We start from the raw sequence: 57,671 nt of genomic DNA, 5'->3' as shown, positions 1-57,671 counted from the left end.
AGTTATCTGAAAAAAGAGTTAAATTAAGCCAAATGTTCTCAACAAAAATTATGTGCATTAATATTCACATTGGAGAAGCGCCGAATGAACGGTATGCAAATATAAATTCTTTATTTTTTAAGTCTAATGTGTTTGCGTATGCAATGTAGAAAAAGCTAATTGATCCAAATACACTTAAAATGGCTAGCGCATTAGCATAGCTGTAACCTACAACTTTAAAAAATAAAATATTTATTATCAAGAATGGAAAAATATTTATTGAACTAAAAACATAGTAGCTTATTTTGCTTGTGGTTTTATTAGAATAAAAGCCGATGATTGATCCTAAAAATGTTCCGATTAAGCATTGAAAAATAATAGCTAAAACGGATAGTGAAATTGTTGCTAAAAATGAGTAAACAAAAAAGCTGAATCTGTCTATTCTAAAGGCATTGGTGCCAAAAAGGAAGTAATAATTTTTGCCGGATAAAGATTTTATTAATGCATATGGATCATATTCAAGGATGATATAATCATTTACATTTAGAGTGTTTTTGATTATTGTGCGATGTAAATCATTATTTTCCCTAATTATCTGTAAAACAGGGCTATCAGTCAAAAATTTTCTGCTAGTAACTGGGCTGTAATAATTTGGCAAATTAATTGCTAATTCACTGTCTAAAACTGGTTTATAGGGTGAGTAATTAAGCACAAAAGCAATTGATGATATGCATATTAATAGTAAAACAAAGGATAAAAACAAGGATAGTCAAAAATAGTTGATTTTTTTAGAAAAGAATCTATTTCAAAACAACTGAAAATTGCTTCTGTAATTACTTACTTTTGCAACTTGTTTTTTATTTTTAGCCAATGAAAAGGACTTTTTAGATTCATTAGCAGAAAGCAAGTTATTAAAGCTATCCATCTAAATGTCTCCTTTTGCTACTTTTATTGGTCTACTAAACCTTATTCTAAAATTAAAGTTATTTTCTACTTTTAAAACATCATAAATTATTTCATTAATAGCAGAAAAGGTAAAGATTACAAATGCTTTATAAAATACCAAGCACATCAAAACATTAATTTCACCATTAGCAAAGGTAGAAGTTAAAATTAAACTTTGTCCTGGTATTTGGAAAATTCTTTCCATAATTATGCCTATGCTAATAATAAAAATTAAAACAGTAAGAATTCTATTAATTGTTTCAATGATTAAATTTTTGAATATGCCTATAAAAAAGACTTTTTTGTTACTTAGACCTAAGGTTTTTAACACCTTTATATAGTCTTTGTTAAGAATATTAAGCATAGCGTTTTTGACTACTATTGCAAAAAATGACACAGTTATTATTAATATGATTGAAATAGGCAAAAGCAGTGATAAAAGCATATAACCAGCATTTATTGAATCAGCAGAGACAAAATTTACTGGCAAGTCTGTGTATTCAGCCAAAATTATCATCAATGGTGCTAAAACAATAGCTGGAATGGAAGAAAAGATAAAAATCAGAAGACTAATTACTGCATCAGTTAGCTTACCGTTTTTATAGGCTAGTAATATGCCCAGTAAATATCCAAAAACTATACTTAGAATAAAGGCAATAGATTCAAAAAGCAAACTGTATTTAAAATAGTAACCAAAGTACTCTAAAGCATTATTAAAGCTGCTAGAGTTATAAACTTGCCCAAAATTAGAAAAAATAGAACCTATGAAAAGTAAAAATTGCTTACTCAAAGGCTCATTATTAAATTTATCATTGGTAATGAATTGAGACAAAAGCACATAAAATGTCAATGTTATAAGAAAAATACCTATGAAGGTAAAAAGTATTTTTCTAAATGCATATTTGTAAAAATTCATTGCAATCTTTCTACAATGAAGATTGACTATTTAATAATTTTGTGGTCTCTTAGAACTTCAAGAATTCCAGTAGAGGCAACATCTTCGTCATCTCCATTAAATTTGATTGTAATTGAGTCATTTTGCTTAACACCAAGTGTTAAAACATTCATAAGTGACTTTAAATTGGCTGTTCTGTTGCTTTTATTATTGGTAATAAGGATATCACACTTATATTTTGAAGCTTCAGCAGTTATATAGCTAGCTGGTCTAGCGTGTAGGCCAATAGGGTCAATTACTGTAGCTGTTAATTCCTTCATAATAATGCTCCTGCTATTTATTTTTATTGTTAAATATATTAATTATACACAAAATTAAGCATCATAATTTTTATATAGCCATTATGGAAATAGTAATAGAGTGTAAATATTTACATACCCAATTTAACGTCTATGGCTATAAAACAATGTAATTAGGCTAAATTTACATTGTATTTTACTTAATGTAATGCAATTGTGAAATGAATGTTATATCTATGTAGAAAACCTTATATAATAAGACATATATAAAACTTGGAGGTTGATACATGGCAAAACCAAAAAAAATTCTTTCAATTATGGCTTCACCAAACAATCCATCATTATCATCAGCTGCTAATGTTAAGGTTGCTGAATTATTAAGAAAAAAATATCCTAATAGCGAGTTTACATTAGTTGATTTAAACAACACACCTTTTGCAACAAACTCTCTTACTGTTCCATCTAAACCAACATTTTGAACTGAAACTGAATCTGATTACTGAATTGACAAGCTTAAAGAAACTGATATTTTAATTCTTTCTACTCCAATGATTAACTTTAATTACTCAGGAGCACTTAAAAACTTTATTGATTCAATTTGTGTTGCAGATAAATCATTTACATATAAGTATGTAACAAAAGGAGCTTCAAGAGGGCTAATTGATAAACTTAAAGTTATAATTGTTGCTACTCAAGGAGCGCCAAAAGGATGATATTTATTTGGTGATCATGTTAGAAACTTAAAAGGAACATTTAAGTTTCTAGGGGCTAAAAAAATTAATTCACTATTGATCGATGGCACAAAGGTTGCTCCTAAAAACAAGATGAGTTTTAGCGAAATATTAGCTGAATTAGAAGATCAAATGAAAGAATTAGTTGAAAAATACTAATTAATTAGCAGGCAAGAAATTTCGTTTAAGTCTGTTTTATAGGGGAAAAAGTAATTTGTAAAATAAAAAGCTAAGACTAAAGACATAGCTTTTTATTTTTTATTTTTCTTTGTTTTCAATTGCTTCATTAATTACAAAATATTTGTATATGTTTTGTAAAAGTGCATTAACTAGTTTATAAAAGTTTGCTTCTTGCTCATAAAAGGATTTTGTTATTTCAACAGCCTCGTTTATAACAATTTTAGGGCTAATTGACATAAGTTCATGAGTTGCATTAAGTAAAATTGCTCTAATTAATGGCGGAAGTTTAGATCATGTTGTGCTTTGGCTTAAGAATTTTAAAATAGTTTTTTGATAGTAGTCATAGTTCAAGCTAATTAATTCTAACTGCTTAAACTGCTCATTATCAATATCGCTTTCATCAGAGAATATTTGGCCAGCAGAAAGCTTTGAGTCTAGAAGTTCATACTTATATAAAACATTAATTATGCCAAGGCGGTATTCTCTTCTTGATTTCATTTCTAACTCTTTCAAAAAACTAATATGAAACTTGTTTTCTTTCTCCTACATATTTATCGCAAAGTAAGTTAACTACAGGATAAATTGCAGATAATACAAATGTATAAATTGGAATATTTACCATTGATTTTACAATAATTGGAATTGCGAATGTTACGTATTTATCGGCATATCCTCAATTTTTGTTATCAATGTAATTTCTATATTGTATATAAAGAATTGGCCCAAATATTCAACGATAAATTACTTGAATAAATGTAACAATGCTAAATATTAAAAGGTAATCTAAAAACTTAGGATTTTTGCTCTTGAAATAGAACGAAACTAATGTAACAACAGTAACTAGTGAAAGAGATAAATAAACAACAATACCAATTAAAGTTAACAAATAAGGATACTCAATTGCTTTATCTTTTATTTTCTTTTCATAATTAGCAAAACTAATTCCAGTACTTCCGTCATCAAGCTTAACAATGTTTTGAGTATAAATATAAATCATTGTTGCCATTGCAGAGATAATAACTACAAACGGAATAATCAAACGTGCTATTACTGATGATTTAAACATTGCAAAATAAATAGCACTTAAAAAAGCTATTATTGCAGGAACTAATTGGTATGTCCAATACCATAAACCAATCCTTCCGGTCAATAACAGTGATAATACATCGGCTATTACACCTAAAAAAGCTCCTTTGATTGGACCAAGTATAATTCCATACAATATACAGAATAATATTTCAGCTTTAATAAGTTTACTTAAGCCTACAAAATATAAAATTGATGATGTTACCAAAAATAAGCTAATAACTAAGCCAGAGATTGCAAGCTCCATTACCGTAAAACGAAACGGTTTTTCAAACAGAGCCTTAATGTTTGAAATAAATTTACTTTCCTTTTTTTCAACAGGTTTTTCAATAAGTCAATCCGTTGTTGTTGCAACAGATTTTAATTCTTTGCTACTATATATACCCTCCATAGTAAATTTATAATACCACATTATTAAATTTGTATAATATAAACATGAATAAATTAGAGTTTGGAACTGCTGGCATCCGCGGAAAAATAGGCCTAGGTATTGAAAATTTAAATATAGCTCATGTTAAAAGAATAATGCATGGATATGCTAAATATTTACTAAATAAGTATGCTAATCAAGAAGTTAGAATAGTTATTGGTAGAGATAACAGAAGAAAGTCATATAGTTTCGCGCTTTGCAGTGCACAAATATTAGATTCATACGGAATTAAGGTTTATTTTTCTAAAGAAATTTGTCCTACACCTTTTGTTAGCTATTCAATTATGCATTATAAAGCACATGGAGGCATTAATATAACAGCTAGCCACAATCCAAAAGAGTACAACGGAATCAAGCTTTATAATGAATCAGCTTTTCAAATGCTTCCTGAAGAAATTCAAGAAGTTTCAAGTTATTTTGATGATTATGAAAAATACTTAGAGCCCTATAAAACAGCCAAAGGCGTTAAAAAGGCTGATTTCAATAATTTAGAGTTCATTTCAGCAAAAGTTAAGGATAAATACTTAAATTCGGTTGCTAAAATAGCAAACAATCTTGACAAGTCAATAAATTTAAATCCTGAAAATATCAAAATAGTTTACTCGCCATTACATGGAACAGGTTCAAAATTTGTCCCAAAATTATTTAAAAAAATATTTTCTGATTCATATTCTGACATAGAACAAAGTGTTTTTTATGTGAAAGAACATATGAAAGTTGATGCAAATTTTAAATATGTTCAATATCCTAATCCTGAAAAACACTCAGCATATGAATTATTAATAAAGTTAGGCAAGCAAAAAGATGCAGACATTTTACTAATGAGTGATCCTGATAGTGATAGAGTTGGGCTAGCAGTTAGGCATGATAATGAATATAGAATTTTAAACGGCAATGAAACTGCCATAATTATCTTTAAATTCTTGCTTGATTTATCCAAAAGCACTATAAAACAGCCAAATAATAATTATATTGTCTATTCTTTTGTTTCAACTAACATTCCTGAAATATTAGCTTCTGCTGAAGGAATTAAATCAGTAGTTGTGCCAACTGGATTTAAATGGATAGGCAAAATAATCAATGAGCTTTCTAATGTGGGAAAAAAATTTATGTTTGCTTTTGAAGAAAGCTATGGGTCATTAATTGATGAAGATCTCTCAAGAGATAAAGACGCATTACAATCAATAGCAATACTAACTAAAATGGCTTCTTACTACAAAAAACAAAATAAAACTTTAATCAACTTACTTAATGAAGTTTATGAAAAAGTGGGCTATGTTGCAAGTGAAAACATTGAAATTGAAGTTGACAAGAGCGTTGATTTAACTCAATTACAGGGAAAATTTAAGAATTTAAATTTCGAAAATAAAGTAATTGAAGACTTTAATTTAAAATCAGACTTTATGCAGTCAAATATGATTCAAATTAAGTTTAAAAATGATAATTCTTGATTAGCACTAAGGCCTTCAGGAACTGAGCCCAAAATCAAGTTTTATGTTTTTGCTTTTGATAAAACAATTGACTTAGCACAGCAAAAATTAAACATGTTTAAAGAAACGATAAAGTCTATTTTATAGGCAAATAAAAAAATTAAGGGCAGCCTTAATTTTATTTTTTCTTTAAATCTACATCAATTAATGTAGCTCTTAGTGGGTCTCCCCCGTATTCTTCATTAAAAAGTGTTTTAAAAGGCGAATGGTTATCATTGTAATGAATTAATTCAGCCTTTACATACTTATTAAGATCGAAATTCTTAATCTCAGTGTCATTGTTTAATACCCCAGGATAAAAGTATGTATATGTATATACCGAGACACTAGCAGGCTTAGTTGTATCTTTTTTATCTTTTGTTAAATCAATACGCAAGATATTGCCATCTTTTAATAGTAAGTAGACGTTTTCTTCATTTGTTTCTTGGTTCTTTTTACCAATTACATATTTTGCAACATCATTTGTTTTTGGCATATGAAACGCACCAAGTTCAACACTACTTTTTTGAGCATCAATATTAGCTTTTTCATTCACTGCTTTAAATTGGTCAGATACATCATATAGAACAAAAACAAATCTATCTAGGTTGTATAAGAATCACAATCAATTCTTCTTATATGCTTCATCAAGCTTTGAATCTAACACTTCAATAGGATAAGCATCACCACCGCCATATGAATCATCCGATCCATAGCTACTTACAATGTTGTTTTTATAACCTAAGTACGCCTTTATATCCTTCAAGTAATCTAAACTTATATTTCTTTGTTCTTCAACATACTTATCTTTTAATTCTTTGTTATTTCCATATGCTTTATTTAAAATGGCTTGGACATAGTCATAACTTAAGAAAGTATCTCAGCTTTTATTATGGTTATCATTTTTTATTAAATAAGCTTCACTATTACTTTGTTTATTAGTGCATGAAACAGATGAGAGTGCAATTAGTGGAAAAGAAGAAGGAATTATGTAACTAAAATATTTTTTATTTTTCATCATTTCCTCCTTCTTTTAATGTCAAGGTTGATAAGAAAGGATAATTATAATTTTTCTTCACTAAATCTTCTTCAAAGCTTTCATAGCCCTTTGGGTCTTTATGATATATTGCTGAGTGGATTATGTCTGAAATAAAATTCATAGATATTTTGTTATCTCTAGAATATAAGCTAAAATGGATGAATTTGTCTATTTTAAAAGGGTATTGGGCATCTTTTGATATAACAACTCTAATAATAAGTTTGTCTTTTTTAATGTACATAACTTTTTTACCAGGAGTATGAGCTGACTCACCACCCTGAATTAAAGAATCAAGATTTTTGTTAATAAATGAAAAACTATCTATGCCAGGGTTTTGATCTTTGCTTTTATTTAGAAATTCTGTAGAATGCTCAGCATTGCCAGTTTTTTCTAAAGTTCAAACTTCAAAAGGTCTAACTGCAAATTTGTCAATATTTTTAAGCATAAACAATCAATTCTTAGAATAGAAATTATTTAATACTTCTTTGTGGTTTTTCACCATTTCTAAATGATCATGGCCAGGCTTTTGATTTTTTCCTTTTCTAACAAAATAAGGAACTTTCTTGCTTAATTCTTTAATTTCACTAAATAACCTTTTCTCATCTTCTTGAGACTTGACATATTCATTTTTTTTAACAATGTCATCTTTGAAAGTTAGGGATAGAAGGCTTTTTATTATATTTTCAGTAACTACTTCTTTGTTGCTAAGCGCTTGTGGGATGATGTCATATTCTTTTGGAATATGTTGTAAAAGATTTGATGAAGTAGACAAATTAGAAGTTTTTATACATGAAACTGCAGATACTGCAACAGGCATAATTACTAGTGGAGATATTAATGCAAATTTTCTACTTTTCATAATCAATATTCCTCATTGTAAATCTATAGATTGACAAATTATCCTTATTTATAGTATTTATGGCATCAACAAAATGTGAGTTATATTGATGCTTAGCATGAAATTCGAAGAATTTTTTATCACCTTTTAATTTTAAAAATTCTGCTAAGACCTTATTTATGTCAATGCTATGCGATTCAGTTGCACGAAGTGATCTAGATTCATCTTCTTCATTGGCTTCAGCATTTGCATCATTATCATCATTAGCATCATCTTCTGCTTCACCAATTTTTTCTTCAATATCATCTAATAAATCTTTTTCGCGTTTACTATTTATTTCATTCTCAAGTGTCAAAATTTGCTCTTTAAGATTTGCTGATTCTTTGAAAAGTAATAAGTCAGTCAAAATTTGCAATTTTGGCTTACCGTCTTCTACATATTTCAACACTTTTATAGCTTTATTAGTGTCAAAAATTAAGTACCATGATTCAATTTGACCAATTGAATTTTGCACATAAGATTTAGGATCAATATTTTTGTACTTATCCTTATTTTTATCTACTCATTTTTTAATAATTGATGAAGCATCAGGAAACTTATATTTAAAAATTGCTTCTGGTTTTTTATTTTTGATATTAGTTGTTCATGAACCAAGCTCATTATGAACTTTTTCAAAAAGTTTTTTTTCTCCTTCAAATTTTCTATACAAATCATTATATGGAGAAAAAATAAATCAAAAATGATCAAGATTATTTAAAACTCAATATCAATCCTGCGACAAATGCTTTTGTATTGCATCTTTAGCTTTATTTATAATTCTTGAATAATGACTACTTCCATCAGAAGCTTTATTTGAAATAAAAATTGGGTAATAGGTAAATGAATACTCTAGTTCTTTGAAAAGTGCATTAGATCTGTTTTCTTGAAAAGAGACATAATTTTTACGTAAATCATCATTATTGTTAGTATAAAGATTAAGCATTCCATTCACAATAGGATTTTTATACAATTTGTCTATTTTGGGTGCTAAATTATTGTTATTATCAGTGCTATTAGTATTTTTATTATGATTGCTTGCAGCAATTATAAGAGGTATAGGTGGTATGAAAGCAATAGCAGCAAGCAACATAAATTTAGATTTTTTCATACTAATCCTTTACATTATTCAATTTACGTCTAGCACTATAAAACAGGCACAAAATGCATAATTGGAAATATTGAACTAAGCGTTAATAACTTTTTCATAAAACAATGTCTCCAAATGGCCTTTTTTAGCCCCAGAATAGATTATGTTCCCATTGTGTATAAGAGTTACTGAATTCACATATTTATCAATTTCAGATAAAACGTGCGAGCTAATTAAAATTGCTATGCCATCATTTTCATTTAAGTTTTTTAATAATGAAAAAAGTTCGTATCTAGCAGTAGGGTCTAAGTTAGCAGCTGGTTCATCCAAAATTAGTAATTTAGGATCATGCAATAATGCTTGAATAAGTAATACTTTCTTCTTTTGGCCTGATGAAAAGTTGTAAGGTTTATCGTTTTCAAGATCTTCAATGTTAAATAATTTTAAAAACTTCTTAATTTTTAAATCTGCCTGTTTTTTAGGTATATTCGACAAAATAGAAAAGTTATATAAATATTGATAAACGCTTAATTCTTTTGGAAAAATTGCATTTTCAGGCACATAGCCAATAATTGACTTAACGCTGGCATCTTTTATGTTTTTGCCATAAATTAATATTTGACCTGAATAATTTGGATATGCTCCAATTATTGATTTAATTGTGGTTGTTTTACCAGCACCATTTTCGCCAATAAATGCATGAAAGTCGCCTGAGTTAATAGTTATATTAACGTTTTTAATGCCTCTTTTAGTTTTGCTAAAGATTTTAGTCAAATCAATTACTTCTAAAACTTTATCCATAATTATTTGTACTCCTTCTTTCTATACAAGGCAAATACTGAAGCAAATAAAACTCCATTTAAAATAATTCAAATTGGAATGTAGGCATTTTTATTAACAATTTGGCTACTTCTGTTTATTGCAAAAACTTGGTCAGCTGATTGGAAAAGGTAATTATTTTCACTAGGGTCTAGTTCATATCTTATTTTTATTTTGGCATTCTCAATGCCACCATTTGCCCCCTTTTTACCAACTGGGACAACTGTTTTGACAAATCTTTTGAATCCGCCTATTTTATAGTCTTGTCCGAGAATATTAATTGTGTATTGAAAGTCTCCAAAAGATTCTTTAGTATCAGGGTTTTTTAGCATTGCTTCATATATTTTGGTTTCCGGATAATTAAAATATATGTAATTTAAAAGGGCTACTGTGAAGTAAATTCTTTTTTCAAAAATAGATTTTATTTTATTTTGTTTCAATGCATTTTCATCAAAAATTGTTACATTGGCATTATTGTATTTATTAATTTCACTGGCATTATCAATATCATCATTATTGATGTATTTGCTAATTTCAGACATCAATAATTTATTTATTTCAACTAAATTGTCATTTTGAGCAATTTTTTCATTGAATTTTTCAACGAAGTTTTTAGCTATTAAGTTAAATCTTTCGTCTCTAAGAGCTTCATAGACATATTTTCACTTAATTCTGCCAACTAAATTGCTTCCTTCATCACTGAAATTAGCATCATCTTCAAAAAATTCAATATTTGGGTTATCAGAACCAACACGAGCATAAAGAATGTCATGGTTAACAACTTCAATATTGCTGCCATATGCATCTTTTAAACTATTATTAGACTTTAGCACGCCAGGAACAATATATTTAGGTGCATTATTTTTGTCTGAAGTAATATATTTCTTTAAATTGACGTTTGTGTCTAATTTATAGTTATATGTGACATCATCAAGTTCATTGTAATACACATAATTATCTAAGTTAGAAAACTTTTTAACTGATGCTGATTCAAAAACATTTTTGTTTTTGAAGTTAAAGATATCAATTAATTGATATGGTACTGAAAGCCATGAGTATGCTTGTCATTCGGTACTAGATTTATTAGAAAGATTCATAACTTCTTGCAAATACTTAATTTGCTCTTCCGAAAAACCTTTATTATCAGCGCCATTTGAAATAAGCAAAAGTTCATCCTTTTTATTGTTTAAATAAAAAGGTTCTATATTTGCTTCGTTGCCTGAAGCGTGATATTGATATGGTCTATTAATAAAATGAGCTGCATTATTAATATTTGAAGCTGAGTTAGCTGAAATTAATGAACCACCTAGTGCTAATGGAATAAAGAGTGCAATAGGAATTGTCATTGCAATTTTTTGGCTTAATTTATAGCAAATCAAGGCTGTAAATAGGCCAAAAAGTAAATATGTCATTAAGCTAACAAAGAAAAATAATAATGAAGCCAAAAAGAACTCTTTAATTTCATAAATTGCATAAAGGCCAAATAGCGCGGCCACTAACATTATTAATGATCATATAAGACCAAAATAAATTAATGCTAGCAGTTTACCTAAAATTAGGTTATTTCTAGAAATAGGCTTAGATAAAGTGATTATTTCTAGTCCTTCACTATCAAAGTCTTTAAAAATATTTAATGCTTTAATAGATGAAAAAATAACTGTTGCTGATGCACTTATAAAAATAAATATATAGGCCGAAAGTAAATGGTAGTTTTCACTAACTACGAATTTATAGACTAAGCCAATAATTAGTGAGAACACCAAAACTAGTATAGGCAAAATGAATGTGCTAATTTTTCTAAAGACAATGTTAAAAGCAAACCTGGAGTATTTAAAAGCAGATGTGCTCATCATTTCTCCTTATGTTTAATAAATTAAACATAGTTATAAAATAAATTCATAACTTGTTTTTTAATTGATTTTATTATTTATGTGAATTGCCTATATGAATAAAAATTATTAGTTAATAATAACTATTAATAATTTCTAATAATATTTTATTACAAATTATGCCTTTATAAATAATTTAATTTTGAAAGAAGGCAATAAAAAAATGAAATAAGACTTATTTCATTAATTTATAGTAGTTTATGGACTTTATGCAAAAGCAAATTTTGGCCTATGTTTAGTTTTTAAAATAAGTTTTTTAAGCTCAAAACATATAGTATTAACAAAAGCTAAGGGCAACGATCATGCTAATAATATTCCATTATCAAAAGTTAAAAGGTTTTCATACATTCTAAATACTTTAGCTAATTCTGGTACAAAAGCTACTAAAATAACTGATAATGAGCTAAATGATATTGCTGCATAAACCTGTCAGTATTTCTTTACGCTTGTTTTGAAAATGCTGTTGTCATTAATTAAATTTATTGCATTAATTGAAGTTGCCACACCCATTGTCACAAAGGCACAGGTTGAAGCAATAGCTAGTAAGTTAAGGCCATTATTGATAAGATTACTATGAAAGTGAATAGTATACAAAGCACCAGCAGTATATGATAAAAGTGACATTAAACTTATAACTAGCGACTGTCATAGTAAATTAATGCCCATACCACGAGCAAAAATACTTTCATTTTTGCTAAATGGTGATCTGTTCATTACATCAATTTCTGAATCAATTAAACCAAGTGCAATAGCAGGGAGTCCATGAGTTAAAAGATTAATTCAAAGTAGTTGGGATGCACTAAAAACATAAAATTCATTATCTGAAAAGTAGTTTCTAAAAGCATAGTAAAAAGCTATTAATCCAATTAACATTACAATTACTTCAGTAACTGAAGAAATCAGTAGGTTCATAATTACTGTTTTGACTTTGTCATAAATTTGTCTACCATTTTTAACTGATCTAACTATAGTGTTAAAGTTATCATCAGTTAAGATAAAATCAGCTGACTGTTTTGCTACATCTGTGCCAGTTATTCCCATTGCACAGCCAATATCACTTGCTTTAAGTGCAGGAGCATCATTAACTCCATCACCAGTCATAGCAACAACCTTGTCATATGATTGTCAAGCTTTAACAATTCTTAGTTTATCACTAGGATTTACTCTTGAATAAACAGCTATTTTTTGGATATTATTTCTTAATTTATCATCATCTCAGTCTTTTAATTCTGAACCATCTAAACAGATATCATCACCATTAGGGTTGTATATGCCTAGGGTTGTTGCAATTGATTTGGCAGTTATTAAGTTATCGCCTGTAATCATTACAACTTTTATTCCTGCATTTTGTGCTTCTAAAACACTTTTAGCTACATTAGCCCGTGGCGGGTCAATCATTGCAACTAAGCCGATAAATGTTAAGTCATCTTCATCTTCGAAGTTAATAGTATCATCATTAATATTCTTTTTAGCAAAAGCTAAAACTCTATATGACTTAGCGGCTCAATCGTTGTTAATTTTCATAATTTCATCTTTATTTATGTTATTGCATTTACTAATAACAACATCCGGAGCGCCCTTAGTTATCATAATTTTATTTCTGTTTTTATCTTTTACTAAGACAGACATCATTTTTCTGTCACTATCAAATGGCAGTGTGCTAATAATATTATTATTTTTAAGTAATTCTTGCTTTGTGACACTGTGCTTTAGTGCATAAAGCAGAAGTCCAGTCTCAGTTGGATCGCCAATTTCTTTTATTTCTTCATTGTCAATATTTAAGTATGCATCATTACAAAAACAAAGTGAGTTAAGTAGCTCATTAAAATCACTGCCACTTGTTTCTAAATTGTCCAAAAAGCCTTTTTTATTGAGATATAGGTCAACAACAGTCATTTTATTTTCGGTCAATGTTCCTGTTTTGTCAGTACAAATTATGTTTGCTGAACCTAATGTTTCAACTGCCAAAAGATTTTTAACTAAACCTTTTTCTTTGCTTATTTTTGAAACTCCAATTGATAAAATAACTGTTGTAAAAGCAATTAATCCTTCTGGTATTGCAGCAACAGCTAAAGATATACCAGTAATTAATGAATTAGTATAAACATCAGGCTTGTTTCATACTCCACTATAGGCATTATTTAAAATTATTTGTAATAGCATACTTACAAAAAGTAAGATTATTCCTGAATAACCAAATCATTTACTTAGTTTATTTAATTTAGTTTGTAAAGGTGTTAAGTTTTTCTTTTGGTTTTGCAAACTTGTATTTATTTGCCCTATTTGGGTTTTGACTCCTACATTTTCAACAATATAAGAAGCCTTACCATTTGAAACAAATGTGCCTGAGTAAACTAAATGCTTATTTTCAGCTAAAGTTTTGTCATCAGTTGCATCTCAATTTGCACATTTTAATACAGCTTCACTCTCACCTGTTAAGCTACTTTCTATTGCATAAAAATTAGATGAGTTAACTAGCCTGCCATCAGCATTTATAGTATCACCAGCAGATAAAAGCACTAAATCACCAACAACCAATTCATTAGCAGGAATGCTTATTACTTCATTGTTTCTTACAACAGTAGAATTAGATATAGTTTTGCTTTCTAGTGCTCGTACAGCTTGGTCACTCTTTACTTCTTGATATGCGCCAATAGCACTGTTTAATAGTATTACAAGCATAATAATGGCTGGTTCAACATAACCAATTATTACTTGTGTGCTTGGTCTATTTCCTTTCAAGTGCTCATAAATTGCTAAGCTAACACTTATTACTGCTGCTATTATTAGCAAAATAACCATCGGGTCAATAAATTGCTTAAAATAAGCAACTATAGGGTTAATTTTTTTGCTTTTTTTCAAAACATTTTCGCCATGTTTTTGTAAACTTAAGGCTGCCTGTTCATCACTAAGCCCATTATATTTTTGTGCTTCATCTCATTTCATATTGAGTACCTCATATTTAGTATTAAAATAATACATTAAATGCAAAAAATATAACTAATATACTGTCCATAACTTTTGATTTTTATAAAAATAAAATAAAAAAAATGGCGGGGAAGAGAGGGTTCGAACCTCCGCGGGTGTTTTATCACCCCTAACGCGTTAGCAATGCGTCCTCTTCACCAACTTGAGTACTTCCCCACGCAATTGGCTTTTTTATTATAGCAAAATTATTTAATATCAAAAAAAATTATATAGCCTTTTTAGTATTTTATTAAGAGCTATAAATACTTTTCAAAATAAAAATGCTGAAGTTTATAACTTCAGTATGTTTTTGCTTTGTATTAAACATTATATGCCATACATTGCTGTTTTATAGGAGTATAGGTTATTTTTCTACTTTTTTAGATATATAAACAGCTACTTCATCTTTAAGCTCATTGTTATCTAAAGCATAATCAATATTTGCTTGGACAAAACCCTTGACTGAACCTAAATCATATCTTGTGCCTTCAAATTCAAAAGCATAAATATCTTGATTATAATCTTTTTGAAGACTTTCAAAAGCGTCAACAACTTGTATTTCATTGATGCCATCATATTCAATTTTGCTTAATATGTCTAGTATTTCACTATTAAAAACATACCTGCCTAAAATTGCTTTGTGGCTTGGAGCATCGCTTAATTTTGGTTTTTCTACTGCACCCTTAATTTTGAAAAATTTATTATCTTTTTCAGATTCATTTAAAGGAGCAACAATGCCATATTTTGATACGTCACTGTCGCTTACAGACTGAACTCCTAGAATGTTTGAGCCTGTTTTATAGTAAAATTTGATCAACTGCTTAATTGCAGGAGTTTTTGATTTTATTAAATCATCGCCTAATATAATTGCAAAAGGCTCATCTTTAATTTCTTCTTTAGCACAAGCTAAAGCATGTCCTAAGCCATTTTGAGACTCTTGGATAACAATTTTAATTAAATTATTTTTATTGGTGCCTTGCACTTTTTTTAATAAAGACAGTTTATTTCTTGATGTTAATTCGTTCTCTAAATCACTGTTAACTTCAAAGTATTTAGCTATGTCTTTTTTTCTTTCGCTGATTATTAAAATTATTTCCTCAATTCCCGATGCAATAGCTTCATCAACAAGAAGACTAATTAAAGGAGTGTCTAAAATTGGCAAAAGCTCCTTGTGAACAACTTTTGTCATTGGCAAAAATCTAGTTCCTCAGCCTGCTGCAGGAATAATTAGTTTTCTAACTTTTTTGTTCATTTTGCTCCTTAGAGTGTATTGAAATTCAAATAGCATCACCAGAAGTTGAAAGAATTTTATGCTTGCTGTTCTTTTTAATAAAAAGACAGTCTCCGGCTTGCATATTTATTTTTTTGTGACTATCATCAAGCAATGAAGCAGAGCCTTGAATTAAAATTCCTAACTCATCAGTTTGTGCATTAATAAGTCAGTCAGTTGAAGCAGAATTTGAATATATTAATTCAATCTTACAATTGCCTAATTGAGCAATATCATAAAATTTTTCACATCCCAAAATTGGCTTAATTAAATTGTTAGAAAATATATTATTGATTAGTTTTACATTGGTATCCATATTTATAAATATTATCATTTTCAAGTAAATAAATAAGTAAGCAAATAAAAAAATGGCAAAGCCATTTTGGTCACTTAAATGAAATGGTGCGAACGAATGGACTTGAACCATCGACCTCACGATTATCAGTCGTGTGCTCTAACCAGCTGAGCTACGCTCGCATAATCTCGCCATAATATTATAATGGCGAATTGAATAAAGTTAATGATATTTTTGCAAAAAGTTAACGTTTTGAGAATTGACGAGCACGACGTGCTTTGTTAAGACCAGGTTTTTTACGTTCTACACTACGCGCATCACGGGTTAGCATACCAGCTGGTTTAAGTTTTGCTCTATATGTATCACTTGCTAATAATAAAGCTCTAGCAATACCTAATCTAATAGCACCAGCTTGTCCCTTAAGTCCACCACCACGAACATTAACTAAGATATCAAATTGACCTTTTGTTTCTGTTAATACTAAAGGTTGTTCAGCATCTTGAATGTGTAAGTCAGAAAGTAAGTAATTCTTTGCTTCACGATTATTAATTATGAATTTACCAGAACCAGGTCTAAGAATAACTCTAGCAGTTGATGACTTACGACGGCCTAAGCCTCTGTATTCAACCATTGATGATTTAGCATTTGCCATATTATCTTACCTCTAGTCTTTCTGGCTTTTGTGCAGCATATTTGTGTTCAGGACCAGCTACAACAAAAAGATTTCTTCTTTGTTTGTTTCCTAATTTGGTATGTGGAAGCATCCCGTAGATTGCTTTTTCAACGATTGCAGTAGGTTTTTTAGCTCTTAATTTAGCAGCAGTAATGCTTTTAAGTCCACCTGGGTAACCTGAGTGGTGGTAGTAAACCTTGTCTTCTTCTTTTTTAGCTGTAAAAATAGCTTTTTCAGCATTAATAATGATTACATAATCGCCCATATCAGCATTAGGAGTGAATGTAGGTTTTGTTTTGCCTCTAAGAACAGAAGCCACAAAAGCAGCTAAACGACCAACTACTTGGTTTTCAGCATCAACAACAAATCACTTCTTATTAGCTTTTTCACGATTAACAATTGTAGTTTGTCTCATGTGCATCTCCTTTTCTGTATGTTAACTATTGCAATTAGTAAATAGCCTTTTTATTATATAGTAAATAATATTTTTAAAAAGTAATTTTCTAATTTTTGTTAATGCGATTTATATGTATTGTTTAAATAAAAAATGCCCCAATTAATGAGTTAAGTTATTATACAAAAAAAGTTAGTAAAAAATATAAAAAACTCTTACAAATGTAAGAGTTCTACATCTATAAGCCACGTTCTGTTCCATATGTTAATATGGCGCTAACAATTTATCTAACCAAGATAATCTTGATTCTTTCCTAGATTCATTTATCATCAGAAAGTTCCCCTACCAAAATTTGGGTTTCTAGCTCATGGAGTTTACCCGTTTCACTATTCTCGTCTCTGTGGCACTAGTCGTCTAAGCCTGATTTTATTAGAATCAGCATGAACACTACAATCATCGCAGACTGTGCTAGCGTGGACTTTCCTCTACTAAAGTAATTAGCAGCTGTTAGCCGATGTCATTTAATTATACTCTAGATATTTAATTAAAAAAAGTTATCAAAAATCTTTCAAAGCCAACCTTTTCACTGATTAAGCCATTTTTAACATCTTTATCTAATTTCGAAGGCGACAAGATCATTTTTTTAATTTTATTTATACCGATTTTGCTTAAAAAGTAACTTATTTTTTTGATCCTATAACTATTTAATTTTAAGTCTCTACTTAATTGGTCGATATTCAAATGACACACTTTGTAAGCATACATTTGATGAGCAATTATAAAAATCTGGCTAATTTGACCTATTAGCACACTTATTTCTATACCTTCAAGCATTTTTTCTTTATATTTTGACCAAATAATACCTAAGTTATTAGTTTCTAAAGCATTACTAAAAGCAAAGACATCTTCACCTAGCGTTGTGACTGTGCTATTTTCAATAACTTCAGCACTAATGTGTTTTTCTAAATTTGAAAGCTTTGCAATTTCAGCACCAAGCATTAAAGTATCATTATTAATTTTATTTATTAATAATTTAATAGCTTAATCATCAATATGTAGTTTATGTTTATTAGCTAGTGATTTTGCAAGAGAAAATAATTTCCTTTCATTAATTTCTTTTGCTTCAATCATAGTTACTTTATGGTTACTATTTTCGAAAATAAATTTAGTTAACAGATTAACTGCAATCCTATCTTTTGAAATTATGTTTTCATTTATGAACACAAAAATGTTTTGATTATTCACGTTTAGTGCATTAATTAAGTCATCAGCATTTTTTAAATCATCTTTTAGAATACTTTTGTCAAAAAACGGCAAACCATAAATTAGAAATAGTTTTGGACCTGTAAATAAGCTATTTGAAATAGCAGAAGATATTAAATCATTTATTGAAGCTTGATCATCAAAACGGAATATTTCCAAAACTTTATCACTGTGTTCTTTCCTAATTTTTTGTACTTCTTGCTCAATTAAAAATTTTTCAGGCCCATAAATAAATATTATAGTTATTATTATATTTTAAAATATGCATTGGTTTTCAAATGGCATTTTATTCTGTTGATTTTCTAAAAAAAACTAGCGGTTATACATTATCAAATATAATTAGTATAACTTTAATGCGCTTTAGGTAAACACCACTTTTCAGCATTAAAAAAACATATTAGTTATCCAAAAAATGGAGGGAAAATGCTCACTAAACATACAATATTGAATATTGACGCACTAAAAATGAATAGTCACATTGATGATGAAAGTGTTGACTTAGTTATCACATCGCCACCTTATCCTATGATCAAAATGTGGGATGAAATTTTTGAAATTAATGAAAATGAAATAAAAACCGAAGCAGACGTAAATAGTGCATTTTTAAAAGCAACCCAATTTTTGAATAATGTTTGAGAAAAAGTTGACAAAAGTATAAAACCTGGTGGGATTGTTTGCATTAATATTGGTGATGCAACTAGAAATTTAGGTGGAAATTTTAGATTATTTAGTAATTCTGGACAAGTTATTAATTTTTTTATAAAGAAGGGATATTTACAGCTACCTAGCATAATTTGACGCAAACAAACCAATGCACCTAATAAATTTATGGGTTCAGGTATGCTTCCTGTTGGTGCATATGCGACTTTAGAGCATGAATGAATCTTAATTTTCCGTAAAGGTATAACAAAAAGAGAGTTTAAAAATGCTAGAGATAAGTCATTAAGAAACGAAAGTGCATTTTTCTGAGAAGAAAGAAATGTTTGATTTAGTGACTTATGAGACTTTAAAGGAATAAAGCAAAAAAATGATATAAAAAATTCCAGAGATAGAACTGCCGCTTATCCAATAGAGCTTCCTTATAGGCTTATTAGTATGTTCAGTGTAAAAAATGATATAGTTTTTGACCCATTTTTAGGCACTGGAACAACTACATTGGCTTCTATGTTATTACAGCGTAATTCAATTGGGATTGAGATCGACAAATCATTATGCAACCACTTTAAAGAATATTTAGTAAAAAATGATGATAGATTAGTTGATAATTTTAATGACAAAATCAGTAAAAGAATTTCATCTCATACTGAGTTTGTTAAAAAAAGAGTAAATGAAGGTAAACTTTTAAAACATTATAACAGCACTTTAGGTACTGAAGTTATGACTAGCCAGGAGAAATTTATAATTTTTAATAAGATTAGTTCTATTAATAAAATTGATGATAAAACATTTGAAGTTATATACAAAACATTGCAAAGCGAGTAATTGTGCATTACTTGCTTTTTAAATAGTCTTTTAATTCTTTTATGTCTGAAACGATGATTTTTATGTTTCTGTCATTCTTGTTCAGATTGTATTCAATAATTGGTATTTGAATATTTTCAATTGCCTTTGTAATTTTCTTATGTTCATATGATACAGGCTTAATTTGTATTGGTTTACCATTAATAAAAGCATCAATATTTAATGATTCTTCCGATGCTGTCGATAATCTTCAATTATAGTTGCAACCAGTAAGTTTTATTATATGCTCAACAATTAATTTTTGAACGCTAAGTCCAGTAAAAGTCTTTTCAAACATTAACTTTTTGACTCAAACTCCTACGTCATTTTTAAGACTCTGTTCATCATATGAATTTAGCATATTTTGAAAATTCTTTAACATATCAAAAATTTTGTTTACGGCATTGTCTACTGCTTCATCTTTACTAAATCCATATTCAATAACAGCAGTTTCATAATACTCTTCTCAGTCTTTAACAGATGGAATAAGATCAGAATTTTGACTTTTTATGTAACTTTCATATTGCTTGAATAATTCAGACAATTGCCCAACATTTTTAGGACTAGTGGCTTTAGTAAATTGATTTGCAAGATTCACAATTGGACTAAAATATTTAGGGAAATTAATCTTTTCAAGTAATTCACTATTTTGAATTATTGCTTCATATCTAAAATCATCATTTTGTTTTGTTTTCATATTTTTTATACTTGCTCCTTAAGATTATTTTTATTTTTGAATACTGATGTTAAAAAAAGAAAAAAAATATGGAAAAACATACTAAAATTCTCTATTTTTTCATAACGGTTTTTTCCATTTTTTAATCAATGGTATATGCCACTTTTAGATATAGATTTATTCTCCTTATATGTGTATAAATCAGCAATAGACGACAAACTTTCATTAGGATTTTCTTTTATTATTTGAAACAGTTTTAATTGATCGTCATTAAACTTATTTTCTAATTCTAACTCGTGCATTAAGTCTATGTTTTTAATATATTTATTGCTAGCAGTTACTATCTTATTAATGTTCGAAGCATCAATATTTCTTAGTCTATTAGTATTGTTTAAAAAGTCTCTGCTAATAGTATTATCCATAAAATTAAAGAAGGAGGAAGTTACAGAAATAGCCTTTAAAAAGTCGCTTATTTTTTCATGTTTTTTAATGTAGGCTATGAACTTATTATTGTGTTTGATCTTAACAAAGTTAAAGTCATATTCATTTAATTTATTAATAATTATGTCTATAAATTCTTCATAATTAGAAGCTAGTTGTAAATGATAGGAAGAGTTATTTAGGTTGCTAATTGAGCCATTACCAGCAAAAACACCTTGAAAAAATGATGATGGATAGCTAAAGTCTTCAGTTAGTGAAAAATTATTTTTGTTAATTAAAATTACTGTATTTTTGTTTTCATACTTAATACCAATTTTATTTAAATTCTTTAAAACAGTGCTTTTGATAAATTTATCATAGATTCTAAGCTTAATAATATCATTATCAATAACGCATTTAGAATATCTATACCCTCTTAAAAATTCACTTGCATCATCATTATTTCTTTTTTTGCTCAAAATTTCTAATTTGAGCTCTTTTGTAAAGTTCATTAGCACACCTACTTTAAAAGGTTAATTTTTATAATTATAAAAAAAGCAAAAGACTTTTGCCTAAAAATACTTTTGCTTCCATAAATGAAGGTTCAAGTGCAACATATGTGCTTGGCCTTTTTATTATAACATTTTTGCATAATATGCGGCATATGCCACATGCGCCCCTTGTTTGAAATCAAAGGGGGGGGTTAAAAAATCAGATGGAACATCTGCGTAAACCCTAAATAATGTTTTGTTATTCCCCTTATTTGTAATTAAGGGGGTTAGGGGGATAAAATAACTAAATTAAATGTAAAAAATAACCATTCATTTTTTATGAATGTAGCTAATTTAAATTATTTTGCTTTTAATTTAGAACGACACCATAGTCATTGGCTAACTTAAATAGTTAAATTGGTTTTTGCCAATTCAAAATTTTCTGTGGCATTTCATTTATTTGATTTACAACATCATCCAGTTGAACTTAAGAGATAGAATTAAAATCAAAACCTTTATGGAACATTCTTCTAATCATTCCGTTTCAATTTTCATTTGTTCCTCTTTGAAATGAAGCATACGGTTCAGCTCTAAATATTTTAATATTTAACCATTTTCCTAATAAACCCATTCTTTCAAATTCTATCCCATTATCGATTGTTATAGATTTGACAATTAAATTATGATCCTGGATTATTTTTTTAAGCTTTGAAATTGCCAAAAAAGCTGATTTTGACTTGATTTTAACTGCGAATCCCATCCGGGTTTGTCTTTCAACAAGTGTTAATACATTATCATATCCGTTTGATCTTTTGCCTATAATTAAGTCGCTTTCTCAATGACCATATTCTTTTCTTAAATCAATATATTTTGGTCTTGCTCATATAGGATATACATAGTAAGAATCACCAATTAACCTTGATACAACTGATGCAGTTCTTTTCCCGCCTTTTTTATAAAAAATCTCAATCTATCTCTAAGTTTCAATTTTCATTTTCTTGTCTTAATTCAGTTAAATATAGTCCTTATCGACGGTGATTCAATATCTGGAAAAGTTTGTTTAACGTATCGAGCTGTTGCGACAATGCCGTAAAATCTTTTATCAAATTTTTCCAAGAAAAACTTTTCAAATTCAGCATATTTAAAATTGCTTGTAAATTTAAACAAGTATTTGTGCGAATGTCTATTTAATGCTTTCTGTTCTGCTATTTTACATTGGTATAAGCCACTAAAAGCGGTATTACGTTTTAATTCACGACTTATTGTTGATGGATTTTTATTTAACTGTCTGGCTATTGATCTAATAGAATATCCAGATTTTATTTGAATTTCAATAAATGCACGTTCATCATATGTTAGATGATTATAATTTTTTAGTATAATTCATATGAAAGTTTCCTGCTGCCAAGTGTGGAACTTTTTTTATTTAAAAATTCAAGTGCTCCACAAATAAATTTTACTTTAATTGGTGTTGCACTTGAATTTACAATCAAGCAAACTCTTGCAAATGCAAGAATTTTTACATCTATAAGCCACGTTCTGTTCCATATGTTAATATGGCGCTAACAATTTATCTAACCAAGATAATCTTGATTCTTTCCTAGATTCATTTATCATCAGAAAGTTCCCCTACCAGAATTTGGGTTTCTAGCTCATGGAGTTTACCCGTTTCACTATTCTCGTCTCTGTGGCACTAGTCGTCTAAGCCTGATTTTATTAGAATCAGCATGAACACTACAATCATCGCAGACTGTGCTAGCGTGGACTTTCCTCTACTAATACTTTAGCAGCTGTTAGCCGATGTTTTTAAATTATACTCTAATAGATTAATTAAAGTAAGTAATCAAAAATCTTTCGAAGCCAACTTTTTCGCTTATTAAGCCATTTTTGACATCTTTATCTAATTTAGATAGCGAAAGAATCATCTTCTTTATTTTTTTTATTCCAACTTTGCTTAAAAAGTAGCTTATTTTTTTAATTCTGTAGCTATTTATTCGTAGATCTTTACTTAGCTGATCAATGCTAAGCTGACAAACTTTATATGCATATATTTGATGAGCAATTATAAATATTTGGCTAATTTGGCCAATTAGTACACTTATTTCCACGCCTTCGAGCATTTTTTCTTTATATCTAGCCCAAATTATGCCTAAGTCATTAGTTTCTAAAGCATTACTAAAAGCGAAAATGTCTTCACCTAATAGTGTTTCTGTGCTGTTTTCAATTATTTCGGGAGTGATAAAGCTATCTAAATTTGAAAGTTTTTTTAACTCACTATTTAGCATTAATGAATCATTATTGACTTTACTTATTAATAATTTAATGGCTTCATCATTGATATGAATATTGTATTTATTAACTAAAGATTTAGCAAGTGAAAATAAATTAGATTCAGACATTTCTTTAGCTTCAATCATTGTTACTTTATGTTCATTATTTTCGAAAATAAATTTAGTTCAAATATTAACAGCAATTTTATCTTTTGAAAATATGTTTTGATTTATAAAAACAAACTTATCTTGTTTATTTACTTTAAGGGCATTAATCAAGTCATTTACGTTTTCTGTTTCATCTTTAAATGTACTCTTTTCAAAAAAGTCTAAGTTATAAATCAAAAACAATTTTGCACCAGTAAATAAACTATTTGAGCTAGCTGATGAAATTAAGTCAGTAACTGAAGCTTGGTCATCGAAACGAAAAATTTCAATAGTTTTATTGCTATTTTCTTTTTTAATTTTCTCAACTTCTTGCTCAATTAAGAACTTCTCTGAACCGCAAATAAATATCATATTAATTATTATATTTTAAAAGGAGTTTTTAGTAATTTAAATGGTATTAATATGCCTTTATTTTTGCTAAGAGTTTATGTAAAAAAAGGCAGTAAACTTTAAAAAAAGGATAAACTAAAAGCCATGCATAATTTTTATATGTGGCTTTTTTAATATGCAGAAGTCAGTCTAATAATAAATTGAAATATAAGCGTGTTAATGATTAGCTTATAAACCCATAAAACAGGCATAGTGGTAATTATTTAGATAGCTGTTTATCTGCTTTATTATTTTCTAATGCTTTATTAAATTCTTTGAGCAAAATTATTCTGCTATCAATTTCGTTATTTTTTTGCCCTTCTTTTCAAAAGTCATACATATGAATTTTGATTAATTCATTTGTAATTGGCTCAGGATAATTATCACGCATAAAGTTTATTTTGCCATCAACACTTCTAAAACGCTTGGTTAAATTTAGGTGCTTATTTTTACCATTTAATTTAATAGCAGTATCAACTATTATTTTAAATTCTTCATCATTAGTTATGCCCGCAAAAAGGGATTCAAAATAAGCAATAACTTCATCATGATATTCAAATCTATGTGTAAATTTGTTTAAGAATTCTAGAAATTCATCTTTTTGTTCATCATCGCAGAAGTTAAATAATTCAGAATTGCTAAAGTATGAGTCAAAAAATCAAAATATATAGTTAGATTTATATACATCCAAATGCTTTTTCGGACTAAAAATTATTTTTTTATTAAAAATGTAGGTTAAATCATTAAAGAGTCTTTCGACCATATCAATTAAGTCTTCAGAATACTTATCTTTTTTAAGCTTTAAAAATGTATTCATAAGCTTAAAAGTAAGAGAAGCTAATATTCATGAAGAGTTTGGAATTTTAGCAACTAGCTTATTTTTAATATATTTATCAGGTATTAGTTTTACTAATGAAAAATGCATTTCTTGGTTGTTAACTTTAACTTTTAATCTAGTTGGTTCTTTTGAAAAGATAGTACCGCCAGCATAAATTTCATAGTCTTTTAGTATTGCTCTAGAGCTATTAGCTATAAATGTTCACACCTTTGGTCTTCTTCAATAATTCCCATATAAATATGAAATTGCTTTAGAATCGCTTAAAACGAATCCTTTGTTTTTAACTCAAGCCAAAAAGTCTAATTCATAGGGCTTTAAGTCATCTTCACCTTTATTTAGCTTCAGTAAAATTTTAAATTTTGCGCTTAAAAATAATTTTATTTTTAAGCATCTAAGAGCCCTAAAAATATTGTAATTAATCATTTTATTAACTAGTATAAGCATCAAGCAGTTTATAAACAAAATTCCAAAAACTACTAGCCCAATTACAAAAAATACTATGAATGAGATTAAATAGCCTAAAGTATTTTCTTCACTAATTCTTTTCATAAGATCTAATGGAAGACTTCATGGGCTAGAGAAGAAAATTATTAAGAATAAAAAGGCAGTAAAAAATAATGAATATAAAGAAAGCAAAAAGTAGTATAAAGTCAGTTTTTCCTTTATAAAATTATTTTCGTTAATGTATTTAATTTTTTCATTTAGTGTCATATTAAACCTCTAGCCTTCTATATAAAAAAGTATATATTTTAATATTTAGTAACTGCACATATTTATTCATATTTATGATTATCTTATTCATTTTTTTTCATCTAGATTATAAATTTGACTAGCTTTATTGTTTCCTTTTCCAAAGTCATAAACATTGTTAACTAATGGAAAGTATTTTGAAGCTTCTGATATATCAATTGGCTCTTGACCAGAAATATTAGCGCTAGTAACATACATTGGACCATTTTTAAGTAAAAATTGGCACAATTTTAAGTTATTTGGCATTCTAAATCCTTGGTTATTTACAATAACTGAGTATGCACCAGGTCAATATTTAGCTGCAAATTCATCAGCTTCATTATTTCATTCTTTAAATTTTCTAGCTTGTTCAATTGAGCCAACTAAAATAATGATTTTTTTACTAATAGGCCTGTTTTTAAGGTAATAAATACATTTTAGTGTATTGTCATTAACAGGGCCACCTATGCCAGTTACTGTGTCAGTTGTACAAATAAAAATATCTTTGAAGTCCATAAGGTCAACTCCTATAAAACTTATGTTATAAGTATATGTTTATGCCTATTTTATAGTATTAAAATTTAATTTTAATAGTTCGAGCTTACTTTCTGTGTATTCGTAATATTTTGCTAAAGATCCAAATTTTTTAGCTCGTAGTTTATTCAAAATAATTGTCGGTATAACAGTAAGGCTTACAAAAAGTATTAAAACAATAATTAACATCAGTCTACCAACTAATAGTTGCGTGAATTCAGCATCATGAATTAATGTTCTGTCAACTCCAATTAGTAAAAATAGATTTATTATTGGCACAAGGACACTAACAAATATTGCTAAAGCAACAAAAGTGATTGAAATTCATGCAGTAGGCAAGAAATATTTTTTCTTATTTAGTATTTCTACCTTATGACTCCTGCGGTTTTTTATCCCTCCAAAAATAGCTAAAGCAACTAGTGAAAAGCATCCTAAGGCATTTCAATTAGCCATTAGATCAGCAAATGAATATAACTTAGCCATAGCCATTGTATTATCATAAACTGGCCCATAATTTGAAGTATCAATATATCCTAGCGCGCCAATTAAGGTAAAAATAACTATAAAAGGAACTGAAATAATAACCGAATAAATTATTCCAACTATTGGCTTATGAGGATTAACTTTAGGCGCAAATTTTTCTCAAAATGGTAAGTCACCTTTAATTAGGAGATCTTCAATGTATCGAGGCATTCACATTGCAAAGCCATTTGCTATTCCTAAAACACCAATAGCAATAAAAATGTTCATTATACCAAAGATGATATTTGTAGCTCTTAGACCCATTAAATTAACTGAATAAGTGTGCATTTTTGCAAATGAGCCGCCATTGATAGACATAGATATTGCAATTATTAAATAAATTAATGTTGTCAGAGAAAGCCCAAAAAACAGTGCCATTGGTGTTTTACTTGGCTCTTTCATTTCAGATTGAATACCTGCTGAAACATAAAAACCATCATAAGCATAGAATATTGAAGAAATGGCCAAAAACATTCCTAATCCTGCACCAATATGGTTAAACTCTTGAATGCCTTTGCCTTGTTTTATTAACTCAGCATAGTTCTGATGTTTTTGAACTAATCATGAAACTTCAGAAGCACCGCCTTTATTTGTACCGACTAAGATAAAGCCTAAAAATGTAATAAAAATAAGTGGCGCTAATTTAATTGCTAAACTTATAATATTTTGAATATCCCCAACTTTAGAATAAAGTGCAGGAACAGTTAATAAATAAATTGTAAGAGCTAGTGAAATAAACATTCAGATAACTCAATCATGACTAGTTCCAAAGCCAGTTTTATTTGTTAAAAATTTAAGTCCATCTTGCAAGGAAATAAAACTATAAAGTGGAATGAAGAAAAAAACAAGCGGCAAGCACACATATGTGTTAAAGTCCTTGGAAACATTGTAAACAAATCTGCTATTAAATGTTTTGTTTCAGCTTGTCAAAGACAAATTATCACTTTTAGTTGATGATATTTCCACAAGCGCTAAAGCAATACAAATAACAGCGACTGAGGCTATAATTCAGGCAAAAATGGCTAAAATTAAGCTCCCATGTGAGCTATCTAAAACACTTTTTGACTTAAAAAATATACCTGCTCCAAAAGAGCTTCCAACTGTTATAAGCATTGCAGAAATAAAAGAAATTTTTTTTCTATTATTTCCAATGCTTTCCTCTGATTTTTTGCTCATTTCACTCCTTTATGATTAAAAAAGGACATAATTTATGCATATGCCTATAAAACAGCCATAAAAGTCAAATTATGCATTTAATAAAATAAAAATATTAAATTTTTATGCCTAGTAGTCAGTAATATTTAATATTATAAATGTATAATTAAAAATTATTATTACATTTAGCTATATATTTTAGTAAAAAAATTTCATATTTTTTAAGACACTCTAGCACTCAAGCAGGATTATTAATCATTAAGGAGAATTATGTTTAACAAAGTAAAAGGCACTAAAGATTATGAATCAAATGACATTGAAATACGTAATAAAATTTTAGACGAATTCTTGCATCTTGCTGAAGTAAATTGCTTTAATTTAATTGAAACTCCAATTTTAGAATCGGCTGATCTGTATAAAAGAAGCGTCGCAGGCAGCGACATTGTTAATAAAGAAATGTATGAATTCACTGACAAAGGAGATCGTAAGCTTAGTTTAAGACCAGAGGGTACAGCGGGTTTTATTAGAGCATTAATTGAGAATAAATGATATGTCACTAATGAAGGGTTTTGGCCAACAACTACTAAATTTGTTTATTATGGCCCAATGTTTAGATATGAACAGCCGCAAAAAGGCAGAATGAGACAATTTTATCAAGCTGGTGCAGAAATAATTGATAGTAAAAGCAGCGAATTAAATGCTTTTCAAGATGCTGAACTTATACAAATGGCAAGTAATTTGCTATCAGAATTAAATGTCAATTTTGTTTTAAAAATTAATTCAATTGGCGATCATAAATGCAGAGAAAAATATCAAGAGGATCTAAGAAAATATTTAGAAAATTACAAAGATGAGCTAACTGAAATAAGTCAAGAACGCCTTAAAAACAATGTTTTTCGTATTTTAGATGACAAGATTGATTCACAAAAGCCTTTTATGAAAAATGCCCCAGTGCTTAGTGATTATTTATCATCTGAAAGCGAAGACCACTTTAAAAAAACATTACATCTTTTGGATATTCTTGGTGTTGAATATGAAGTTGATCATTCACTAGTTAGAGGTTTAGACTACTATGATGAAGTAGTTTATGAATTTATGTCTTTAGATAAAAATGCTGGTGCACAAGCTACTGTAATAGGTGGTGGAAGATATTCAAATTTAGTTAAGGATCTTGGTGGCCCTGATTTACGTGCTGCTGGCTGAGGACTAGGAATTGATAGGCTAATTGATTTACTAAAGCTAGAAAAAGGCGAAGAATATAGTGAGTTAGTTGAACAAAATATTGACGTTTTAATTGGCACAAGTTCTGATGAATGTAAAGAAGAATTGTTTGCTATAGCTTCATATTTAAGAGGACTAGATCTAAATACTCATTTTGTTTATGAGCTTGCCAAAAATAAAAAAATATATGAAAAAGCACAAAAAATCAATGCAAGATTTTTAATACTAAATGATGAAAAAGACCCTAATAATCACTGCTTTATCAAAGATTTTGAAACCAATAAAAAAATCAAGTTTGATCCAAAAAATTTAGATGATTTTGAAAAAATACTTGATTTTATTGAAGAATTAGACAAATTTTCAGAAATTGATAATGATTAATAAAAAAGTTAGTTAAAACTTTTTCTAACTTTATAAAAATAATTAGAAAACTTTTAGAAATTATTCAAAGGAACTTATGAAAAGCAAATATATTAAAAACGGACTTTTGACTAAGAAAAATATAGGTAAAAAAGTTTCTCTATATGGCTGAGTTTCAAATAAAAGAAGATTTGGCCCACTGACTTTTATTGATTTACGTGACAGATATGGAATTGTCCAATGTGTCTTTGAAAAAGACGTGAACGTCACAAAAGAAAGCGTAATGTATGTTGAAGGATTAGTAGTTAAGAGACTTAGTCCTAATAAAGAAATTCCTACTGGAGATATTGAAATTAAGGTTTCTAAATACAATATTTTATCTCAGTCTGTTAATGAATTGCCCTTTGCAATAAGAGATGATATTGAAGTAAGGGAAGAGATTAAATTAAAATATCGTTACTTGGACTTGCGCCGTCCTGAAATGCAAAAAACAATTTTGTTTAGGGCAAAAGTAATGCATGAAATTCGCAATTTTCTTTATGAAAATGACTTTGTTGAAATCGAAACTCCAACCTTAGCAAAAAGTACCCCTGAAGGAGCACGTGATTTTTTAGTTGGCACAAGAAACAAAGGTCAATTTTGAGCTCTTCCACAAAGTCCGCAATTATTTAAGCAATTATTAATGATTTCTGGTTTTGAAAAATATTATCAAATTGCAAGATGCTATCGTGATGAAGACAGTCGTAAGGATCGTCAGCCTGAATTTGTGCAACTTGATATTGAAACTTCATTTTTAAAGGTCGAAGATTTTCACAAAACTATTGAAAAATTAGTTAAAAGAATAATGCTCTCAGCAGGAATTAATGTAAAAATTCCATTTCAAAAGATAAAGTATGCTGATGCAATTAAAGACTATGGCAGTGATAAACCTGATTTAAGATATGAGTATAAACTTACTGACATAGATAATTTTTGTGCCGACACTGATTTTTCTATTATTAAAGATGCTAAAAGTAAAAGAATGCTTTTTGTTGATTCGGTAATTAATAAAAAGGAATTTAGTGCTCTTGAAGAAATTGCTAAGAAAAACAAGGCAAACATATTGTTCTATTTTACAGTGGTAGACGGCGAAATTTCGCAAACAAACTTTGCTAAAAAAGTTCCTTTAGAAGCTAAAAAGCTTATTAATGAAAATGACAATAAAGATGGTACATATTTTGTTGTAGCTAATAGCTATGAAAATGCTTCGCAAGCACTAGGTGCTGTTAGAGTTGAGTTAAATAATATGTTTAACTATGCAAAGGATGAATACCGTTTTGCATGAATAGTTGACTGGCCAATGTTTGAATTTAATGAAGATGAAAATAAATGAGATGCTGCTCATCACCCTTTTACCCGATTTGCCCATGATTTGGGCGAATTGGACAAATTACCTATTGAGAAAATCAATGCTGTAGCATATGATTTAGTGCTTAATGGCTTTGAAGTTGCTGGCGGCAGCGCCAGAATTTATGACAAAGAAATGCAAGAGAAAATGTTTAATTTAATAGGCCTAACTAAAGAACAACAAGAGTCAAAATTTGGCTGATTTTTAAAGGCTTTTGATTATGGTGTTCCTCCACACTGTGGAATTGCTTTTGGCTTGGATAGATTAATAATGCTATTAACCAAACAAAAATCAATTCGTGATGTTATTCCTTTCCCTAAAAATTCAAAAAACCAAGACCTCTTAATGGACGCTCCTAGTGATGTAACTAATGATCAGCTAGCTGAATTAGGGATAGAATTAATTAAAGAGTAAACAAACTAATACATAAAGAATTTAAAAAAGTGACTTATGAAAACCAAGTCACTTTTTTGTTTATAAATTTAAGCTTTTTGACCAAAAGTACTAGAAAATAGCTGTTTGCAGTGCAAATCTAGCAACTAAACCAACAACTACAGATGCTAATAATGGGCCAACAATTGGAATTCATGAATATTGTCAATCAGAGCTTCCTTTATTAGATACTCTCATAATTTGGTGAACAATTCTAGGGGATAAGTCCCTAGCAGGGTTAATTGCATATCCTGTTGTGCCTCCTAGTGATATACCAATCACTGCAACAGTTAAACCTACTACTATAGGTTGTACAAATGGAATAGTTACAAAATGTCCTACAGCAACAACAGCAAATAATAATACTAATGTGCCGACAACTTCCATGCTGAAGTTAAAAATAACGTTTCTGTTTGATGGGCCAGTAGAGTGCATAGCTAAGAATTTATTTTTAAATTCTTCAGGTTCATTTTGACTTGTTTCTTTAACATGTTTTCAGTATAAAAAGTCTACTAAAAATGAACCAAGTGCTGCACCAATAAATTGCATAATTAGCACAATAATAAAAAGTCCATATGTAGGTAAAAATGTGTGACTAATTCCTTCAAATCCTCAGTCACGATTAGCAATAGCTGACATAATTGTAACAGCTGGATTAAGGTGCGCTACACCACCAAGGCCAGCTGATATTAAGGCAGCAACTAGCACTGCAAAACCTCAGCCTAAAGTTATAGTAATTCAGCCGGCATTTTGGCCCTTTGTGCCCTTTAATAAGACGTTAGCGACAACTCCATTTCCTAAAAGGATTAATAAAGCTGTGCCAAATAATTCAGTTAAAATAATTGGTAAAACTTGCATAATTTTCCTATTCTATATCCTTAGTTCAATTAAATGTTCTTTTTACAGCAACATCTCAACCTTTAATTAATTTATTAGCTTCGGTAGCAGAAATTTCAGGAGTAATTTCGAAATGTACTTTGTATGTTTGTTTGATTTCATCTATGCTACTTCAATAACCAGTAGCTAAACCAGCCATAAAAGCAGCTCCCATTGCAGTTGTTTCAATATTAACTGGCTTAATTACTTTAGATTGCGAAATATTAGATTGAAATTGCATCATAAATTTATTATTTGATGCACCACCGTCAACTTTAAATAGCTTAACAGGATCATTCATATCCTTGCCCATAGCACTTACAACATCATTAGCTTGATAGGCAATAGCTTCTAGTGTTGCTCTAACAATATGTTCTCTTTTAGTCCCTCTATCTAGACCAAAAATTGCCCCACGTGAATATGAATCTCAGTATGGAGAACCTAAACCTGTAAATGAAGGCACCACATAAACTCTTCTATCATCATTAACTTGTCCTGCATATCATTCAGTTTCTAAGGCGCTATAAACAATTTTCAAATTGTCTCTAAGTCATTGCACTGCTGCTCCAGCAATCATAACTGATCCTTCTAGAGCATAGTGAATTTTGTCTTTGAATGAATAAGCAATTGTTGTTAGCAATCCATGTGTAGATTTTACAATTGATTCACCTGTATTAGTAAGAATGAAGCATCCTGTACCATATGTAATTTTTGACTGACCCTTTTCTAAGCATAACTGGCCAAATAGTGCACTTTGCTGATCACCTATTGATGAAGTAATTCTAATTTGGTTTGTGTTATCTCTTGAAAATAAGTGTGGGAAAGTAATGCCATATTCTTCGCTACATGACTTAATTTCTGGAAGTATGTTTTTTGGAATATCAAATAATTTTAATAATTCATCGTCTCAATTATTTGTATGAATGTTGTATAAAAGTGTTCTTTGCGCATTAGTGTGGTCAGTCGCAAAGACTTTTCCACCAGTAAGCCTATAAATTAGCCATGTATTGATAGTTCCAAACATTAATTTGCCTTCAGAAGCTAGCCCTCTTGCATTAGGAACGTTATCTAATATTCATTTTACTTTTGTCCCTGAAAAATAGGGGTTAATGATTAATCCAGTTTTTTCTTTTACTAATTCAACTTGCTCTTTTGTAAATGACTGGCAATATTCAGCTGTTCTTTGATCTTGTCAAACAATAGCATTATAAATAGGCAAACCAGTTTCTTTATTTCAGATAACAACTGTTTCTCTTTGGTTAGTTATACCAATAGAATCAATTTGCTCAGGGCTAATTTTTGATTTATTTAGTACCTGAACTAATGTAGAACGCTGTGTGTTTCATATTTCAATAGCATCATGTTCAACTCATCCTTCTTTTGGAAAGTGTTGAGTGAATTCAGCTTGCTCAACGGCAATAATTTCACCTTTTTTATTAACTATTAATGCTCTAGCACTAGTTGTGCCTTCATCTAAAGTTAATATGTATTTTTCCATATAGTTATTCTCCTAGAGTTTTATGTTTCAGAATATAAACTTTTGCTTGCTAGCATCAGTATTTTTGCTAAAAACACTGCTTGATATTTTCTACTACCTTTATTTGAACTATCCTTTCAAAAATAATGCTTAAAATGAATTAAATAAGCATAATTAAATTATATAGATTGCCTTTTTTATCTAATTTTATGAAAAACTTTTACACAAAAATTTTGCTATTTTCAAATATGTCAATTTACCAAAAAACCTGTTTTATAGTAATAAAAATAGAGCAAGAGCTCTATTTAGCATTTAAATAACATTATTTTCTGGTTTTGGACCTTCTTGATATTTGCTGTTTTTAACAATTTTTAAAATTTCTTCATATAGATTATAAACATTGCCATAACCAAGTTTATCTAATCAGCCACCATATTCAGAATTGCCAGGGATAAGAACATAAACTTGTTTTCAAGGGTTAGTTACTTTTTCTAAAGTGTATTTATTATCTTTTTTGACAGTATGTTTAACTTCGGCACCATCAATACTAAAGTATTTATTAATTTCTAGGTTTTTATCTCTGAATGAATTTACTCTTTCACTATTAGTTTTACCCTTAGAAATTCTGTCAAAAAAGTCATTGTAATTGTCACCAATTTTCATTATGGTTTTCAATGGAACTTTCTTTTCACCCATTAGTTTGAAGCCTTCAGTATTTTTGTCCATTGCTTCCATTCTGTCTGTTTTATAGACCTTTTTGCCAAGTCTATAAGCCGCAGAAGAGTTAGTTCATGTAATTCAAGGCTTTTCCCTATAATTAGTTGTAAACTTTAATCTTTCAGCTAGTTTTTTAAGTTCATCATCTGACATTCCTTTGGTTTTTTCATCGCTAATGTCACTTTCATTTTCTGCTACATAAGGCATTGAGCCACGCATTCAGAATTGAAAATCTTGAACAAACTTAACACCGACTTTTTTAAGATTTTCTTTAACAGCATCTCTGACTGCTGTTGATTGGTTCATATCTGAGTTATAAAATACTAAACCACCATTTTCATGCACATAATTTATGAATTCAACAGCACCTGGAATTGCAAATCTATTAGCTTTAAGGTCATTTTTCTCTTTTTCAGCACCACTGTAGCCGCCATTAATCATTGCAGATGCTTCAGTTAAGTCATTTTGAAGCACTGTTTCATCTATGTCCATGAATACAACAGGCAGACTTTTGCTATTAGTTGCTTCAACCTTGCTTGTTTGCTCATTAAATTTTTGATTAAAATCAAACTTATCTTTATTAGATTCTTTCAATTTATTAAAAGCTAATTTAGCAAATTCGTATGATTGAGCCTTGCCAATAAGCGATTCAACTGAAGTTATATATCAAACAACAGCACCAAAGGTTCCAACGTCCTTATTTAGTTGGCTAATTAAAAAGTGTATTTGATCTTGAGTTAATTTAACATCGCTTTTCATAGCTTTTGCAAGAGATGTAATTGCATTTTCTTTTTCATTATCTTTTAGTGTGCTTCAAGTTGCTTTTAGCGAAGCAATTACATCATCAATTTTGCCATTTGAGCCTATTTTATTACCATTTTGGTCACCATTTGAATTTTCATTTTTTGTAGCTGGATCTTGACATGTAGCAGCTATTGATGGTAGCAAAATAACAGGCGCTGAGCCAATTAAAGCACCCTTTAAAAACTTTTTATTAATCATAATTAATAACTCCTTATAGGATCTGTTTTTTATATTTTTAAAAACATTTTTGTATGTAATAAAATTATACAAAATAACAAATTAGCCTATTAATAGTGGAATTTTTAGCTAAAAAAAGTGGAACAATCCACTTTCTTTTATTTAACTTGGTCTTCGTTGCCAAATTTCTCTCATCTTTCAACTTCATCATTGCAGTCTTTAATAACTTCAGGCACAAGGTCAAATGAATCTAGAATTGATCCTGAAGCTCTTTCATGGCCGCCACCACCTCATTTAACTGCCACATTTCTTACGCATGGGCCATTTGAACGATATTCAACTCTAATTTTCCCATTTTCTTCTTCATTGAAGAACACTCAAAATGGATAACCTTTTAAATTTGAAATAGAATTTGGTCTACATGCTTGGTTAGGAGTTTTGCCAAGTTTAATTGTTTCATCATAAGTTAGTGTAGTGTAAGCAACTTTGCCAACTGTTTTAAGATTTTCATAAATTTTATTAGATAGTTTAATATCCTGTAAATCAGTTTGAGCTAAACCTGTAAAAATTTTGTCAGCATTAAAGCCAGTTTTATATAAAAAAGCTGCTAATTCATGAGTTCTTGCTGATGTATCAGAAAACTGGAATCTTCCACTGTCAGTTACTATGCCTAAAAAGATATATTCAGCTGCCTTGGGACTAACTTTTCAGCCTGATTTATAGGCTAATTCGGCAATCATTTCTGCTGCTGCAATTCTAGATGATTCAACTCATCTAGTACACTTATCTAGATCGTCATCATTAGGATGATGGTCGATTCTTAGTGTTTCAGCAAATAAATTTTTGTCTAAATATTGACGTAAATAAATTCTCTCTTTGAAGTTGGCATCAACAATTACTCCTAGTGATTGTGCAAGTAATTCATCACTTGGCTCACTGTCAAAGTCGAAGTTTAAAAATGAGAATGAGCCATTGTTATCACCAATTGCATAAACTTTTTTATTAGGATAGTTATCTTTTATTAATTCTCTTAGGCCAAATTGGCTACCTAAGCAGTCACCATCAGGGCGCGTATGGTGGAAAATTATGATTGAATCATATTTTTCTATTAAATTTTTTGCATCATTAAATGAACCTATTTCCATATGTTGAGCCATACTTATTTTGCCTCTCATTCAATAATTGCTTGATTTAAATCATTAATTACATCATTAACTTGGCTTCATTCTGTTAATGTAATGCCAGCTGCATTATCATGGCCACCACCACTATATTTATTTGCCACTTTATTAACTAAAGGTCCATTTGAACGAAGACGTCCTCTAATTTTTCCATCTTCTAATTGGATAAAGAAAGCTCAACATGAATTGTCTTCAATATCAGCTAGCTCATTGACGAATGTGGCTGCTTTAAGGCTATCTATGCCAAATTTTTCTAAAACTTCATTGGTGATTTCGTAGTATAAAACTCTGCCTTGCTTTTTGAAATTTGAAAGTATTTCACCAGAGAATTTTATATCTTCCATTGTCCTTTTACTTAGTTCATTAAAGATAAATTTAGGCTTTAAGCCACCTTTTTCATATAAAAATGAAACTAATTGATGTGTTCTTGCAGAAGTATCAGGATATAAGAATCTGCCACTATCAGTTACTATACCTAAAAATACATGCTCTGCAGCTTTTTGTGTAACCACTCAGTTAGCTTCATAAGCAATTTTTGCAATCATTTCAGCAGCAGCAACATAGTGTTCATCTACTCATAAATATTTATATTCAATGTCGCTATCATTAGGATGATGATCTATTCTTAAGGCAGCAGTAAATTTTTTATTTAATAATAGTTCAGCACACTCGATTCTATTTGAGCTTGAAGCATCTACCACAATGCCAAGAGAGTCTGTAAAGTCAATTGATTCAATTGGATCATATTTATAGTTCATAAAGTCAAATACACCCACATTATTTCCAACTGTATAAACATTTTTTTCAGGGTAGTTAGTTCTAATTAATTCAGCTAGCCCAGCTTGTGATCCTAAGCAGTCGCCATCAGGGCGAATGTGATGAAAAATGACTATATTTTTGTACTTTTCTATGGCATCAATAGCCACTTTTGCATTACCTATTTTCATTTTGCCTCCTAATAAAATTTATATTATGTAAATTATAAATTATTTATTTTTAATAGTTTTTTTAAAAAAATAAAACAGCCAACTGTGTTGTACAAAAAGGCTGTTTTATAGGTTTATTTGTTAAATTTTAATATTTCTCAATTAACATAAATTCCATTTTTAATTAAATGATTAATTATTTCATTATAAATAATGTCATTAATTGTTTTATTACTCATTAGAATGTATTTATCTAAACTATTAAATAAAAAATAAAGTGATTTAAGTTCTTTTGTTCATCTTTGGTTGTTGGTACACTGGCCACAAATAAAACCACCTTCTGAAAATTTAAAATCAACTAAATTAGCAGGAGAGTTGCAATTAATGCATCTGTGATGATTTGGCTGAATCCCATTGTAATTAAGGGCTTTTGATACTATGTAGGTAATCATATATCTAAGTGGATTTCCCTTAGTTTCAATATCTTCAAAGCCGTTTTTTACATAGAAATCATATTTAAGCAAACACTCCTCATAAGCATCAAAGACTTCTTTAGAATTACTTTTATAATTTTCTAAATAAAGCATCATTTTAGCTATGAATTTAAGAACCAAATTATCTTCATAATGAGGCATAATAAGTAGTGATGCTTTTTTTAACTTACTTAATTTATTTACGAATCTTGCTTTAAAATAGTCTATTTCGCAAATAGAGCCAATTTGTAAATTTTGCCTATTTTTAGAAATTGTTTTAGCAACTCCAGGTGCAAAAAGTTTGAAAATGCCATTAGTTCCTAAAACAGTTACTAATGCTGCATTTTCATTTTGTACATAATCTTCAATTTTTAAAACAATAACTTTTTCAACTTTTTCTGCCATAATAGTTTAAATCGCCCAACAAATTTAAGTTAAATTTATATTCAATTTTTGGATGTTAGTATATATTTTTATATTGATAATTTTAAATTTTGTTTTAATTTTAATAATAATATAATTTTATCTACAATTATCATATAAATACTAAATTAAAATTCTAAACTGCATTGCAAAGGTAGGGCTTTAAATGACAAACAATGAAGTTGAAAAGATTTTTATAGAGATTTTAGAATCAACACCCGGTGTAAGACTTGATTTAGAAGAAGGCACCACTGATCATATTGCAGACTTTAATGTGCATGAAAGTGATAAAGATATATGGAATTTTAGTGCATCAATAAAAATACTAAAAAACACAAGCGCAAAAGAGTTAGTTAAAAATATAAGTAATTTGCTAAAGTATAAGCTTGTCAAAAAAGGTCAAAAAGTTGGCAAAATTAATTTATTCATAGGAGAGTTGATAAATGATTAAGAACGCTAAGGTTATTGATGGCACAATTTATTCAAATTTAATTATTTCTGGTGCAAATAATTTAATTAACAACAAAAATAGAATTGATGCACTTAATGTTTTCCCTGTTCCTGATGGTGATACTGGAACCAATATGTCTAATACTGCTGATGCAGCAGCAAAAGCGCTTAAAAATTTAGAAAATACTGCTAATCTTGCTGAAGTTTCTGCAGTTGTGTCTAAAAACATGCTCCTTGGTGCTCGGGGAAACTCAGGGGTCATCTTAAGCCAAATTTTTAAAGGATTTGCCAATTATTTTGCTGATAAAAATGAAGTGACAGTTTTAGAATTAGTTGAAGGATTTAAAAGTGCTACCAAAAGAGCTTATGAATCAGTTCTTAAACCTGTAGAAGGTACAATTCTTACAGTAATACGTGAAACAACTGAACAGCTAGCTAAAAATGTAAATGAAGAAACAACTCTTGAACATTTCTTTGAAATGGCGAAGGATTATTCAAGAGTTGCTTGTGATAACACACCAAATTTACTAAAAGTTTTACGTGAAGTTGGTGTAGTTGATTCAGGGGGCGAAGGTTTAGTTTCATTTATCACAGGGATGCACAGCTATGTAATTGGTAATCCTGTTGAAATTCAACAAGTTGAGCAGTCAATTGATAAATTTATTAGCTCTGATGAAGTTTATAAAGGTGAATTTGGTTACTGTACTGAATTTATTATTGAATTAAATAAACCTGATGAATTTGATAAGTCTGCCTTTGAAAAACATATTTCTAAGTTTGCTAATTCACTTGTTATTGTGCAAGATGCTGAATTAATTAAAGTACATGGCCATACTTTAAAGCCAGGTGATATGCTTAACTATGGTCAAAAACATGGTGAATTTATAAAAATTAAGTCTGAAAACATGACCTTGCAAGCTGAAAATTCTAGAACCAACAGAAATAACAGCGTTGTAATCAATGATGCAGTTGCACAAGGGAACAAAAAATGTGGAATTGTCTCATGCAACCTTGGTTCAGGTTTTATTGACAAAATGAAAGAATTAGGTGCGGACGCAATTATTGAATGCGGTCAGACTCAAAACCCATCTGTTACTGATATTTTAGAAGCAATTAAATCAGTTGATGCTAAAGATGTTTTCGTGCTTCCAAATAATCCTAATATTTTTCTAGCTGCTGAACAAGCTGCTTCAGGAATTTTTGATAAAAATGTTCACATAGTGCCTACTAGAACCCAAATTCAAGGAATTAATGCAATCATAGCTTTTAATAGCAATTCAAATAGCGATGAAAATAATGAATTAATGAAAGAAGTTATGAAAATGGTTAGAACTGGCGAAGTCACAATGGCAGTTCGGGACACAACTTTTAATGGCGTAAAGATCAAAAAAGATAACTTTATTAGCATTCTAGATGGCAAAATCATTTCATGTAAAGCTTCATATCTAGAAGCTGCAAAACATTTAATTAAAAAAGCTGCTAATGATGAAACTGAAATTATTACTATTTACTATGGTAATGATGCTTCAGAACCTGATGCAATTGAATTGGTTGACTATATCAATAGATATTATGACTGTGAAGTTGAAGTTGTCAATGGCAATCAACCTAATTATCATTTTTTAATAGGATTTGAGTAAGAAATTATGTATAGAATAGCTTTTGATGTAAACGGAAATGACAATGGTGTTGCTGCAGCAGTTAAGGCTAGCTGTCAGTTTTTAAAAGAAAATGATAATTATGAAATTATTTTAGTTGGCGATGAAGCTTTAATTAATAATGAGCTTAAGTTAGTTGAAAATGTGCCTAACTCACTAAAAATAATTAATAACCCTAATGTGCCTTCTGATGTTAAAAACTTCCATAAATCATTAAGAGAAAACACTTCAATGAATGATGCTATTGACCTTGTTGCACAAGGCAAAGCTGATGCTGTTGTTTCTAGCGGTGATTCTGGAACTTATTTAGCTTGTGCTACCTTTAAATTAAAGAGATTGCAAGGAGTAAGCCGTTCTGCATTTATGCCACTTATGCCTACAGTTGTTGGTCGCAAGTTTTTACTTTTAGATGTTGGTGCTAATATTGAATGTAAAGCAGAATACTTAGTTGAATGAGCAAAAATTGCTAACGTCTACGCGCGTACTTTGCTAAACATTGTTAATCCAAGAGTTTCACTAATTAACATTGGAACTGAGGATTATAAAGGGCTAGAAATAGTTAAAGAAGCTGCTAAAGAGTTAAAAGAAAATAAATTCATAAATTATGTCGGCTACAGTGAACCAAGATATTTATTAGATGGTGTTGCTGATGTAGCAGTTATTGACGGTTATGGCGGAAATTTAGTGCTCAAAAGCCTAGAGGGCGCAATTTTAAGCTTTAAGAACTTGCTTAAAGACAAAATTATGGCTAAGCCAATAAGAAAATTTGGCTATCTATTCCTTAAAGGAGCCTTTCAAGATGTAGCTGAAACATTAGACTATAGAAATGTAGGAGCTGCATGATTAATTGGGCTTAATGGACTAAGTATTAAATGTCATGGAAACAGTGACTCTAAGGCATACTTAGGTGCACTAAATCAAATTAAGTTAGTTATAAAAAACAGTGTTCTAGAAGTTATCAAGAAGGAACTAAATGACAAGCCACATGAATAGCATTGAAAATTTTTTAAGCAATTTTAATATCGAGCCAGCAAGCTTATCAGTTTATAGACAAGCTTTTACACACGGCTCATCTGTAGCTAATTCAAAAGGCAAGAATTATCAAACTTTAGAGTTTTTAGGTGATGCAATATTGCAGTTCTATGTATCTGCAATACTTTTTAATTCCTTTAAGGACAAAAACCAAGGCCAGCTTACCTTAATAAGATCGAAATTAGTGTGCACTGATTCGCTTAATCAAATTGCCGATGAGCTTAAACTTAAAGACTTTTTAGTGCTCTCAAGCAATGTCGTTGCTACTGAAGTGCTTAGTTCTAAAAAAGTTGGCGCTGATATTTTTGAATCATTAGTTGCAGCTATATTTTTAGACCAAGGATTGCCAAAAGTTAAAGAATTTTTAGACAAAACATTGTTGCCTTTAGTTAAGCAGTATAAAGAAGGCAAAATTGAGCTTAAAGATTCAAAAACCAGGCTGCAAGAGCATATGCAATCTTTTAGCAAAAAAACTGTCTTTTATCAAACATACCAAAGCGAAAATAATTTATTTAAAGCAGAAGCTATTTATGAAGGCAATGTTTATGGCTCAGGAGTTGGAAAAAGCAAGCATGAAGCCGAAGAAAATGCTGCTAATGATGCATTAAATAAATTAATAATGTCTAAACCATAGTATTTTTGGTCTTTTTTATTAAAATTTACTAAGAGCAAAATTTTCAATATTGCAAGAGGTGTAAAATGAAATTAATTAAAGTGGAAGCTCACGGATTCAAATCATTTGCTGAACCTATAACTTTGCATTTTAATGGTGGGGTTGCAGGTATTGTTGGGCCTAATGGTTCAGGAAAGTCAAATATCAATGATGCCATTAAATGAGTTCTAGGTGAAAGAAGCGCCAAAGAGCTTCGGGGCGATAATATGGATGATGTAATTTTCGCCGGATCTAAGACTGCAAAGCCAATGGATAAGGCTATGGTTACACTTACTTTTGATAATAAAGATGGCCAAAGCAGTATTAATCATGAAACTATTACAATTTCACGTGTTCTAGAAAGAGGTTCAGGCATTAACCAGTATTATCTTAATGGCGAGGTTTGCAGGCAAAAAGATATTAAAGAAATTGCAATGGAAAGTGGAATTGGTAAAAGTAGTTTAGCTATCATTTCACAAGGTACTGTTAGTGACATTGCTGAAGCATCTGCCGAGGAAAGAAAAGGAATTTTTGAAGAAGCAGCAGGGGTTTCTAAGTATAAATTTAGAAAAAAAGAAGCCTTATCAAAGCTAGCTAAAACTCAAGAAGGGCTTGACCAAATTGCCCTAGTTATAGCCGAAATCGAAAGAAAGCTTAATCCATTAAGAAAACAAGCAGAAAAAGCAAAAATATTTATTGCAAAAACTGAAGAATTAAGATCTGTTGAAGTTGGATTATTAGTAGATAATATAAAAAGATTTGGCTCAAGATATGAAGAGCTTTCTGTTGAATTAGAAGGTGTTCAAGAAACTAAGAATGACTTAAATGACAGAATAAAAAATTTAGAGGCTAAAATTAGTCAAAACATTGAGTTCAAAACCAATCTTGAAGCTGCACAAAAAGAAATTTCTATTGAATTAGAAGCTGTCAAAGACAGACTTAATAATCTCTCAATAGCTATTGCTAGAGAAAATGAACGTGAGAGATTAATTGTTGAAGGCGAATTAAAAGTTAATACAACTGAACAAATCAGTGCTTATAAAACATTAATTGAAAAATCAGCACAAAGAGTTGCTTACTATAATAGAGAATATGATTTAATTAATAAAAGAATTTCTGATAATGGCGAAATTTTAGACAATCATGACAAAGAGATTAACCTTATATCTGTCAGATTAAATAAAAAAGAAAATGATATTTTCAAAATACAAACTCACCTAAACTTGCTTAAACAACAAAAAGAAGGCAACACGCTTTTATATAAAGGTACAAAAACCATTTTAGAAAACAAGGCTATTTTTGGTAAAGGTTTAAAAGGAACTGTTGCTGATTTAATTAAAGTCAACAAAGAATATTCACGGGCAATTGAAGCTGTTTTAGCAAATGCTTTACAACACTTAGTAGTTGATAAGCCCGAAGTTGCTGTTAAAGCAGTTGAGTTTTTAAAGCAAAATAATGGCGGAAGAGCAACTTTTATTCCTCTTGCATCTATTCAACCTAAAAGTGTTAGAGATGATCATCTTTTAGCTATTCAAGGTCAGCCTGGTTTTATTGCTGTAGCTTCTGAATTAGTAGAAGTTGAGCCAATTTATCTTATTCTTTCACAATTTTTATTAGGCAATGTTATAGTTACTGAAACAATTCATCATGCTAATCATATTTCAAAAATTTTAGACAATAGATACATGATTGTTACATTAGATGGCGACATAATTCGTGCTGGTGGTGTAATAGTTGGTGGCGCTAAGTCTAATACTGAAACATTATTAACTATTGACTTAAAAATAAATGAATTAGAATCGCTTATTCCTGGTATACAGATTGCTATAACTGATGATAGATCTAAGCATAATGAAATTAGCAATGAAAGAAGAAATTGTTTAGAGTTAGAAAGCCAGCTAAAAAATCAATTAGCAAATATTATTACACAAAAAAGTGCTGAGCAAAAAATACTCGATGAGCTGAATTTAAAACTCAAAAACATTAGCAACAAAGAACTAGAAATAAAAGCCGAAAGCATCAGCATTCACAGTTCTGAAGCTGATTTAGAGGTCTTATCATCTAGAAAAAGTGCACTTGAAGCTGATTTTAGAGCTAAAAACGAAAGAATTAATGCTTTAGGGCAAGAAATTAATTCAGGCCAAGTGTTAAAAAGCGACTTTGAATCTACTCTAAGAAAACTGTTAGAATCATTTTCAGAAAAGCTTTCTGAAAAAGAAAAATCTAAAGTATTTCTTGAACAATCACGTGAAAGATTAGCATCACAATATAAGTTAACATTAGAATCAGCTGAAGCACAAGGATATAAACTGGAAATGTCTTATGACCAAGCAACTGAAATTGTTAGAGAAATAAGAGAAGAAATTAACAAGCTTGGTAATGTTAACCTTGAAGCGCTAGAACAATTAGTTGAAGAAGAAGAAAGATACAATAAGTTTGTAAAAAGTGAAGAGGAATTAACACAAGCAAAACAAGTTTTAGAATCAGCTATTGCACAAATGGATAAGATTATCATCACAAGATTAACTAATATTGTTCATGATGTTAATGCTGAATTTAATGATGTTTTTGCCACAATGTTTGGTGGCGGTAGTGCTCGATTATTCTTCTCTGATCCTAAAAATATTTTAGAATCTGGAGTTGAAATTGAGGCAATGCCACCAGGAAAAAGTATTAAAAATCTTAAGCTATTTTCTGGTGGCGAAAAGTCACTGATTGCCATATCTCTATTATTCGGAATACTTAAAGCACGTCCACTTCCATTATGTATTTTAGATGAAGTTGAAGCTGCTTTGGACGAATCAAATGTTGTAAGGTATGCAGAATATTTACAAAAACTAAAAAATAAGACTCAATTTTTAGTAATTACTCACAGACATGGAACAATGTCTAGAGTTGATGCTTTATTTGGTGCAACAATGCAAAATAGAGGCGTAACAACTTTCTTTAGTTTAGAGTTAGCAGAAGCTAAAAAATTAGTTGACGATGTTCAAGAAGATTACATTTCTGCAAGAGCAGCTAAAGCACAAAGTTAAGTAATTAAAAAAAACTTACAAGGCTATAAAACAGTCTTGTAAGTTTTTTTACTCTTCAACATATTTAGTATTAAATGCGCCTTTAACTTGCTCAACCGGCCTGATTGAAATCCATGCTTTTGGATCAATAACTTTAATGTCAGAGATAATGTTTTTGCTCTCTAGTGTCAATAAAGTTGTTTCAATAAAGTATGTCTCTTCTTGTGAGTAGCCGCTAATTCCTTTAAAAATCGTATATGCATGTCAGTATTTAATGTGTTTAAAGTAATTTAAGACAGCATCAGGACACTTAGTTGCAATAGAAAGGGTAACTTTTTTGTATTTTGGATACATTAAACCTAACACAATGTTGTTAAAAATAATGTATAAAATGGTTGAAAATTCTCTTAGTCCAAAAATTGTTCTATGTGACACATATTGTTTAATTGAATTAATTGCAAAACCATCTTTTAATGTAATTATTATTGAATTAGGTTGCTCTAAAACATTTTTAACACTGCTGCTTGATGATATAACACCTAGATCAACAGCCTCTTTATGTTTAGCAGCAATACCAAAAACAAGTAAGAAGAATGAAGTGGCAATAATATTTACAGTAAACATCATTCCAGCAACGCTTTTTTGTTTTTTAGTTGAGAAATAATAAGCAATAATGTCAGTTCCACCAGTTGAACCACCATTTTTTCAAGCAATAGCAATTGATGTTCCTGCACATATTGAGCCAAGAAAACCATTTATAATTATTGGCCAACTGCTTGCATTTTCATATGTTCCTATAGCATTGCCTGCACTATCCCGAAATTCAACTAGCTTATGCCAGCCAGGCGCAATATTAATGTAGTTATGTATAAAATCATGAACTTGTGGAATTGAAGTAAATATTGCGTTAGTAATTAATTGTGAAATCATGAACACAGCTGTTAATATGGTGAAACTTCGCTTTACTTTAAAACCAAATCCAATTAAAAGAGGAAGGTTAATCAAAATAAACATTAAGGCAAAGTATTTATCTCAGTCACGGTAACCCTTATCTTTAGCAATAAGCACTGCTAACATTGGAAATCCAGATAAACCACTAGGAAGTGTATCACCTCTGTTTAAAAATGCAATAACACCAAAGTTAAAAATTAAAGCAGCGATGAAGAGAAAAAACACTCTTTTGGCATATAAAATAGCAGTTCTTTTTCTCACATTCTTTTTTCTTTTATTCGCACTATCAGAATAATATGAGTAATTGGCCATTCTCAAATTAGCCATTAAATCATCGCCAAAATATTTTCTTAAGTCAATATCCTCTTTATCTAATTCAATTAATTTTAGATTGTTAACATTTTCGCTATGTAATTTTCTTAGTAATTTTTTTCTTTTAAGTATCTTCAAATTAGTCACAGGGCTACTCATAGTATGAAAAATTATAAAAAATATTTTAAAAAATTGAATTACAATTATTAAATTATTAGCATCATTTTTTACCATTTTTACAAGGAGAATAGAATGAAGAAAAAGATTTTTTCATATGATTTAGATGGAACTCTGTTAATGAGCAACAATAAAGTTCATCCCGTAACTAAAAAAGCATTTCATGATGTGCATAAAAAAGGCGGAATAAATATTTTAAACACCGGAAGAGGGCTTTTAAAAGTACTTCCCTTATTAAATGAATTTGACGGAATAGACTATTTTATATGCTCAAACGGCGCATTAATATATGATGTAAAAAATAAAAATCATATTGTTGTAGGCAGATTAGAATCTGATGTTTTTGAAAAAATGTTTGATTATGCTTACAAAAACAACTTAATAATTTCTCTTGATACAGCAGATTTTACTGCTACATATGTAAATAAAGATGCTGATGGCAATTTTCCTGAATGAATTATGAAGCAAGATATTATGGATTTTGCGCACATTAAGTTTTCAGATTATGAATCAATGTCAAAAGTGGCAAATGATTCAGATTCAATAATTACTCAAGTGGCAATAAGAAATCCAAATGATATAGCTGCCAAAACAACCCAATACTTTAGCAATCTATATAAAGATAAGTATTCAGTATATCTAACTAACAGAATATACACAGATGTTAATCCTTTAGGAATTTCAAAGTGAAATGGACTTAAAGAATTTATGAAAATATATAAATTACAGGATTGCACAATTTATGCTTTTGGTGATTCAAGCAATGACGTAGAAATATTACAAAATGCTCATTTTGGGTTTGCAATGGAAAATGCAACAGAGGATGCTAAAGCAGTAGCTACTGAAACCATAGGGCACTATAATTCAGGTGCAATTGGTATAAAATTAGAGGAAATAATTAGAAGTAGTTAACTTCAGCCAAATGTGTTATTAAGTTTGCCCCTGATTTAATTAAGTAAGTATTACCATCATCATATGTTAAGCCTGGATAGCAGTAAACATTTTTGCCTAAATTTGCAAAACAATTAGCTAGGTTAATAAGCCCTGAATTGCGCTTGCTACTAAATATAATTAAATTATTAGCTAGAGCTGAAGCAACAACATTTCTTTCTTTAAAATACCTGAGCTTAGGGTGCAAATCTGGCGGTATAAAAGTGATGCACAAGTCTTTGTCTAAATCCACATTAGGGCAATTGTATGATATACCATTAGCCAATAAATAAATAACCCCTTGTTTATTATTGTTAAATACTTCAATAATATTTTGATCAATGTTTTTGAAATTATTAGTCAGTAAAACAGTGCTTTTGGCTAATTCATTACATGTTTGTGCAACATTATGCAAAACAAATTCATTGGCTACATCTCCTGTAGCACAGACTATATTTTTATTAAGCAGTTCAATATTCCCCTTGTAAAACAAAACAAAAGGGGAATATTTTAATTCTTTCAATCCTTGTGGATAATTACTATCAAAAATAGTAATAGTTTTAATACCACTTTGTTTTAATTTATTTATCTCTTCATCAACTTTATATTTATCAACCTTATATCCGTTTTTAAGCGCTTTATAAATTTCAAAGTTATTTCCTTTAAATAAAATTGAAAAGTAAATTAATAAATCATTCATTTCTTTCTCCTTTTTCTCTCTCCTACATTAAGATTTTTACTTTTGTGCAGAAAAATAAAAAAAGGAAAAAAATGGGAAAAATACTTGATTTTTCCCAGCTAGGTTTTTCAAAAGCCTAATTTTAGTCTCAAACACATCAAATAATCAAACAAGCCTTATTAATAGTTGTAAAATTTAAATGTAAGGTTTAAATTTTATATTCATAAGGAGATTCAAATGAAAGAAATTCCAGCAAAAATGAAAGCTTTTGTTGTGACTGAACCTAAAAAGTGAAGTGTTAAGGAAGTGGATGTACCTAAGCCTAAATACAAAGAAGTTTTAATTGAAATGGAAACTTCAGGCATTTGTCATACTGACTTACATGCTGCTAATTATGATTGATTAGTGGAACCTAAATATCCATTAATACCAGGGCATGAAGGAATTGGAAAAGTTGTTGCATTAGGGGAAGGATGCACACGCTTGAAAATTGGCGACAGAGTTGCTTTAGCATGATTACATGATGCTTGTGGTTACTGTGAATATTGTTTAACAGGTAGAGAAACACTTTGTCCAAACCAAAATATGTCAGCTTATACTAAAGACGGTTCATATGCTGAATATGCTATTGGTCATGAAGATTATGTTGGACTAGTGCCTGAAAAATTAGACATTGTTACAGGCGCACCAGTTGTTTGTGCTGGTGTAACGACATACAAGTCATTAAAACAAACTAAAGCTAAAGCCGGCAACTTTGTAGCTGTTATTGGTGTTGGTGGCTTAGGACAAATGGCTATTCAATATGCTAAAGCTATGGGGCTAAGACCTATTGGAGTTGATTTATCTGATGAAAAATGCGAATTAGCCCTTAAATCAGGTGCTGAATATGCATTTAACTCTGCTAAAGATCCTAAATTTATTGAAAAAATTATTGAAGTTACTGGCGGCGGTGTTCATGCTGTTGTTAACACTTCAGTTCATCCTAGTGCTGCTGAACAAGGTATGGATATGCTTCGTCGTGGCGGCCGCCAAGTATTAGTTGGCTTGCCAGCTAAAGATAAACATGGCAAAGATGACTTTAAGGTTTCAATTTTCTGATCAGTATTATTAGAACGTGAATTAGCAGGCTCAATTGTTGGCACTAGACAAGATTTAGCTGAAGCATTAGAATATGCTGCTGAAGGAAAAGTTAAGTCAGAAGTTACTAAGGTAGTCAAACTAGAAGAAGTTTCTGACATTTTTGACAAACTTCAAAAAGGTGAGTTCTTAGGAAGAGCTGTTATTGATTTTAGAAAATAATTAATTTAATTAAAAAAACATCCTGGTTTTTAATCAATCAGGATGTTTTTTTATATGCTTATCTTAATTTTCATTAAGCACTATAAAACAGAGCTTTAGGTATTTATTTGTATTTAAATTGTGCTTTTATAAATCGCTTAGTTTTTAGCAAATTGAATTTTTATAAAATGTGTTTAGAATGCTTGATGAAGTGCATGAGGAAACAATTACACATTTTTGCGTCTCTCTCTCTCTCTCTCTCTCTCTGGTTTATTATTACTTGCCTGTATAATTCGTTTTCAAATCTCGAACATTAATCAAAGAAAGTAAAAAAATAATTTATGAAGAAATCAAAATTTTTAATTTTAGGCTCAGTTGCTTCACTTAGTGCAATTTTGTTTGTAGCTGCTAAGTGTGGTGCTGGCGCAAAGTCTGAAGAAATGAATAAAAGCAAGTTAGAAAAAGACAAAATATCTAGCGAATTAACAAATAATGATGATAAAAACACCAATGCTGAGAGTAATGAAGAAAAAAATAATACAGATACCCCTAATAATGATTCAAGCACAGAATCAATAAACAATGAAAATAATGAATCTTCAATGACAAATAATAATGCAGAATCTAATAATGGAGTTCAAGGCGATGAACCAAGAGCTGAAACTGAAGTAGCTCCTAAAGCTCCTGAAAGTCCTGATTCTTCTTCAAATAATAGTGGTGGAAACTATTCAGCTAATAATCATACAAATGGCATGAGTAGTGATGCACCAGCATCTAATCCTGAAGCTAAAGCAAAACTAAAAAAAGAATTAGAAGATGTAGAAAAAGTTAAGAAAATTGTTGATGAACACAAAGATGCTTTTGCTGCATTCCATACACAAGGTGATTTTTTAGACCAAATTGCAGTTTATGCTAATGATGAAGGAATTAGCAATCTTAAACTTCAAAAGGAAAGTGAAAAAGATACCAAACTAGTTGTAGATAAAGATGGATCAGGCAAAAAGAATAAAATCTCATTAAAATTAGGCTCTCAAGATTTTGAAGTAGAGCTTGGAAAAGTCTTAGAAAACGCAGTTGTAACAAAATATTATGTTAAAGATGAGCCTTCAAAATTATTAGATAATTTTTCACAAAATGGAAACAATAATATTGATGCTAACTGAGGTTATACTATGAGAGACAAACTAGTTGTTATAACTCAATTAGGATATTACAAAGATTCAAATAAACTTATTAAACTAACAGGAATAGGAAAGAAAACAATTAAGGTTCCAAAAAATCTACCATTAATAGTTAATTCATTAAGTTACTCATTTTATAACCTTCAATCAGAAAATATAGAAAATATTGATGAATGAGATGTAAAAAATATAACTAAGGCAGAAGGAGCATTTCAAGATGCCAAAAGTTTTTCTCAAGATTTAAGTAAATGAAAATTTAAAAAAGATGCAAGCAAGAATTCTATTTTTAAAGGCGCATCTAAAATGGGCAAGCATTTAGACAACATTGCAAAATCATGGGGAGTTGACAAAAGCATTCTTACAAAATAGCACTAACTAAGTAAGCAAAAGCATATCTAGTCTTATGCATGGGGATATGTTGCTTGATTGAATATTAAAGTGCAACATTAATTGAGATAAAGTTTAATCGTAGAGCACTTGAATTTTTAAATAATAAAGTTCCACTATAAAAGTTAATCAGCATAAAGGTACATAAAATGTCTCATTTTGAACAATGAAGGCATTTTTTATTTTTTGATAAATCTCAAAAAACATTATTAAGCATCACCATAAAAAAATAAATTCATTTGTTTTTAATTAAAAAATCAGCTAAATCATAGTTATGAATGCCATATATTTAGGATAATTAGAAAAGGACAATACTAGTTTATATAAAACATGTTTAAGACCCAAAAATACTATTATAAAGTTGAACTAATTTATAGATAAAGAACGAAAAAACACAAGATATTAAAATATATCCATAATTTTGCAAGATTGCTAGATATATAGAATTACACTAAAACTTTTTTAATGATTATAAGTCTTAAAGTAGAAAAATATAGGTCTAAAAAAATAATAGAAACAAATGAAACAATAGAATTAAATTCAAAACAAATTCGTACAAAAGAAATGATTGAAGATAATATTTAACCTAAAATTTATGATGTTGAGAATAAAACTCATAATGAAGCAAAATTTTTAAAGATCTTTATAACAAGGTTTTACATAAAAAACAAAATAATATAATAAATAAAGGTTTGATATCAGCACCTGAATTTATTCATATTAAATAGTTTTATTTCTGACCTTTGACCTATATAAGCATTTTTAGATTGCATAATCTATATAATAATAAAGAAATAGAAAAAAAATTAAACTATAGATAGCAGATTTATTATAACTAGATTAAAAATGAGGAAGTCACGCATGAAAATTAATATATTTAAAACAGTTGAAAAGCTTTTAAAAACTAATGAAAGATACGTATCAGGTGATAATAAACTGCTAAAAGCAATTGTTTATCAAGATGCTATTAGAATGGATGAACAACTACTAGATATTTTGTTATCTAATGATTTAATAAAAGAAACATTTTTTAAAAATGTTAAGAATACTTTAATCTTTGACAAGCACAAATTTACTAGATTTGTTGAATCTAAAGAGTTTTTAGAAGATTCTTACACAAGTTATATTAATAAAATCGGCTTAACTTCCAATGGTGAATTTATTTCAAATTCTAATGATGTAGTTTTAGATTTTCCTTTTAAAGATTGCTACTTGCAAGGCGGTCAAGATAAGAATGATCAAAAAAGAAAAGAAATTTTTTACAATGAACTAATTGCAAGTGATGAAGTTAGACAAATGTTAGCTCCAAAAGTTCTAGGTAATGCTAAAAGATACACTAAAACTGGTGTTGAAGAAGTTAACCAATTTGATGAAAATGATAACTTAATTATTAAAGGTAATAATTTAATTGCTTTAGCTAGTTTATTAAAAAGATATGAAGGAAAAGTTAAGTGTATTTATATAGATCCACCTTATAATACAGGAAATGACTCATTTAATTATAATGATAAGTTTAATCATTCATCATGATTAGTATTTATGAAAAATAGGTTGGAATTAGCCAAAATGTTATTAAGAGATGATGGCTTGATTTTTGTTCAATGTGATGATAATGAACAAGCGTATTTAAAAGTTTTAATGGATGAAATATTTTCAAGAGAAAACCACTATGGAACATTAATACAGTTGAAAAAAAACACACAAAACGATAGTAAAACAGTTCAAAGAAATCATGAATATATACATATTTATACAAAAAATTCACAACCATTATTATTAAAATATGAAAACACAATATCAAAAACAGTTTATAAACAACAAAACGGCAAAATGTTTTATTATGGTAGGGATACTGGTGCTTCATCTGGTCATGATAAACTAATTGAAAGAAAAAATTTAGGTTACACAATATATTATTTTGAGGGTATAAAAAGTAATTTAGAAAAACATATTCAAAAATTAAATTCTATTCAAAATAGTGAGTATTTAGAATTTAAAATTATTGAAAATGGTGAAATGTTTTCACATGCAATTGCTATTATGGATTATGATGTTTCTAAGGTTCAAAACACTTCTACAATTGATGAAATCTACAAAAGCGATGAATCATTAATAGAAATCGGGTATATACCTATAAGACCTCCATTAAGAATAGGGAACAAATTAGGATGTTGAACATGAAACATTGCAAATTTTAAAGACCTATGAAATAATGATGAAGTTATAATAAAAAACAATAAAAATGTAATTAAAAAAGAATTTGTCGATAAAGATAATGTTATTGAAATTGGTGATCGGTTATTATTTACTAAAACAAATATATTACCAATACAAAGTATATTAATGGAAAATACTATTATTAATACACCTAACTCACAAGGGACATCACATTTGAATGCTTTATTTAATGAAAAAAAATTTAATAATCCAAAGTCTGAATTTTTGCTATATAAAATAATTGAAATCTCAACAAAACCAAATGATATTGTATTAGACTTCTTCTTAGGTTCAGGAACAACTGCTGCTGTTGCTCATAAAATGAATAGAAGATATATTGGAATTGAACAAATGGATTATATTCAAGATATATCTGTTGAAAGATTAAAAAAAGTAATTGATGGTGAGCAAGGTGGAATTTCTAAATCTGTTAATTGACAAGGTGGCGGAAGTTTTGTTTATTGTGAATTATTAGAAAATGCACAACAATTAATTAACAATATTCAAAAATCTGATGAAACTAGCATCATAGAAATTAAAAATAAAGTATTTAAGGATGAAAGAATAATTCCTTATTTAACAGCAAGTGAACTAGAACAAACTCAAAAAGAATTTGGTAATTTATCATTAGAAGATAAGAAAAAGGTTTTAATCAAAATAATTGATAAAAATAAACTGTATATAAACTATTCAGAAATAGATGATGAGAATTACAATATGAATCAAAATGATAAAGATTTTTCAGACTCATTTTATAAAGGAGAATAATTATGGAAGATATTTTCTTATATCAAAAATTGAATTCTCAAAAAGAAGTTATAACATTTAAAAAAGAACTGCCAGAAGTAATCTCTAAAAATTTATCATCTAATATTTTGTTAAGAGATTATCAAAAAGATGCTTTTGATAATTTTATTATCAATTATGAAAAAAACTCTAAAACAAAGCAAATCCATAATCTATTTCATATGGCTACAGGTAGTGGAAAAACTGTGATAATGGCTGGATTAATGTTATATTTATACACTAAAGGGTATAAAAAATTTGTCTTTTTTGTTAACCAAACTAATGTTTTAGAAAAAACTATAGATAACTTTACTAATTCCTTATCAAGTAAATATCTTTTTAATAAAGACCTAGAATATAATGGAAATAGAATAAGAATTAAAAAAGTAAATAATTTTAGTAATTCTATTTACAATGATGATATCCAGGTAGTATTTACAACAACTCAAAAACTACATTTAGATCAAATTGACAGAAAAGAAAATTCTTTAACCTTTGATGATTTTGAAGATAAGATTGTATTTATTTCTGATGAATCTCATCATATTAATTCATCAACTAAGAATAAAAATAAACAAGAAATTGAAGAAAACCAAACTTGAGAAACTTCAGTTATGAATGCTTTTAATTCTAATAAAGATAGTATTTTATTAGAATTTACTGCCACTTGTGATTTAAAAGATAAAAATGTTTTAGCTAAATACAAAGACAAAATCGTTTTTAACTACCCACTAATTGATTTTAGACAAAGCGGTTATACTAAAGATTTTAAAAACTTTGCCTCAAATACTGATCTTTTTACAAGAGCACTTATAGCTTTAGTTATAAGTGAATACAGAAAATATTTATTTGCTGATCTTAGATTAAACATTAAGCCTGTTGTTTTATTTAAATCTCAAAAAATAGTTGAATCAATTGCTTTTTATGATGAATTCTTTAAAAAACTAAAGGAATTAAATTCTGTTCAAATTAAAAAATTAGAAATTCTGAATTTAGATATTTTAAACACAGCAATTAAATATTTTGAAAATAAAGATGGTAATTTAGATTTATTAGAACAATCAATTAAAAATTCCTTTACAAAAGATAATTCAATTATTATGAATGGAACAACTGATAATACTAAAGAAAAACAATTATTAGTTAACTCACTTGAAGATAAATCCAATCCGATTAGATTGTTATTTACAGTAGATATGTTAAATGAAGGCTGAGATGTTTTAAACTTATTTGATATTGTAAGGCTCTACGATACAAGACAAGGCGGAAAGACTAAAGTCTCAAGTTATACAATTAAAGAAGCACAATTAATTGGGCGTGGAGCTAGATATTGTCCTTTTGTAATAGACGATGAAGAACTTAAATTTAAAAGAAAATTTGATTATGACATTGAAAATCAATATCGTATTTTAGAAACTATGTTATATCATAGCCAAAATGATTCTTTGTATATTCAAGAATTAAGAAAAGCTTTAATTGAAACTGGTTTACAAGATGATGAAATGATTGAATTAAAATACGAGCTAAAAGATTCATTTACAAACAGTAACTTTTATAAAAAAGGCTATGTTTTTTCTAATAAAAGAGTAATCAAATCAAGAAGCGGTGTCAAACAATTAGAATCAAGTCTCAGATATAAAACTTATTTTTACACTGCTTTAAATCAAAAAGCCAAGTTATATGATCTATTTAATGAAGAAAATGAAAGCAATAATGAATCTATTAAAAGCCAAATTACTAAGTTAAAATTTAAAGAAATTCCAATTAATGTTTTAACTGGAGCTAGTGATTGTTTTAGTGAATTATCATTTGATAAACTTAAAGAAAAATATCCTTTATTAAAAACTAAAAAAGAATTTTTAACTTCGGATGATTATTTAGGAAATTCAAGCATTCAAATTACTCATATTTCAAATAACTTGCTAACTAAAGATATATTTTATGCTTTAAAGCAAGCTTTAGCTCAAATTGCAAACCATATAGTTTCATTAAAACCGGAATACGAAGGCACTAAAGAATTCTATGAAAAGTTTTTAAGAAATGTTGTTAAAAACAAAACTATACATATTTCAAAAATTAGTTCAAATTCAGGTTATGGTGTATCTCAGAATAAATTAGAAGATCCTGAATATAAATTAGATTTAGAAAATGCAAATTGATATGCATTTAATGATAACTTTGGAACCACTGAAGAAAAAGCACTCCTAAAATATTTTAGTGACCATATTATTCCTATTTTAGAAGAAAAAAAATTAGAATATTTTGTTATTAGAAACGAACGATTTGCTGATCTTGCACTTTACACTTTTGATCATGGTGAAAGATTTGAACCTGACTTTTTATTATTTTTAAGAAAAAAACAGTCTCTATTAGTTGATGATTCTAAAACTACTTATCAAGCTTATGTAGAACCTAAAGGTGAATTTTTAAAAGATGTTGATTCTTGAAAAGAAAAATTTTTAAAACAAATTAAAGAAGGATCAAAAATTGAAAAAAGCCAAATACGAGGTGAATATAAACTAATAGGCTTCCCTTTCTTTAGCAAAATGGCTGAAGATAAAGAACAATTTGAAAACCAAATTAATTTGATACTTAAAGAACTATAAACAGCACAAAAAAAGATATCTGCTCTTAAGTAGACGCTTATTGAGTGGTTGTACACAGCACCAATTTAAATAAAATTTAATTGATTATCTTTTGAACTTTTATTCATAGAACATATCTAGCCACATGAGCAGATATGTTTTTTGTTAATTTTCTTTTGTAATTGCTGATTTCGCTCCTAATTTTTGGCTAAAATAAGCAAAAAACATCAATTTTCCACAAAAAAAGACACTAAATTTAATTTTTTTGCTTCATAAATTATTTTTTCTTGTAATATTCTCTTTTGAATCGATGACACTATACTTTTGCTATCTTAATTGAGGACTTATCAATTAATCAAGAATGGCAATTACTTTTGCTTACTTAAGTGTAAGTGATAATCAATGAAAGGAAAATTAAACACATGAAAAAGAAAATTAAAATTCTAACTAGCTTGTCACTTTCTCTAGTTTCACTACCAATAATTGCAGCTTCATGTAAAAAAAGAGCTGAAACTAAGAGTGATAATTCTGGTGCAATAACTGAAGAAAATACAAATCCAAAAAATGACACCCCCCCCTAAATAATAATGATAATATGGATAGCATGACTGATTCAACTAATACTCATTCTAATAGTGAGCAAGGTGATCAACCAGATAATTCGGAAAA

General features: G+C 29.0%; 48 protein-coding genes, 2 tRNA genes, 2 other RNA genes and 1 pseudogene (2 of these 53 cut by a window edge). 17 read left to right on the top strand and 36 right to left on the bottom strand.

The window, feature by feature from the left end; genetic code table 4:
- The 3 genes in view from MAGB_RS00550 to MAGB_RS00540 are tightly spaced (at most 26 nt apart) and all read right to left on the bottom strand, a layout consistent with a single transcriptional unit that may run on beyond the window.
- A protein-coding gene (locus tag MAGB_RS00550; RefSeq protein WP_004023884.1) for an ABC transporter permease subunit crosses the window boundary here: on the bottom strand, positions 1-904 show its 5' portion. It extends 215 nt beyond the left edge of the window; 904 of the gene's 1,119 nt are visible here — the first part of the coding sequence; it begins with the start codon at positions 902-904; the stop codon falls past the left edge of the window.
- Positions 905-1,840, bottom strand: coding sequence for an ABC transporter permease subunit (locus tag MAGB_RS00545; protein WP_004023883.1), 936 nt, complete (start codon positions 1,838-1,840; stop codon positions 905-907).
- Between the two features lie 26 nt (positions 1,841-1,866).
- Positions 1,867-2,139, bottom strand: a complete 273-nt coding sequence (locus MAGB_RS00540) for an HPr family phosphocarrier protein (RefSeq protein ID WP_004023882.1) — start codon at positions 2,137-2,139, stop codon at positions 1,867-1,869.
- Between the two features lie 266 nt (positions 2,140-2,405).
- On the opposite strand from MAGB_RS00540, the gene MAGB_RS00535 reads away from it, so the two are divergent.
- Positions 2,406-3,008: an FMN-dependent NADH-azoreductase gene (locus tag MAGB_RS00535; RefSeq protein WP_004023881.1), complete on the top strand. Its 603-nt coding sequence runs from the start codon at positions 2,406-2,408 to the stop codon at positions 3,006-3,008.
- Positions 3,009-3,107: 99 nt separating this feature from the next.
- Here MAGB_RS00535 and MAGB_RS00530 read toward each other — a convergent pair whose 3' ends face one another.
- Both MAGB_RS00530 and MAGB_RS00525 read right to left on the bottom strand, forming a co-directional pair.
- On the bottom strand, positions 3,108-3,527 hold the full coding sequence (locus MAGB_RS00530; protein ID WP_004023880.1) for a transcription antitermination protein NusB: 420 nt from the start codon (positions 3,525-3,527) through the stop codon (positions 3,108-3,110).
- Positions 3,528-3,546: 19 nt separating this feature from the next.
- A complete protein-coding gene (locus MAGB_RS00525; protein ID WP_004023879.1) occupies positions 3,547-4,506 on the bottom strand; it encodes an ECF transporter S component in 960 nt (319 codons plus the stop codon).
- Between the two features lie 44 nt (positions 4,507-4,550).
- On the opposite strand from MAGB_RS00525, the gene MAGB_RS00520 reads away from it, so the two are divergent.
- Positions 4,551-6,122 carry a phospho-sugar mutase gene (locus tag MAGB_RS00520; RefSeq protein ID WP_004023878.1) on the top strand — a complete coding sequence of 524 codons (1,572 nt, stop codon included), beginning with the start codon at positions 4,551-4,553 and terminating at the stop codon, positions 6,120-6,122.
- Positions 6,123-6,153: 31 nt separating this feature from the next.
- On the opposite strand, the gene MAGB_RS00515 is transcribed toward MAGB_RS00520, so the two are convergent.
- The 15 genes from MAGB_RS00515 to MAGB_RS04420 form a co-directional block, all read right to left on the bottom strand.
- Complete coding sequence (locus MAGB_RS00515) at positions 6,154-7,032, bottom strand: aromatic motif membrane protein (RefSeq protein WP_235750716.1); 879 nt, start codon at positions 7,030-7,032, stop codon at positions 6,154-6,156.
- On the bottom strand, positions 7,022-7,912 hold the full coding sequence (locus MAGB_RS00510; protein WP_004023876.1) for an aromatic motif membrane protein: 891 nt from the start codon (positions 7,910-7,912) through the stop codon (positions 7,022-7,024). Before MAGB_RS00510 ends, MAGB_RS00515 begins: the two co-directional genes overlap by 11 nt.
- Positions 7,902-9,038 carry an aromatic motif membrane protein gene (locus MAGB_RS00505; RefSeq protein WP_004023875.1) on the bottom strand — a complete coding sequence of 379 codons (1,137 nt, stop codon included), beginning with the start codon at positions 9,036-9,038 and terminating at the stop codon, positions 7,902-7,904. The genes MAGB_RS00510 and MAGB_RS00505 overlap by 11 nt, the downstream gene beginning before the upstream one ends.
- 75 nt (positions 9,039-9,113) lie before the next feature.
- Positions 9,114-9,818, bottom strand: a complete 705-nt coding sequence (locus MAGB_RS00500) for an ABC transporter ATP-binding protein (protein WP_004023874.1) — start codon at positions 9,816-9,818, stop codon at positions 9,114-9,116.
- A 2-nt stretch (positions 9,819-9,820) separates the two neighbouring features.
- Positions 9,821-11,686, bottom strand: coding sequence for an ABC transporter permease (locus MAGB_RS00495; RefSeq protein ID WP_004023873.1), 1,866 nt, complete (start codon positions 11,684-11,686; stop codon positions 9,821-9,823).
- Positions 11,687-11,932: 246 nt separating this feature from the next.
- Positions 11,933-14,671, bottom strand: coding sequence for a cation-translocating P-type ATPase (locus MAGB_RS00490; protein ID WP_004023872.1), 2,739 nt, complete (start codon positions 14,669-14,671; stop codon positions 11,933-11,935).
- 105 nt (positions 14,672-14,776) lie between these two features.
- Positions 14,777-14,869: transfer RNA gene (locus MAGB_RS00485), tRNA-Ser, on the bottom strand.
- Between the two features lie 187 nt (positions 14,870-15,056).
- Positions 15,057-15,944, bottom strand: coding sequence for a UTP--glucose-1-phosphate uridylyltransferase (locus tag MAGB_RS00480; protein WP_004023871.1), 888 nt, complete (start codon positions 15,942-15,944; stop codon positions 15,057-15,059).
- Positions 15,928-16,278, bottom strand: coding sequence for a hypothetical protein (locus tag MAGB_RS04135; protein ID WP_235750715.1), 351 nt, complete (start codon positions 16,276-16,278; stop codon positions 15,928-15,930). The genes MAGB_RS00480 and MAGB_RS04135 overlap by 17 nt, the downstream gene beginning before the upstream one ends.
- A gap of 84 nt (positions 16,279-16,362) precedes the next feature.
- Positions 16,363-16,439 (bottom strand) — tRNA-Ile (locus MAGB_RS00470).
- 62 nt (positions 16,440-16,501) lie between these two features.
- On the bottom strand, positions 16,502-16,909 hold the full coding sequence (gene rpsI, locus MAGB_RS00465; RefSeq protein ID WP_004023869.1) for a 30S ribosomal protein S9: 408 nt from the start codon (positions 16,907-16,909) through the stop codon (positions 16,502-16,504).
- Between the two features lies 1 nt (position 16,910).
- On the bottom strand, positions 16,911-17,345 hold the full coding sequence (gene rplM / locus MAGB_RS00460) for a 50S ribosomal protein L13 (RefSeq protein ID WP_004023868.1): 435 nt from the start codon (positions 17,343-17,345) through the stop codon (positions 16,911-16,913).
- 215 nt (positions 17,346-17,560) lie between these two features.
- An RNA gene (rnpB, locus tag MAGB_RS04130) (RNase P RNA component class B) lies at positions 17,561-17,843 on the bottom strand.
- A gap of 21 nt (positions 17,844-17,864) precedes the next feature.
- On the bottom strand, positions 17,865-18,353 hold the full coding sequence (holA, locus tag MAGB_RS04425; protein WP_420329211.1) for a DNA polymerase III subunit delta: 489 nt from the start codon (positions 18,351-18,353) through the stop codon (positions 17,865-17,867).
- 12 nt (positions 18,354-18,365) lie between these two features.
- Positions 18,366-18,818, bottom strand: coding sequence for a hypothetical protein (locus MAGB_RS04420; protein ID WP_268869542.1), 453 nt, complete (start codon positions 18,816-18,818; stop codon positions 18,366-18,368).
- 192 nt (positions 18,819-19,010) lie between these two features.
- On the opposite strand from MAGB_RS04420, the gene MAGB_RS00450 reads away from it, so the two are divergent.
- The gene (locus MAGB_RS00450; RefSeq protein ID WP_004023867.1) at positions 19,011-20,069 is read left to right on the top strand and encodes a DNA-methyltransferase; all 1,059 of its coding nucleotides are present in this window, start codon (positions 19,011-19,013) and stop codon (positions 20,067-20,069) included.
- 7 nt (positions 20,070-20,076) lie between these two features.
- Here the strand turns inward: MAGB_RS00450 and MAGB_RS00445 are convergent, their stop codons facing one another.
- The 8 genes and pseudogenes from MAGB_RS00445 to MAGB_RS00415 form a co-directional block, all read right to left on the bottom strand.
- A complete protein-coding gene (locus MAGB_RS00445; protein WP_004023866.1) occupies positions 20,077-20,784 on the bottom strand; it encodes an MjaI family restriction endonuclease in 708 nt (235 codons plus the stop codon).
- A gap of 5 nt (positions 20,785-20,789) precedes the next feature.
- Positions 20,790-21,695: a DNA-binding protein WhiA gene (whiA, locus tag MAGB_RS00440; RefSeq protein WP_004023865.1), complete on the bottom strand. Its 906-nt coding sequence runs from the start codon at positions 21,693-21,695 to the stop codon at positions 20,790-20,792.
- A gap of 391 nt (positions 21,696-22,086) precedes the next feature.
- Positions 22,087-23,061 (bottom strand): annotated as a pseudogene (locus MAGB_RS04620) (IS30 family transposase).
- Between the two features lie 136 nt (positions 23,062-23,197).
- Positions 23,198-23,479, bottom strand: an RNA gene (gene rnpB, locus MAGB_RS04125) — RNase P RNA component class B.
- Between the two features lie 21 nt (positions 23,480-23,500).
- A complete protein-coding gene (gene holA, locus MAGB_RS00430) occupies positions 23,501-24,463 on the bottom strand; it encodes a DNA polymerase III subunit delta (RefSeq protein ID WP_004023864.1) in 963 nt (320 codons plus the stop codon).
- A gap of 238 nt (positions 24,464-24,701) precedes the next feature.
- Entirely contained in the window at positions 24,702-26,030 is a 1,329-nt protein-coding gene (locus tag MAGB_RS00425; RefSeq protein ID WP_004023863.1) for an MAG4530 family protein, read from the bottom strand.
- A gap of 78 nt (positions 26,031-26,108) precedes the next feature.
- On the bottom strand, positions 26,109-26,564 hold the full coding sequence (locus tag MAGB_RS00420) for a Sua5/YciO/YrdC/YwlC family protein (protein ID WP_004023862.1): 456 nt from the start codon (positions 26,562-26,564) through the stop codon (positions 26,109-26,111).
- A 45-nt stretch (positions 26,565-26,609) separates the two neighbouring features.
- Entirely contained in the window at positions 26,610-28,280 is a 1,671-nt protein-coding gene (locus tag MAGB_RS00415) for an APC family permease (RefSeq protein WP_004023861.1), read from the bottom strand.
- Positions 28,281-28,529: 249 nt separating this feature from the next.
- Between MAGB_RS00415 and hisS the strand changes: the two genes are divergently transcribed.
- Both hisS and aspS read left to right on the top strand, forming a co-directional pair.
- On the top strand, positions 28,530-29,861 hold the full coding sequence (gene hisS, locus MAGB_RS00410) for a histidine--tRNA ligase (RefSeq protein ID WP_004023860.1): 1,332 nt from the start codon (positions 28,530-28,532) through the stop codon (positions 29,859-29,861).
- Positions 29,862-29,937: 76 nt separating this feature from the next.
- Positions 29,938-31,641, top strand: coding sequence for an aspartate--tRNA ligase (aspS, locus tag MAGB_RS00405; protein ID WP_004023859.1), 1,704 nt, complete (start codon positions 29,938-29,940; stop codon positions 31,639-31,641).
- A 90-nt stretch (positions 31,642-31,731) separates the two neighbouring features.
- Here the strand turns inward: aspS and MAGB_RS00400 are convergent, their stop codons facing one another.
- The 6 genes from MAGB_RS00400 to recO form a co-directional block, all read right to left on the bottom strand.
- The gene (locus MAGB_RS00400; protein ID WP_004023858.1) at positions 31,732-32,517 is read right to left on the bottom strand and encodes an MIP/aquaporin family protein; all 786 of its coding nucleotides are present in this window, start codon (positions 32,515-32,517) and stop codon (positions 31,732-31,734) included.
- Positions 32,518-32,524: 7 nt separating this feature from the next.
- On the bottom strand, positions 32,525-34,033 hold the full coding sequence (gene glpK, locus MAGB_RS00395; RefSeq protein ID WP_004023857.1) for a glycerol kinase GlpK: 1,509 nt from the start codon (positions 34,031-34,033) through the stop codon (positions 32,525-32,527).
- A gap of 291 nt (positions 34,034-34,324) precedes the next feature.
- Positions 34,325-35,731: an HAD family acid phosphatase gene (locus tag MAGB_RS00390; protein WP_004023856.1), complete on the bottom strand. Its 1,407-nt coding sequence runs from the start codon at positions 35,729-35,731 to the stop codon at positions 34,325-34,327.
- 137 nt (positions 35,732-35,868) lie between these two features.
- Positions 35,869-36,855 (bottom strand): DHH family phosphoesterase, encoded by a 987-nt coding sequence (locus tag MAGB_RS00385; protein WP_004023855.1) that lies wholly within the window; start codon positions 36,853-36,855, stop codon positions 35,869-35,871.
- Between the two features lie 14 nt (positions 36,856-36,869).
- Positions 36,870-37,838 (bottom strand): DHH family phosphoesterase, encoded by a 969-nt coding sequence (locus tag MAGB_RS00380; protein WP_004023854.1) that lies wholly within the window; start codon positions 37,836-37,838, stop codon positions 36,870-36,872.
- Between the two features lie 113 nt (positions 37,839-37,951).
- The gene (gene recO, locus MAGB_RS00375; RefSeq protein ID WP_004023853.1) at positions 37,952-38,695 is read right to left on the bottom strand and encodes a DNA repair protein RecO; all 744 of its coding nucleotides are present in this window, start codon (positions 38,693-38,695) and stop codon (positions 37,952-37,954) included.
- A gap of 184 nt (positions 38,696-38,879) precedes the next feature.
- On the opposite strand from recO, the gene MAGB_RS00370 reads away from it, so the two are divergent.
- From MAGB_RS00370 to MAGB_RS00350, 5 genes are all read left to right on the top strand, one after another.
- Positions 38,880-39,164 carry a hypothetical protein gene (locus MAGB_RS00370; protein ID WP_004023852.1) on the top strand — a complete coding sequence of 95 codons (285 nt, stop codon included), beginning with the start codon at positions 38,880-38,882 and terminating at the stop codon, positions 39,162-39,164.
- Positions 39,157-40,803, top strand: a complete 1,647-nt coding sequence (locus MAGB_RS00365) for a DAK2 domain-containing protein (RefSeq protein WP_004023851.1) — start codon at positions 39,157-39,159, stop codon at positions 40,801-40,803. The genes MAGB_RS00370 and MAGB_RS00365 overlap by 8 nt, the downstream gene beginning before the upstream one ends.
- Before the next feature lie 6 nt (positions 40,804-40,809).
- Positions 40,810-41,814, top strand: a complete 1,005-nt coding sequence (gene plsX / locus MAGB_RS00360; protein ID WP_004023850.1) for a phosphate acyltransferase PlsX — start codon at positions 40,810-40,812, stop codon at positions 41,812-41,814.
- Positions 41,807-42,487 (top strand): ribonuclease III, encoded by a 681-nt coding sequence (gene rnc, locus MAGB_RS00355; RefSeq protein WP_004023848.1) that lies wholly within the window; start codon positions 41,807-41,809, stop codon positions 42,485-42,487. Before plsX ends, rnc begins: the two co-directional genes overlap by 8 nt.
- 65 nt (positions 42,488-42,552) lie before the next feature.
- Positions 42,553-45,540: an AAA family ATPase gene (locus MAGB_RS00350; protein ID WP_004023847.1), complete on the top strand. Its 2,988-nt coding sequence runs from the start codon at positions 42,553-42,555 to the stop codon at positions 45,538-45,540.
- Positions 45,541-45,588: 48 nt separating this feature from the next.
- Here the strand turns inward: MAGB_RS00350 and MAGB_RS00345 are convergent, their stop codons facing one another.
- Complete coding sequence (locus MAGB_RS00345) at positions 45,589-46,929, bottom strand: YitT family protein (RefSeq protein ID WP_235750713.1); 1,341 nt, start codon at positions 46,927-46,929, stop codon at positions 45,589-45,591.
- Positions 46,930-47,034: 105 nt separating this feature from the next.
- On the opposite strand from MAGB_RS00345, the gene MAGB_RS00340 reads away from it, so the two are divergent.
- Complete coding sequence (locus MAGB_RS00340; RefSeq protein ID WP_004023845.1) at positions 47,035-47,871, top strand: HAD-IIB family hydrolase; 837 nt, start codon at positions 47,035-47,037, stop codon at positions 47,869-47,871.
- Here MAGB_RS00340 and MAGB_RS00335 read toward each other — a convergent pair.
- Positions 47,858-48,589 (bottom strand): DNA-processing protein DprA, encoded by a 732-nt coding sequence (locus MAGB_RS00335; RefSeq protein ID WP_004023844.1) that lies wholly within the window; start codon positions 48,587-48,589, stop codon positions 47,858-47,860. The genes MAGB_RS00340 and MAGB_RS00335 overlap by 14 nt on opposite strands.
- A gap of 237 nt (positions 48,590-48,826) precedes the next feature.
- Between MAGB_RS00335 and MAGB_RS00330 the strand changes: the two genes are divergently transcribed.
- From MAGB_RS00330 to MAGB_RS00310, 6 genes are all read left to right on the top strand, one after another.
- On the top strand, positions 48,827-49,867 hold the full coding sequence (locus MAGB_RS00330; RefSeq protein WP_004023843.1) for a zinc-dependent alcohol dehydrogenase: 1,041 nt from the start codon (positions 48,827-48,829) through the stop codon (positions 49,865-49,867).
- Between the two features lie 320 nt (positions 49,868-50,187).
- Positions 50,188-51,396 (top strand): BspA family leucine-rich repeat surface protein, encoded by a 1,209-nt coding sequence (locus MAGB_RS00325; RefSeq protein WP_004023841.1) that lies wholly within the window; start codon positions 50,188-50,190, stop codon positions 51,394-51,396.
- A gap of 879 nt (positions 51,397-52,275) precedes the next feature.
- On the top strand, positions 52,276-54,399 hold the full coding sequence (locus MAGB_RS04390) for a DNA methyltransferase (protein ID WP_004023839.1): 2,124 nt from the start codon (positions 52,276-52,278) through the stop codon (positions 54,397-54,399).
- Positions 54,400-54,401: 2 nt separating this feature from the next.
- On the top strand, positions 54,402-57,023 hold the full coding sequence (locus tag MAGB_RS00315; protein ID WP_004023838.1) for a DEAD/DEAH box helicase family protein: 2,622 nt from the start codon (positions 54,402-54,404) through the stop codon (positions 57,021-57,023).
- Between the two features lie 401 nt (positions 57,024-57,424).
- Complete coding sequence (locus MAGB_RS04300; protein ID WP_157767237.1) at positions 57,425-57,583, top strand: variable surface lipoprotein; 159 nt, start codon at positions 57,425-57,427, stop codon at positions 57,581-57,583.
- 14 nt (positions 57,584-57,597) lie between these two features.
- Positions 57,598-57,671: the beginning of a BspA family leucine-rich repeat surface protein gene (locus MAGB_RS00310; RefSeq protein ID WP_004023837.1), read on the top strand. 907 nt of this gene lie beyond the right edge of the window; only the first 74 of its 981 coding nucleotides appear in the window; its start codon is at positions 57,598-57,600; its stop codon lies off the right edge, out of view.

The sequence above is a fragment of the Mycoplasmopsis agalactiae 14628 genome, assembly GCF_000266865.1.
GTDB lineage: Bacteria > Bacillota_I > Bacilli_A > Mycoplasmatales > Metamycoplasmataceae > Mycoplasmopsis > Mycoplasmopsis agalactiae_A.
This window is presented reverse-complemented; position numbering and strand designations above follow the sequence as displayed.